This is a genomic window from Pseudomonas sp. CCOS 191 (assembly GCF_001007005.1).
Taxonomy (GTDB): domain Bacteria; phylum Pseudomonadota; class Gammaproteobacteria; order Pseudomonadales; family Pseudomonadaceae; genus Aquipseudomonas; species Aquipseudomonas soli.
Genome location: NZ_LN847264.1, coordinates 5,415,525 through 5,470,275 on the forward strand (window position 1 = coordinate 5,415,525; position 54,751 = coordinate 5,470,275).

Annotated in this window: 57 protein-coding genes, 1 tRNA gene and 1 riboswitch (2 of these 59 only partly in view); of the genes, 20 read left to right on the top strand and 38 right to left on the bottom strand. The window is 65.3% G+C overall.

Going from position 1 to position 54,751, the window contains the following annotated elements; translation table 11 throughout:
* Both rtcR and ribB read left to right on the top strand, forming a co-directional pair.
* Positions 1-340 carry the final stretch of an RNA repair transcriptional activator RtcR gene (gene rtcR, locus CCOS191_RS24135; protein ID WP_046857306.1) on the top strand. It extends 1,244 nt beyond the left edge of the window, so only the last 340 of its 1,584 coding nucleotides appear in the window; its start codon lies beyond the left edge, outside the window; it ends in the stop codon at positions 338-340.
* 36 nt (positions 341-376) lie between these two features.
* A riboswitch (FMN riboswitch) is annotated at positions 377-518 on the top strand.
* A gap of 80 nt (positions 519-598) precedes the next feature.
* Positions 599-1,249: a 3,4-dihydroxy-2-butanone-4-phosphate synthase gene (ribB, locus tag CCOS191_RS24140; protein WP_046857307.1), complete on the top strand. Its 651-nt coding sequence runs from the start codon at positions 599-601 to the stop codon at positions 1,247-1,249.
* Positions 1,250-1,337: 88 nt separating this feature from the next.
* Here ribB and CCOS191_RS24145 read toward each other — a convergent pair whose 3' ends face one another.
* From CCOS191_RS24145 to CCOS191_RS24155, 3 genes are read right to left on the bottom strand one after another with little or no spacing between them, the layout of a single operon-like run.
* Positions 1,338-2,531 carry an SGNH/GDSL hydrolase family protein gene (locus CCOS191_RS24145; protein ID WP_046857308.1) on the bottom strand — a complete coding sequence of 398 codons (1,194 nt, stop codon included), beginning with the start codon at positions 2,529-2,531 and terminating at the stop codon, positions 1,338-1,340.
* A 1-nt stretch (position 2,532) separates the two neighbouring features.
* On the bottom strand, positions 2,533-3,696 hold the full coding sequence (locus tag CCOS191_RS24150) for an SGNH/GDSL hydrolase family protein (protein WP_046857309.1): 1,164 nt from the start codon (positions 3,694-3,696) through the stop codon (positions 2,533-2,535).
* The gene (locus CCOS191_RS24155) at positions 3,683-5,098 is read right to left on the bottom strand and encodes an MBOAT family O-acyltransferase (RefSeq protein WP_052752659.1); all 1,416 of its coding nucleotides are present in this window, start codon (positions 5,096-5,098) and stop codon (positions 3,683-3,685) included. The genes CCOS191_RS24150 and CCOS191_RS24155 overlap by 14 nt, the downstream gene beginning before the upstream one ends.
* A 216-nt stretch (positions 5,099-5,314) precedes the next feature.
* Between CCOS191_RS24155 and CCOS191_RS24160 the strand changes: the two genes are divergently transcribed.
* The 4 genes from CCOS191_RS24160 (at position 5,315) to CCOS191_RS24175 (ending at position 10,451) form a co-directional block, all read left to right on the top strand.
* Positions 5,315-5,557, top strand: coding sequence for an exodeoxyribonuclease VII small subunit (locus CCOS191_RS24160; RefSeq protein ID WP_011531978.1), 243 nt, complete (start codon positions 5,315-5,317; stop codon positions 5,555-5,557).
* Entirely contained in the window at positions 5,554-6,441 is an 888-nt protein-coding gene (gene ispA, locus CCOS191_RS24165; RefSeq protein WP_046857311.1) for a (2E,6E)-farnesyl diphosphate synthase, read from the top strand. The genes CCOS191_RS24160 and ispA overlap by 4 nt, the downstream gene beginning before the upstream one ends.
* A 169-nt stretch (positions 6,442-6,610) precedes the next feature.
* A complete protein-coding gene (gene dxs, locus CCOS191_RS24170; protein ID WP_046857312.1) occupies positions 6,611-8,506 on the top strand; it encodes a 1-deoxy-D-xylulose-5-phosphate synthase in 1,896 nt (631 codons plus the stop codon).
* Between the two features lie 58 nt (positions 8,507-8,564).
* Positions 8,565-10,451, top strand: a complete 1,887-nt coding sequence (locus tag CCOS191_RS24175; RefSeq protein WP_046857313.1) for a TonB-dependent receptor domain-containing protein — start codon at positions 8,565-8,567, stop codon at positions 10,449-10,451.
* On the opposite strand, the gene CCOS191_RS24180 is transcribed toward CCOS191_RS24175, so the two are convergent.
* The 12 genes from CCOS191_RS24180 to nrdR all read right to left on the bottom strand — a co-directional run bounded on the left by CCOS191_RS24180 (position 10,429) and on the right by nrdR (position 19,148).
* Positions 10,429-11,241, bottom strand: a complete 813-nt coding sequence (locus CCOS191_RS24180; RefSeq protein WP_046857314.1) for a cobalamin-binding protein — start codon at positions 11,239-11,241, stop codon at positions 10,429-10,431. The genes CCOS191_RS24175 and CCOS191_RS24180 overlap by 23 nt on opposite strands.
* Entirely contained in the window at positions 11,241-11,660 is a 420-nt protein-coding gene (locus CCOS191_RS24185; protein ID WP_023631164.1) for a hypothetical protein, read from the bottom strand. Before CCOS191_RS24185 ends, CCOS191_RS24180 begins: the two co-directional genes overlap by 1 nt.
* The gene (gene ribA / locus CCOS191_RS24190; protein WP_023631163.1) at positions 11,657-12,274 is read right to left on the bottom strand and encodes a GTP cyclohydrolase II; all 618 of its coding nucleotides are present in this window, start codon (positions 12,272-12,274) and stop codon (positions 11,657-11,659) included. The genes CCOS191_RS24185 and ribA overlap by 4 nt, the downstream gene beginning before the upstream one ends.
* Positions 12,275-12,423: 149 nt before the next feature.
* On the bottom strand, positions 12,424-13,170 hold the full coding sequence (locus CCOS191_RS24195; RefSeq protein WP_046857315.1) for a substrate-binding periplasmic protein: 747 nt from the start codon (positions 13,168-13,170) through the stop codon (positions 12,424-12,426).
* A 16-nt stretch (positions 13,171-13,186) separates the two neighbouring features.
* Positions 13,187-13,690: a phosphatidylglycerophosphatase A family protein gene (locus tag CCOS191_RS24200; protein ID WP_023632630.1), complete on the bottom strand. Its 504-nt coding sequence runs from the start codon at positions 13,688-13,690 to the stop codon at positions 13,187-13,189.
* Positions 13,687-14,643 (bottom strand): thiamine-phosphate kinase, encoded by a 957-nt coding sequence (gene thiL / locus CCOS191_RS24205; protein WP_046857316.1) that lies wholly within the window; start codon positions 14,641-14,643, stop codon positions 13,687-13,689. Before thiL ends, CCOS191_RS24200 begins: the two co-directional genes overlap by 4 nt.
* 18 nt (positions 14,644-14,661) lie before the next feature.
* Positions 14,662-15,162 (bottom strand): transcription antitermination factor NusB, encoded by a 501-nt coding sequence (gene nusB, locus CCOS191_RS24210; protein ID WP_046857317.1) that lies wholly within the window; start codon positions 15,160-15,162, stop codon positions 14,662-14,664.
* Positions 15,159-15,635: a 6,7-dimethyl-8-ribityllumazine synthase gene (gene ribH, locus CCOS191_RS24215; RefSeq protein ID WP_023631199.1), complete on the bottom strand. Its 477-nt coding sequence runs from the start codon at positions 15,633-15,635 to the stop codon at positions 15,159-15,161. The genes nusB and ribH overlap by 4 nt, the downstream gene beginning before the upstream one ends.
* A gap of 91 nt (positions 15,636-15,726) precedes the next feature.
* Positions 15,727-16,818 carry a bifunctional 3,4-dihydroxy-2-butanone-4-phosphate synthase/GTP cyclohydrolase II gene (gene ribBA, locus CCOS191_RS24220; protein ID WP_046857318.1) on the bottom strand — a complete coding sequence of 364 codons (1,092 nt, stop codon included), beginning with the start codon at positions 16,816-16,818 and terminating at the stop codon, positions 15,727-15,729.
* 18 nt (positions 16,819-16,836) lie between these two features.
* Complete coding sequence (locus tag CCOS191_RS24225; protein ID WP_046857319.1) at positions 16,837-17,511, bottom strand: riboflavin synthase; 675 nt, start codon at positions 17,509-17,511, stop codon at positions 16,837-16,839.
* Positions 17,512-17,553: 42 nt separating this feature from the next.
* Positions 17,554-18,681 carry a bifunctional diaminohydroxyphosphoribosylaminopyrimidine deaminase/5-amino-6-(5-phosphoribosylamino)uracil reductase RibD gene (ribD, locus tag CCOS191_RS24230; protein WP_046857320.1) on the bottom strand — a complete coding sequence of 376 codons (1,128 nt, stop codon included), beginning with the start codon at positions 18,679-18,681 and terminating at the stop codon, positions 17,554-17,556.
* A gap of 2 nt (positions 18,682-18,683) precedes the next feature.
* Positions 18,684-19,148: a transcriptional regulator NrdR gene (gene nrdR, locus CCOS191_RS24235; protein ID WP_009685710.1), complete on the bottom strand. Its 465-nt coding sequence runs from the start codon at positions 19,146-19,148 to the stop codon at positions 18,684-18,686.
* Positions 19,149-19,253: 105 nt separating this feature from the next.
* On the opposite strand from nrdR, the gene CCOS191_RS24240 reads away from it, so the two are divergent.
* The 3 genes from CCOS191_RS24240 to trxA are packed head-to-tail and all read left to right on the top strand — an operon-like array spanning position 19,254 to position 21,285.
* Entirely contained in the window at positions 19,254-19,706 is a 453-nt protein-coding gene (locus tag CCOS191_RS24240) for a YbaY family lipoprotein (RefSeq protein WP_038707256.1), read from the top strand.
* On the top strand, positions 19,707-20,366 hold the full coding sequence (locus CCOS191_RS24245; RefSeq protein WP_046857321.1) for a class I SAM-dependent methyltransferase: 660 nt from the start codon (positions 19,707-19,709) through the stop codon (positions 20,364-20,366).
* Positions 20,367-20,397: 31 nt separating this feature from the next.
* On the top strand, positions 20,398-21,285 hold the full coding sequence (gene trxA / locus CCOS191_RS24250) for a thioredoxin (RefSeq protein WP_046857322.1): 888 nt from the start codon (positions 20,398-20,400) through the stop codon (positions 21,283-21,285).
* Positions 21,286-21,467: 182 nt separating this feature from the next.
* Here the strand turns inward: trxA and CCOS191_RS24255 are convergent, their stop codons facing one another.
* A complete protein-coding gene (locus CCOS191_RS24255; RefSeq protein WP_046857323.1) occupies positions 21,468-21,812 on the bottom strand; it encodes a hypothetical protein in 345 nt (114 codons plus the stop codon).
* Positions 21,813-21,946: 134 nt separating this feature from the next.
* On the opposite strand from CCOS191_RS24255, the gene CCOS191_RS24260 reads away from it, so the two are divergent.
* The 5 genes from CCOS191_RS24260 to CCOS191_RS24280 all read left to right on the top strand — a co-directional run bounded on the left by CCOS191_RS24260 (position 21,947) and on the right by CCOS191_RS24280 (position 25,849).
* Entirely contained in the window at positions 21,947-22,516 is a 570-nt protein-coding gene (locus CCOS191_RS24260; protein WP_046857324.1) for a DUF2796 domain-containing protein, read from the top strand.
* A complete protein-coding gene (locus tag CCOS191_RS24265; protein WP_046857325.1) occupies positions 22,517-23,227 on the top strand; it encodes an ABC transporter ATP-binding protein in 711 nt (236 codons plus the stop codon). It abuts the gene before it with no gap.
* Positions 23,227-24,492 (top strand): ABC transporter permease, encoded by a 1,266-nt coding sequence (locus CCOS191_RS24270; RefSeq protein WP_046857326.1) that lies wholly within the window; start codon positions 23,227-23,229, stop codon positions 24,490-24,492. Before CCOS191_RS24265 ends, CCOS191_RS24270 begins: the two co-directional genes overlap by 1 nt.
* A gap of 8 nt (positions 24,493-24,500) precedes the next feature.
* A complete protein-coding gene (locus CCOS191_RS24275; protein ID WP_046857327.1) occupies positions 24,501-25,055 on the top strand; it encodes a DUF3299 domain-containing protein in 555 nt (184 codons plus the stop codon).
* 110 nt (positions 25,056-25,165) lie between these two features.
* Complete coding sequence (locus CCOS191_RS24280) at positions 25,166-25,849, top strand: OmpW/AlkL family protein (protein WP_046857328.1); 684 nt, start codon at positions 25,166-25,168, stop codon at positions 25,847-25,849.
* On the opposite strand, the gene CCOS191_RS24285 is transcribed toward CCOS191_RS24280, so the two are convergent.
* Positions 25,837-27,060: an MFS transporter gene (locus tag CCOS191_RS24285; RefSeq protein WP_046857916.1), complete on the bottom strand. Its 1,224-nt coding sequence runs from the start codon at positions 27,058-27,060 to the stop codon at positions 25,837-25,839. The genes CCOS191_RS24280 and CCOS191_RS24285 overlap by 13 nt on opposite strands.
* A gap of 98 nt (positions 27,061-27,158) precedes the next feature.
* Here CCOS191_RS24285 and CCOS191_RS24290 point away from each other — a divergent pair, with 98 nt between their 5' ends.
* Positions 27,159-27,599 (top strand): winged helix-turn-helix transcriptional regulator, encoded by a 441-nt coding sequence (locus tag CCOS191_RS24290; RefSeq protein WP_046857329.1) that lies wholly within the window; start codon positions 27,159-27,161, stop codon positions 27,597-27,599.
* Positions 27,600-27,629: 30 nt separating this feature from the next.
* Here CCOS191_RS24290 and CCOS191_RS24295 read toward each other — a convergent pair whose 3' ends face one another.
* The gene (locus CCOS191_RS24295) at positions 27,630-28,562 is read right to left on the bottom strand and encodes an NAD-dependent epimerase/dehydratase family protein (protein WP_046857330.1); all 933 of its coding nucleotides are present in this window, start codon (positions 28,560-28,562) and stop codon (positions 27,630-27,632) included.
* Positions 28,555-29,439: a sugar nucleotide-binding protein gene (locus CCOS191_RS24300; protein WP_038707252.1), complete on the bottom strand. Its 885-nt coding sequence runs from the start codon at positions 29,437-29,439 to the stop codon at positions 28,555-28,557. The genes CCOS191_RS24295 and CCOS191_RS24300 overlap by 8 nt, the downstream gene beginning before the upstream one ends.
* A 181-nt stretch (positions 29,440-29,620) precedes the next feature.
* On the opposite strand from CCOS191_RS24300, the gene CCOS191_RS24305 reads away from it, so the two are divergent.
* A complete protein-coding gene (locus CCOS191_RS24305; RefSeq protein ID WP_046857331.1) occupies positions 29,621-30,460 on the top strand; it encodes an alpha/beta hydrolase in 840 nt (279 codons plus the stop codon).
* A gap of 41 nt (positions 30,461-30,501) precedes the next feature.
* On the opposite strand, the gene CCOS191_RS24310 is transcribed toward CCOS191_RS24305, so the two are convergent.
* Positions 30,502-31,314: a helix-turn-helix domain-containing protein gene (locus CCOS191_RS24310; RefSeq protein ID WP_023632678.1), complete on the bottom strand. Its 813-nt coding sequence runs from the start codon at positions 31,312-31,314 to the stop codon at positions 30,502-30,504.
* Positions 31,315-31,495: 181 nt separating this feature from the next.
* Here CCOS191_RS24310 and CCOS191_RS24315 point away from each other — a divergent pair, with 181 nt between their 5' ends.
* Together CCOS191_RS24315 and CCOS191_RS24320 are read left to right on the top strand one after the other, a co-directional pair.
* The gene (locus CCOS191_RS24315) at positions 31,496-32,938 is read left to right on the top strand and encodes an alanine/glycine:cation symporter family protein (protein ID WP_023632679.1); all 1,443 of its coding nucleotides are present in this window, start codon (positions 31,496-31,498) and stop codon (positions 32,936-32,938) included.
* A 75-nt stretch (positions 32,939-33,013) separates the two neighbouring features.
* A complete protein-coding gene (locus CCOS191_RS24320; RefSeq protein ID WP_046857332.1) occupies positions 33,014-34,003 on the top strand; it encodes an asparaginase in 990 nt (329 codons plus the stop codon).
* 95 nt (positions 34,004-34,098) lie between these two features.
* Here CCOS191_RS24320 and CCOS191_RS24325 read toward each other — a convergent pair.
* From CCOS191_RS24325 to fdnG, 7 genes are all read right to left on the bottom strand, one after another.
* Positions 34,099-34,194, bottom strand: a tRNA-Sec gene (locus CCOS191_RS24325).
* Positions 34,195-34,200: 6 nt separating this feature from the next.
* Entirely contained in the window at positions 34,201-36,123 is a 1,923-nt protein-coding gene (gene selB, locus CCOS191_RS24330; RefSeq protein ID WP_046857333.1) for a selenocysteine-specific translation elongation factor, read from the bottom strand.
* Positions 36,120-37,547: an L-seryl-tRNA(Sec) selenium transferase gene (selA, locus tag CCOS191_RS24335; protein ID WP_046857334.1), complete on the bottom strand. Its 1,428-nt coding sequence runs from the start codon at positions 37,545-37,547 to the stop codon at positions 36,120-36,122. The genes selB and selA overlap by 4 nt, the downstream gene beginning before the upstream one ends.
* A gap of 153 nt (positions 37,548-37,700) precedes the next feature.
* Complete coding sequence (fdhE, locus tag CCOS191_RS24340) at positions 37,701-38,627, bottom strand: formate dehydrogenase accessory protein FdhE (RefSeq protein ID WP_046857335.1); 927 nt, start codon at positions 38,625-38,627, stop codon at positions 37,701-37,703.
* 4 nt (positions 38,628-38,631) lie between these two features.
* Complete coding sequence (locus CCOS191_RS24345; protein ID WP_046857336.1) at positions 38,632-39,282, bottom strand: formate dehydrogenase subunit gamma; 651 nt, start codon at positions 39,280-39,282, stop codon at positions 38,632-38,634.
* Positions 39,279-40,229, bottom strand: coding sequence for a formate dehydrogenase subunit beta (gene fdxH / locus CCOS191_RS24350; protein ID WP_046857337.1), 951 nt, complete (start codon positions 40,227-40,229; stop codon positions 39,279-39,281). The genes CCOS191_RS24345 and fdxH overlap by 4 nt, the downstream gene beginning before the upstream one ends.
* Positions 40,229-43,297, bottom strand: a complete 3,069-nt coding sequence (gene fdnG, locus CCOS191_RS24355; protein WP_156177703.1) for a formate dehydrogenase-N subunit alpha — start codon at positions 43,295-43,297, stop codon at positions 40,229-40,231. Before fdnG ends, fdxH begins: the two co-directional genes overlap by 1 nt.
* A 235-nt stretch (positions 43,298-43,532) precedes the next feature.
* On the opposite strand from fdnG, the gene CCOS191_RS24365 reads away from it, so the two are divergent.
* The gene (locus CCOS191_RS24365; protein WP_231867457.1) at positions 43,533-44,027 is read left to right on the top strand and encodes a GlcG/HbpS family heme-binding protein; all 495 of its coding nucleotides are present in this window, start codon (positions 43,533-43,535) and stop codon (positions 44,025-44,027) included.
* Between the two features lie 88 nt (positions 44,028-44,115).
* Here CCOS191_RS24365 and CCOS191_RS24370 read toward each other — a convergent pair whose 3' ends face one another.
* Together CCOS191_RS24370 and CCOS191_RS24375 are read right to left on the bottom strand one after the other, a co-directional pair.
* On the bottom strand, positions 44,116-44,664 hold the full coding sequence (locus CCOS191_RS24370; RefSeq protein WP_023629920.1) for a single-stranded DNA-binding protein: 549 nt from the start codon (positions 44,662-44,664) through the stop codon (positions 44,116-44,118).
* A 9-nt stretch (positions 44,665-44,673) separates the two neighbouring features.
* Positions 44,674-46,068, bottom strand: a complete 1,395-nt coding sequence (locus tag CCOS191_RS24375) for an MFS transporter (protein ID WP_046857339.1) — start codon at positions 46,066-46,068, stop codon at positions 44,674-44,676.
* A 129-nt stretch (positions 46,069-46,197) separates the two neighbouring features.
* Between CCOS191_RS24375 and uvrA the strand changes: the two genes are divergently transcribed.
* Positions 46,198-49,032: an excinuclease ABC subunit UvrA gene (gene uvrA / locus CCOS191_RS24380; RefSeq protein WP_046857340.1), complete on the top strand. Its 2,835-nt coding sequence runs from the start codon at positions 46,198-46,200 to the stop codon at positions 49,030-49,032.
* 72 nt (positions 49,033-49,104) lie between these two features.
* On the opposite strand, the gene bfr is transcribed toward uvrA, so the two are convergent.
* The 9 genes from bfr to secY all read right to left on the bottom strand — a co-directional run.
* The gene (gene bfr / locus CCOS191_RS24385; protein ID WP_046857341.1) at positions 49,105-49,569 is read right to left on the bottom strand and encodes a bacterioferritin; all 465 of its coding nucleotides are present in this window, start codon (positions 49,567-49,569) and stop codon (positions 49,105-49,107) included.
* A gap of 163 nt (positions 49,570-49,732) precedes the next feature.
* The gene (locus CCOS191_RS24390; RefSeq protein WP_046857342.1) at positions 49,733-51,172 is read right to left on the bottom strand and encodes a catalase; all 1,440 of its coding nucleotides are present in this window, start codon (positions 51,170-51,172) and stop codon (positions 49,733-49,735) included.
* Positions 51,173-51,342: 170 nt separating this feature from the next.
* Positions 51,343-51,729: a 50S ribosomal protein L17 gene (rplQ, locus tag CCOS191_RS24395; RefSeq protein WP_003255451.1), complete on the bottom strand. Its 387-nt coding sequence runs from the start codon at positions 51,727-51,729 to the stop codon at positions 51,343-51,345.
* A 42-nt stretch (positions 51,730-51,771) separates the two neighbouring features.
* On the bottom strand, positions 51,772-52,773 hold the full coding sequence (locus tag CCOS191_RS24400) for a DNA-directed RNA polymerase subunit alpha (protein ID WP_003255452.1): 1,002 nt from the start codon (positions 52,771-52,773) through the stop codon (positions 51,772-51,774).
* Between the two features lie 22 nt (positions 52,774-52,795).
* A complete protein-coding gene (rpsD, locus tag CCOS191_RS24405) occupies positions 52,796-53,416 on the bottom strand; it encodes a 30S ribosomal protein S4 (protein ID WP_023629185.1) in 621 nt (206 codons plus the stop codon).
* A 15-nt stretch (positions 53,417-53,431) separates the two neighbouring features.
* Complete coding sequence (gene rpsK, locus CCOS191_RS24410) at positions 53,432-53,821, bottom strand: 30S ribosomal protein S11 (protein ID WP_012270237.1); 390 nt, start codon at positions 53,819-53,821, stop codon at positions 53,432-53,434.
* A gap of 18 nt (positions 53,822-53,839) precedes the next feature.
* A complete protein-coding gene (gene rpsM / locus CCOS191_RS24415; RefSeq protein WP_003255457.1) occupies positions 53,840-54,196 on the bottom strand; it encodes a 30S ribosomal protein S13 in 357 nt (118 codons plus the stop codon).
* Between the two features lie 131 nt (positions 54,197-54,327).
* Positions 54,328-54,444: a 50S ribosomal protein L36 gene (rpmJ, locus tag CCOS191_RS24420; RefSeq protein ID WP_011531897.1), complete on the bottom strand. Its 117-nt coding sequence runs from the start codon at positions 54,442-54,444 to the stop codon at positions 54,328-54,330.
* 30 nt (positions 54,445-54,474) lie between these two features.
* Positions 54,475-54,751, bottom strand: partial view of a preprotein translocase subunit SecY gene (gene secY, locus CCOS191_RS24425; RefSeq protein ID WP_003257108.1) — the 3' portion only. The gene runs 1,055 nt beyond the window's last position; only the last 277 of its 1,332 coding nucleotides appear in the window; its start codon lies off the right edge, out of view; the stop codon is at positions 54,475-54,477.

Here is a 54,751-nt window from a genome sequence, read left to right on the forward strand (position 1 = left end):
CTTCCGCGAGCTGTCGGCATCGATCACGCGCATGGCGACCCTGGCCGACAGTGGGCGCATCGACGAGGCACTGGTCGAGGAAGAGATCGAACGGCTGCGCTATGCCTGGGGCCTGGAATCGGCAACCGAGCCGCTGCTGGACGGCCGCGAGCTGGACCTGTTCGACCATGTGCAATTGCAGGCGGTGATCGATGTGTGCCGCCACGCCTCGAGCCTGTCCGAGGCCGGGCGTCAGCTGTTCGCGGTGTCGCGCCAGGAGAAGGCCAACCCCAACGACGCTGACCGCCTGCGCAAGTACCTGGCGCGGTTCGGACTCGACTGGCAGCAACTAAAGTCGTAGGGCTTGCCAGCAGACCGCCACCGTGGGGTATGCTTGCCCGGTCTTCAGGGCGGGGTGAAAGTCCCCACCGGCGGTAAATCGAAAGATGAGCCCGCGAGCGCCCCGGCCATGCCGGGGGTCAGCAGATCTGGTGAGATTCCAGGGCCGACGGTCATAGTCCGGATGAAAGAAGGCGTTTGGCAGGGGCCGTCCAGGCGCCCTTGCGCGCGCATTTTGTTCGCCCCGAGACGTTCATCGATCATTCACGAGGAGCGTTTCATGTCCACCCCGCTTAACAAGCAATTCCCCAACGTCAGCGCCGCCATCGCCGCCTTCCAGGCCGGGCGCCCCGTGCTGCTGCTCGACGACGACGACCGCGAGGACGAAGCCGACATCGTCGCCGCCGCCGAGAACCTGTCGCTGCAGACCATGGCCATGATGATCCGCGATTGCAGCGGCATCGTCTGCCTGTGCCTGGACGAAGCCACCGTCGACGCCCTGCAGCTGGCGCCGATGGTGCAGAACAACCAGGCCCGCCACGGCACCGGTTTCACCGTTACCATCGAAGCCGCCGAGGGCGTCAGCACCGGCGTGTCGGCGCAGGACCGCATCACCACCATCGAAGCCGCGCTGCGCTCCACCGCGCAACAGCGCCACATCGTCAGCCCTGGCCATGTATTCCCGCTGCGCGCCCGTGAAGGCGGCGTGCTGACTCGTCGCGGCCACACCGAAGGATCGGTGGACCTGGCCCGCCTGGCCGGCCTGCGCCCGGCGGCGGTGCTGTGCGAGCTGATGAACCCCGATGGCAGCATGGCCCGCGGCGAACAGGTGGCGGTGTATGCGCGGCAGTACAACCTGCCGGTGCTGACCATCGAGGAGCTGGCGCGCTATCGCGAGGCGATGGTTGAGCTGGAGGCCGAACCGGCCTGATCCAAAGGCATCGCGGGGCAAGCCCGCTCCCACGCCAAGTACCAAGGTGCTTCATGGGAGCGGGCTTGCCCCGCGATGAGGCCAGGCCTCAACGCAACCCCAACGGCCCCTTCAGAAACTCATACAAGCCCGCCGCACTCTTGCGATAGCCATCGGCTGTCAGATGGACAAGATCAGGCCGCGCCAGCCCCTGCGCCTGCCAGCCGGCGATCGAACACGGCCCGCCCATGAAGCCTTGCCAATCCCAGAACAGCGCCTTGTGCTTGCGCGCTATCTGCTTCTGGATACGGATCACCGAGGCCAGCGGTTGCGGCTGGCGCGCCGCGCAACTGCGCGCCTTGCGCTGCTTGATCGAGTCCGGCGGGCCGACCAGCAGGATCGCCGTCTGCGGCAGGTCCTTGCGCAAGCCCGTGAGGGTCGCCTCGAGCTGCGCCTGGTACAGCGCCAGGTCGAGCTTGTCGTCGAACGCCTCATTGGTGCCGTAGGCCAGGATCACCAGGTCCGGCCGCACGGCCTTGAGGCTGTCGCGCCAACCCGCCTGCCACTTGTCCACCACCTCCAGGCGCGCGCCGTTGATGCCCAGCGTCGAATAGGTCACCCCGGCATTCTTCTGCCCCTGCAGATACCAGCCACCCAAGGCGACGCCACGGCCACCTTCCACCGTCAGTTGCACCGGCAGGCCGACATTGGCGAACGCCGGGCTGAAGCGCCACTGGCCATTGCTGGCCGGCAACACCCGACGCTGGCCGCCATTGACCAGCAGGCTGGCACTCCCGCTGGACTGGTACAGCGCCGAGACCTTGTAGCGCTGGCGGTCCTCGTCACGCGCCTGCAGCATCACGCTGGAGCGGTTGGCCTGCGGCAGCGACAGGTAGCCACCCAGGGGAAACTGCTGGCTCTGCTGGTTGCGCGCCGACACCAGTTCCCACTGGCGCTTCTCGCTCTTGATGATCACCCGATCGTTGCGAATCCCCGGCACCGGCGAGGCCGGCACCAGGCCGATGCCGCCATCGCCGTAGCGCGCCTGTAACAGCTTGCGCAGCTCACCGCTGAACAGGTCGGCGGCGGTATGCGAGTCACCCAGCTGGACGATGCCGACCGGGGCACGCCCGGCATTGCGCAGCTTGCTCGCGAGCAGGGCGACGTTGCCGTCCTGGCGAGTGACGGGCGCGGCGGTAGGCCGCGCCACAGGCTGGGCGCTCACGCTGTTGGCGCCGGTGCTGCAACCCGGCGCGGCGCTGATCAGCAGGGCCAGGCCCAGCAGGTGATGCCATTGGCGCATCTCAATGTCCTGTTACGGTCAGGCCAGGGAAGCTGATCAGCGACAGTACCTGTTCGGCGATCATCTTCTGGCCTGTGATGGTGAAATGAATGCCGTCATCGACCCGCACCTTGACCCGCTTGCCCTGCGCGGTCTGCACCGTGTACGAGAAGCTGGCGTCGGCGTAGCCGAGGATCGGGTTGGCCGACACGTAGTGCTGGCCGTACAGCGCGGTCTGCTCCTGATAGAGCCCGCTGAGGTAGCCCATGGCGGTGGACAGCCGCGCCTTCTCCATGTTCGGCGGCCCGACCCAGATAACCTGCACATTATGCGTGCGGGCCTGCTCGAGGATCGAATCGATCCGCGCGCGATAGGCCACCTCCCATTCCGGCGACTTGAAGCGCAGGAACGGCTTGCCCTTGCCCTGGGGCATGTCCCACGGGTCGTTGGGGCCGAGGAACACTACCATCAGGCGCACGTTCGGTTCGTGGTCGAGGGTCTCGGCCACGGTCTTCGGCCAGTTGAAGAAGCCCGGGTAGGCAAGGCCGGTGCTCTGCTTGCTGAGGTTGACGGTGCGGATCTGGTAGCGCTTGCGCAAGCTGTTGGCCAGGTGCGGGGCAACACCCTGCATCAGCGAATCGCCGACCAGGAACACCTCGTCACCGACGGCCAGGGAGGCCACGGTGCCCGGTTGCAGCAATGCCGGCGCCGGGACTGGTGCCGGAGTTGCCGCTGGCATTGGCGCTGCCGCCGGCACTGCCGCGACGGGCTGGGTTACAGCGACGGGCGCGGCCACGTGAACAGGCGCCGGCGTATGCGCCGCACCGTGCGGCAGCGGCTTGGCCAGTGCCGCCGGGGTCTGCAGGTCGACCGTGACCACCGGTATCGGCGCGGGCAGCACCTCGGGCAGCGGCGCTTCGACCACCTGTGGCGCTGGCTGCAGGCGCTCGAGCAGGTCGTCGCGGCGCGCCTCGAGCAGCGCCGTCAGTTGCGCGCCCGTGCGCCAGGCAGGCATCTGCCCCAGCAGCGGGATTTCGCAGCTTTGGTGGTACTTCTGCTGGCAGTAGAGCTTGATCGAGTCCTGGTTCAGCCAGAACAACAGCGCGGTGGTGACCACGATCGCGTACAGCCCACGGGCGGCGCCCATCTGCACCTGGAACAGCTGTTTGCTATCAGAAGCTTGCATAGATGAACCCCGGCACGCCCGACTGCGAAGCGAAAATCACCAGCGACACGCCGACCCCGAGCGGGATCGGGTACAGCTGCCACGGCAGGCGCTGGAAGGCCGCGCCGCTCTGGCGCAGCAGCGCCAGCCATTGTGGATAACTGGCCACGAACAGCACGCAGGCCAGCAGCATCAGGCCCGTGACACTGTTCAGGCCCGCCAGGCTCAGCTGGGCGATATCGCCGAGCATCTCCAGCGCGCCCTCCAGCGTCGGGCTGCGGAAGAAGATCCAGGCGAAGGCCACGTAGTGGAAGGTCATCAACCGCGCCAGCAAGCCCGATCCCGGCAGGCGGGCGAACCCCGGGCACCACTGGCTGAACAGCTTGGAGATGGCCAGGCCCACGCCGTGCAGCGCGCCCCAGATGATGAAGTTCACGCTCGCCCCGTGCCACAGCCCGGACACCAGCATCGCCAGCAGCATGTTCAGGTTGCCGCGCCATACGCCCTGGCGGTTGCCACCCAGGGGGATATAGACGTAGTCGCGGATGAAGCGTGACAGGCTGATATGCCAGCGCCCCCAGAATTCCTTGAGGTTGTGCGCGGCATATGGCGCGTCGAAGTTGTCCGGCAGGCGGAACCCCAGCAACAGGGCGATGCCGGTGACCAGGTTGGTGTAGCCGCTGAAGTTGAAGTAGATCAGCAGGCTGTAGCCGTACACGCTCAGCAGCACCTGCTCGGGGGTGGCGCTGCCCGGGGTGTCGAACACCGGGTCCACCCACTCGCTGCCCAGCCAGGCACTGAGGAAGAACAGCTTGACCACCGCCATCGCGATCAAGCCCAGTGCCCGCTGCGGCTCCAGCACCTGGCGCATGGCTGGCGGGCGGATCTGCGGCAGCATGTGCAGGGCGCGGTTGACCGGCCCGGCCACCAGGCTGGGGAAGAACGCCAGGTACAAGGCCAGGTCCAGCGGCGCCGACGGCGCCAGCTCGCGCCGGTTGATCGACACCAGGTAGCTGACCGAATGGAAGGTGTAGAACGACAGCCCGATCGGCACCAGCACTTCCAGCAGCGGCAGCGCCACGTCGAACCCGGCGGTGGCCAGCGCGGCCTGCGCGCCTTCGACGAAGAACGCCTGGTACTTGAACAGGTAGAAACAGCCCAGCACCAGCGTCAACAGCAGCACGCGGCTGAACCAGCGCCCGGGGTAGCGCCCCGCCAGCAGGCCGAGCAGGTATACCAGCACGCTGTAGCCCAGCAGGATGTAAAGCGACTGCAGGCTGAAGCTGGCCACCAGGCCATAGCTGGCCGTCAGCAGCAGCAGGTTCTGCAGCCGGACACTCCAGCACAGGCTCCAATAAAGCAGGAAGAACAGCGTGAAACAGAGGCCGAATTCGATCGAGAGGAAGCTCACAACGTAGTCCATTACATGACGTCGGGGAGGGAAGCCGCTGGCCCGCGGGCCAGAGCGCGCGGATTATGGCAGAGGGCCGCCACCCCCACAATTCGATTGCTCCGCAGATTGCAAGACGGGCCGCTGGGGACAAGTGCAACAAAATGCGACGAACTCCCCCTGCAATTTGCTCCCCCTGCCCCGCTCTGCTAGTGTCGCGCCGTTCTGGACACCACCGAGACTGTCGCCATGGCCCGCAAAAAAGCCTCCATCGATTTCGAACAATCCCTCGCCGACCTGCAAGCCCTGGTCGAGCGCCTGGAGAACGGCGAACTGTCGCTGGAAGAGTCGCTGGCTGCCTTCGAGCAAGGCATCGCCCTGACCCGCGATTGCCAGGGCGCCCTGGCCCAGGCCGAGCAGAAAGTGCAGATCCTCCTGGAGCGTGACGGCGAGCTGGCCGCGCAACCGTTCGACGCGGAGCCCGAGGCATGATCGCCCAGTACCAGGCAAGCGCCCAGGCCCGGGTCGACGCGGCCCTGGAACCCTTGTTCCAAGCCCCCTCCAAGGAGCTCGAGCGCCTCTACGCGGCCATGCGCTACAGCGTGATGAACGGCGGCAAGCGCGTGCGCCCGCTGCTGGCCTACGCCGCCTGCGAGGCCTTCGGCGTGGCGGCGGAGCAGGCCAACGGCGCTGCCTGCGCAGTGGAGCTGATCCACGCCTACTCGCTGGTGCACGACGACCTGCCGGCCATGGACGACGACGATCTGCGCCGCGGCCAGCCGACCACCCACAAGGCCTTCGACGAAGCCTGCGCGATCCTCGCCGGCGACGGCTTGCAAAGCCTGGCCTTCAGCGCCTTGCTCGACCCGCGCCTGAGCCCGCAGCCCGACGCCATCCGCCTGCAGATGGTCCAGGCCCTGGCCAAGGCGGCCGGCCCCGCGGGCATGGTCGGCGGCCAGGCCATCGACCTCGGCTCGGTGGGCCTGAAGCTCGACCAGAAAGCCCTGGAGTACATGCACCGGCACAAGACCGGCGCGCTGATCGAAGCCAGCGTGCGCCTCGGCGCCCTGGCCAGCGCCCGCGCCGGGCAGGTCCAGCTCGATGCGCTGCAGACTTATGCACAGGCCATCGGCCTGGCGTTCCAGGTGCAGGACGATATCCTCGACGTGGAGAGCGACACCGCCACCCTGGGCAAGCGCCAGGGCGCCGATATCGCCCGCGACAAGCCGACCTACCCGGCGCTGCTCGGGCTGGAAGCTGCCAAGGCCTATGCCCTGGAGCTGCGCGACCAGGCGCTGGCCGCGCTGGCAGGCTTTGGCGACAACGCCGAGCCACTGCGCGCGCTGGCCCGCTACATCGTCGAGCGCCGCCACTGATCGGCGCCGCTGCCGACATACCAGCGCCCACAGACAACGCGATACCTGTGGGAGCCGGCTTGCCGGCGATGGGGTGCGCAGCAGCCCCCGCTCAACACCCGACTGAATGGGCAGCTTTTCCTACAATGGGGTAAACTGCCGCGTCTTCACACCTATAACGACTCGCCTGATGCCCACGACGTTTCAAGAGATCCCCCGCGAACGCCCGGTCACGCCGTTGCTGGACCGCGCCGACACGCCCGCCGGCCTGCGCCGGCTGGCCGAAGCCGACCTGGAGACCCTGGCCGACGAGCTGCGCCAGGACCTGCTCTATACCGTTGGGCAGACCGGTGGGCATTTTGGTGCGGGCCTGGGCGTCATCGAGCTGACGATCGCCCTGCACTACGTCTTCGACACCCCGGATGACCGGCTGGTGTGGGACGTCGGCCACCAGGCCTACCCGCACAAGATCCTCACCGGCCGGCGCGAGCGCATGCTCAGCCTGCGCCAGAAAGACGGCATCGCCGCCTTCCCGCGCCGCAGCGAGAGCGAGTACGACACCTTCGGCGTCGGCCACTCCAGCACCTCGATCAGCGCCGCGCTGGGCATGGCCATCGCCGCCCGCCTGCAGAACGACCCGCGCAAGTCGATCGCGGTGATCGGCGACGGCGCGCTGACCGCCGGCATGGCCTTCGAAGCGCTGAACCACGCCCAGGAAGTCAACGCCGACATGCTGGTGATCCTCAACGACAACGACATGTCGATTTCGCGCAATGTCGGCGGCCTGTCCAACTACCTGGCCAAGATCCTCTCCAGCCGCACCTACGCGAGCATGCGCGAAGGCAGCAAGAAAGTGCTGTCGCGCCTGCCCGGTGCCTGGGAAATCGCCCGCCGCACCGAGGAGTACGCCAAGGGCATGCTGGTGCCGGGCACGCTGTTCGAGGAGCTGGGCTGGAACTACATCGGCCCGATCGACGGCCACGACCTGCCGACCCTGATCGCCACCCTGCGCAACATGCGCGACCTCAAGGGCCCGCAGTTCCTCCACGTGGTGACCAAGAAGGGCAAGGGCTTCGCCCCGGCCGAGGTCGACCCGATCGGCTACCACGCCATCACCAAGCTGGAGCCGGCCGACAAGCCGGTCGCGCCGAAGAAGGCCAGCGGCCCGAAATACGCCTCGGTGTTCGGCCAGTGGCTGTGCGACATGGCCGCCGCCGACAATCGCCTGGTGGGCATCACCCCGGCGATGAAGGAAGGCTCGGACCTGATCGACTTCAGCGAACGCTACCCGGAGCGCTACTTCGACGTCGCCATCGCCGAGCAGCACGCGGTCACCCTGGCCGCGGGCATGGCCTGCGAGGGTGCCAAGCCGGTGGTGGCGATCTACTCGACCTTCCTGCAACGCGCCTATGACCAGCTGATCCACGACGTGGCGGTGCAGGACCTCGATGTGCTGTTCGCCATCGACCGCGCCGGCCTGGTCGGCGAGGACGGCCCGACCCACGCCGGTGCCTACGACCTGTCGTATCTGCGCTGCATCCCCGGCATGCTGGTGATGACCCCGAGCGACGAGAACGAGCTGCGCAAGATGCTCACCACCGGCCACCACTACAAGGGCCCGGCCGCCGTGCGCTATCCACGCGGCACCGGCCCCAACGCGCCGATCAGCGGCGACCTGGAGCCGCTGGAAATCGGCAAGGGCGTGGTCCGCCGCCAGGGTGGCAAGGTCGCCCTGCTGGTGTTCGGCGTACAACTGGCCGAAGCCCTGCAGGTGGCCGAGCAGATCGATGCCACCGTGGTCGACATGCGTTTCGTCAAGCCTCTGGACGAGGCGCTGGTGCTGGAAATGGCCGCCAGCCATGAGTTGCTGGTGACCATCGAAGAGAATGCCATCATGGGTGGCGCCGGCGCAGCGGTGGGCGAGTTCCTCGCCCGCGAAGCGGTGGTCAAGCCGCTGCTGCACCTGGGGCTGCCGGATATCTATGTCGAGCATGCCAAGCCTGCGCAGATGCTGGCCGAGTGCGGGCTGGATGTAGCTGGGATCGAAGCCTCCGTCAAAGCCCGAATGGCCAAGCTCGGCCTGTAAGGCCATATCGCGGGGCAAGTCGCGGCGGTGCGCCGATGCGACTTGCCCCGCGATCGCAATGGAACTGCCCATGAAGATCCGCGCCCTCCCCCTGCTCTGCCTCCCCGCCGCCGCCCTGGCCGCCGAACCCTCCCGCGATGACGCCCTCAAGCTTCCCGACGTGCTGATCAGCGCCAGTCGCCAGGTCGAGTCGCGTACCGCCACCAGCGCCGCCAACACGGTGTTCACCCGTGCTGATATCGACCGTCTGCAACCCAGCAGCGTCACCGATCTGCTCGCCCGCGTGCCCGGCGTGCAGGTCGCGCCCACCGGCGGTCGCGGCAGCCTGCCGGGCATCTTCGTGCGCGGCACCAAGGCCGCCCAGACCCTGGTGTTGGTTGATGGCGTGCGCATCGCCAACGCCACCTCCGGCGACAGCGGCCTGCAGTTTCTCGGCATCGACCAGATCGAACGGGTGGAGGTGCTGCGCGGGTCGCGCTCGGCGGTTTATGGCAGCGACGCCATCGGCGGGGTGATCCAGATCTTCACCCGGCGGGGCGAGGGCCAAGGCCTGCAACCGCGCCTGCGCCTGGCGGCCGGCAGCAACCAGACCTGGCAGCGCAGCCTGGGCCTGTCCGGTGGTGATGGCGCGACCCGCTTCAACCTCGGCGCCAGCCTGGACGAGACGGCCGGCATCGATTCGACCGGGCCGTCGTATGCCAGCGATGGCGACCATGACGCCTATCGCAATCGTTCGGTCAACCTCAGCCTGAGCCATGCCTTCGATGAACGTTTCGAAACCGGCCTGAACCTGCTCGACAGTCGAGGCCGCAGCGAATACGACAACCCCTTTGGCCGCTTCGACATGGCCACCTTTCAGAGCTTCGGCCAAAAACCGTATACCGATTTTACAGTCAGCAGCTTGGGCACCTACCTGGACGCCCATCTCACCGACGCCTGGCATTCGCGCCTGGAGTTGGGCCACAGCGAAAACCGCGACGACAAACGCGACAAGCTCAGCGATGAGCGCTTCGTGTTCAACACCTATCGCGACCAGGTGACCTGGCAGAACGACTTCGTCGTGGATGAGCGCAGCAAGCTGCTGGCGGGCGTCGACTGGTACCAGGATCGCGTCCACGCCAGCACCGACCTCGCCGAGGACAGCCGCTTTAATCGCGCCGTATTCATCCAGCATCGCTTCACCGGTGAACACATCTCCACCGAATTGGGCGTGCGCCACGACCAGAACCAGCAGTTCGGCGGCCAGACCACCTGGAGCGGCAGCGTCACGGTACCGGTCAACGTCGACAACGATGTGTTGCTGTCCTACAGCGAAGGTTTCCGCGCACCGACGTTCAACGATCTGTACTACCCCCAGTACAGCAACCCGAACCTCGACCCCGAGCGCTCGAAAAGCTACGAGCTGCAGTGGCGCAGCCAACTAAGCAGAGAAAGCCGCCTGGAGGCGTCGCTGTACCGCACCGACCTGCGTGACGCGATCATCTTCGGCGCAGACTCCATCCCCCGTAACGTGGCCACGGCCCGGATCAACGGCTTTGAGCTGGGCCTGGAGCAGCAGTGGGGCGAATGGCGCAGCCAACTGGGCCTGGCCTTGATCGACCCACGCGATCGCGATAGCGGGCACACCCTCGCCCGCCGCGCCCGACGAACCTTGAGCCTGGATCTGGATCGACAATTCGAACGGTTCAGCCTGGGCGGTAGCTGGCAGGCGGTGAGCGGCAGCTACGATGACGAGGCCAATCGCAATGCGCTGGGTGGCTACGGCCTGCTTGGATTGCGTGGAGGCTGGGCCGCGAGCGACGAGGTTCGGCTGGAACTGAAACTCGACAACCTGCTGGACAAGCACTACAGCCGTGCACTGTACAGCTTCGACGGCAGCCAGTACGGTTACCGCGAAGAAGGACGCACCTGGCTGTTGAGCCTTACCTGGACACCGGCGCTCTAGCATCGAGCAACGCACACAACCGAGCAGTCGCCTCGATCATCTGCCCGCTGGGCCTCTCCAGGCCTTTGTCCGGCACCAGCAGCAAGCGCTCGCCCTTCACCGCGCTCAGCCGCGGCCAGTTGCGCCAACTGGCCAGTTGCGCCTCATCGCCCGCCAGGATCACCTCGGGGTCGCGCAGCAGCACCGACTCCACGCTGACCTGCGGGGCGGGCTGGGCCAGATCGTCGAACACATTGCGCGCCCCGCACACGCGCAAGGCGTCACTGACCACCTGGCGGCCACCCAAGGTGTACAGCGGCTTGTCCCAGACCTGGTAGAACACCCGCAGCGGCGCCTCACGCCGGTAGCGGTCGCGCAGCCCCTGCAACCGCTCACGCAGGCCGGCGGCATAGGCGCGGCCTTGCGCGTCACGGCCAATACGTTGGGCGATGGCTTCGATCTGGTCGATCAACTGGTCGAGGTTGCCGGGCTCGCCGCTGAACGTGGCGATGCCCAGGCGCCTGAGCTGGTCGCGCTGGGCCGGAGGCACGCTGCCGGGCCACAGCAGCAAGAGGTCGGGCTCGAGGCTTAACAGACGCTCCATGTCGAGCTGGCCATGACGGCCAACGGAAGGCAACCGGGCCAGCGCCGGCGGACGCTCGCCACCATCGAGCACACCGACCAGCAACTCGCCGGCGTCCAGTTCCAGAACGATCTCGGTCATCGATGGCGCCAGGCTGACTACCCGCGGCGCAGCCTCGGCCAAGGCGCCGAGGCACAGCAGCGATACACCGGCGAGCAGCGCCCGCATCAGCCGAGCTGGCGCGGGATGCGATAGAGGTACAGCAGCACCACGGTGGACAGCGCGAGGAGAATCTGCGGCACTGCCTCCAGCCCGACCAGCACCGACAGCGCGGCAACCCAGGCCGGGAAGCAGGCGAACAGCATGGCCAGGCGGCGCACCCGCGCCAGCTCGATCCAGGCGGCCGGCTCTTCGGCGCTGCCCAGCGCCTTGTCGGTGGCGATCAACGCCCGCTTGTACGCGCTGAAGCGCGGCAGGCTGAGGAACATGCTGGCGGCACCGGCGATGAACAGCGGCATGGCCAACACCGGGATCAGCGCCTCGCCGCCACCGAAGGCCCAGGCCATCACCGGCAGCGGCAGCAATCCCACGGCCAGGTACTGCCACCAGGCCAGCGCCAGCCGCCGCTTCACCTCTGTGCGTGTCACGCCTGGGGCACCTCGCCCTGGTGCTTGTTGCCCATCATGTGGCCGAGCTTGTCGGCCTTGGTGGCCAGGTACAGGCGGTTGTGCGGGTTGTGGCCAGTGTGCAGCGGCACGCGCTCGGCGACCTTGATGCTCATGTCGGTCAGGGCCTTTACCTTGCGCGGGTTGTTGGTCATCAGACGCAGCGACTTCACGCCCAGGTGCTCGAGCATCGGCAGGCACATGGCGTAGTCACGCTGATCGGCGGCGAAGCCCAGGCGCTCGTTGGCCTCGACGGTATCGGCACCGCCGTCCTGCAGCTCGTAGGCGCGGATCTTGTTCAGCAGGCCGATGCCACGGCCTTCCTGGCGCAGGTACAGCAATACGCCACGGCCTTCACGGGCGATGGCCTGCAATGCGGCCTCCAGCTGCGAGCCGCAGTCGCAACGCTGGCTGAACAGCGCATCGCCGGTCAGGCATTCGGAGTGCAGACGCCCCAGCACCGGCTCGCCGTCGGCGATATCACCCAGGCTGAGCACCACGTGCTCGCGGCCAGTGGCTTCGTCCAGGAAGCCATGCATGGTGAAGGTCGCAAAGGGAGTCGGGAGTTTCGAGGCGGCAACAAAGACGACGGGCACGTTGTGCTCCTGGGCAGTAGGATTTTTCAGATCGGCCGATTGTATCAGCAGCCCGGTGCAGGTGCGCAGGAGGAATATCGTGGCTTAAGATCGAAAAGTTAGATACATATGGCCCCACACCGGCCCCTGCGGGAGCGGACTGCGGGCACTTACTGATGGGGCAGCTGATCAACCGTGAACGGATAAGGCTGCTTCCAGCGCTCGAAGATCGGCTTCAGCTCGCCGCTGCGCACCAGTTGCTCCATGCGCCGGTCGAACAGGTCGCGCAAGGCTTTGCCCTGTTCACTGTGGGTGAAGGCCAGGTACAACGGCAGCTCGGCGACATGGGTGCGGCGAAAGCGCGTGGCATCGGGCGCCTGGCCAAGCACATAGTCGACCTCGGCGAGCGCATCGATGTAGAAATCGACCCGGTCATGCTCGAGCATCGGCAGGATGCCCTCGCGACGCTGGATCTCGCGGAAGTTGTGGACCTCGGGCAGATAGCTGGCGTAGTCGTAGCCGCGCACCCAGGCCAGCCGGTACTGGCCGATGGTCTCGAGCGTTGGCACCGGCTTGTCGACCAGGCCCAGGGCATAGATATGGTCCTGGTCGAAGTACCACTGCGGATACAGGTTGTCGGCGTTCTCTTCCTTGTAGGAGCCGACCCAGGCATCCGCCTCGCCGCGTTTCACCAGCCCGACGGCGCGGCTGTAGGGCGCGCTCTTGACCACGACCTTGACCCCGGCCGGCTCGAACACCTTGCGCAACACGTCCCAGGCCAGCCCGGTGCCATCGGCATTGGTGTAGTCGACCCACGCCTCGCTGACCAGACGCACCTGCGCCGGCGCCTCCTGGGCCATCGCACCCGGCCCCGCGACCAACAGCATCGATGCCAGCACCACAGCCTTCAGGCCCATCGCAACGCTCCCTGTATCAGGCCACCGCCCACACCAGAACCTGCATGCCCAGCCAGGCGAACACGCCGGCCAGGATATCGTCGAGCATGATCCCGAACCCACCATGCACATGGCGGTCGACCCAGCGGATCGGCCACGGTTTGAGGATGTCGAAGAAGCGGAACATCAGGAACCCCGCCAGCAGCCACTGCCAACCTTCCGGCACCAGCCACAGGGTGATCCACATGCCGACGATCTCGTCCCAGACAATGCCCTCATGGTCGTGCACGCGCAAGTCGTTGGCCACCTTGCCGCACAACCACACGCCGAACAGCATGCTGATGCCCAGCAACAGCCAGTAACCCCAGTCGGGCAGCATCTGCCACAGCGGGATGAACGGCAGCGCCACCAGCGAACCCCAGGTCCCCGGCGCCTTGGGCAAGGTGCCCGAGCCGAAGCCGAAGGCGATGAAGTGCCACGGGTTGCGCCAGACCGAAGGCGGAACGAACTCCGCAGGCACCTGGTTGGGGTGGTCGGTCACGGTGTCTCCCTGAAATGTTGATAGCCCCGTTGCACGGGGGTGATGTCCTGGCCTTGCGGGTCACGCAAGGTCACGCCCTGGCCTTCCAATACCCGGCCGATGACGTGCACCTCGCGGGCCAGGGCGGTCAGTGCGCTTTCCGGCACGGTGAACGCCAGCACATAGTCGTCACCACCGGTGAGCGCTGCATGCAAGGCCGCTTCTCGACCGAGGAAAGCCTGTAAAGGAGCAGACACGGGGACCTGCGCCAGGTTCACCTGCAGCGCAACACCGGACGCCTTGGCGATATGCCCGCAGTCGGCCAGCAGGCCGTCGGAAATATCCAGCGCCGCCGTGGCCAGGCCGCGCAAGCGCTCGCCCAGCTGCAGTTGCGGCAAGGGCGACCAGTAATGCTCGAGCAATGGCCCGGCCACATCGGCAGGCGCCTCGCGTTCGCCCAGCACCAGCGGCAAGGCCCCTGCCGCATTGCCCAGAAAACCACCGACACACAGCAGGTCGCCCGGCTGCGCGCCGCTGCGACGCAGCGCCTGGCCGGTCGGCACCCGGCCGAACACGGTCACGGTAATGCTCAACGGGCCACGGGTGGTGTCGCCACCAATCAGGCTGATACCGCAGCGCGCGGCCATGCGGCCGAGGCCGTCGGCAAAGCCGGCAAGCCATTGCGCGCCGACCTGGGGCAAGGTGAGGGCAAGGGTGAAGCCGACGGCCGTGGCGCCCATGGCCGCCAGGTCGCTGACCGCCACCGCCAGCGAACGCTGGCCGAGCAGCAACGGGTCGCAGACTGCAGGGAAATGCACACCGGCCACGAGCGTGTCGGTGGAGATCGCCAGCTGCTCGCCGGCAGGCAGGTCCAGCAGGGCACAGTCGTCGCCGATCCCCAGGGCCACGCCCTCGCCACCCTGCGCACAGGGCGCGGCGGCGAAGTAGTGACGGATCAGCTCGAACTCACCCATGGCTGGTCAGCGCCGCGATCAGCGCTTGTTCGCCTTGACTTCCGCCTCACGCAGACGCGGAGCCAGCTTGTCGAGCACGCCGTTGACGAACTTGTGACCGTCGGTGGCGCCGAAGACTTTCGCCAGTTCCACACCTTCGTTGATGACCACGCGGTACGGTACGTCGGCGCGCATCATGAACTCCCAGGTGGACAGGCGCAGCACGGCCAGTTCGACCGGGTCGAGCTCTTCCAATGGCGTGTCCAGGCAAGGCTTGAGCGCCTCGTCGATCTCGGCCTTCTTCGCTGGGACCCCGTGCAGGATCTCGCGGAAGTAGGCGCCGTCGATATCGGTGAAATCGTTGTCGACCCGGAACTGCGCTTCGACCTCGTTCAGCGAATGCTTGGCCATGTGCCACTGGTAGAGCGCTTGCGTGGCGAGCTTGCGGGCTTCGCGACGCTTGGCGCTCTTCGAGGGCTTGCCGGCATCCGCGGGTTTTGGATCGCGCGGGTTGAAACGATCGCTTTCGTCGCTAATCACTTGGCCTCCAACTGCGCCAGCAGGCTGACCATTTCCAGAGCGGACAGGGCAGCTTCGGCACCTTTGTTGCCGGCCTTGGTGCCGGAACGCTCGATGGCCTGTTCGATGGAGTCGACGGTCAGTACGCCGAAGGCCACCGGAACACCGAACTCCATGGACACCTGGGCCAGGCCCTTGGTGCACTCGCCCGCCACGTATTCGAAGTGCGGGGTACCGCCACGGATCACCGCGCCCAGGGCGACGATCGCGTCATAAGCGCCCTGCTGGGCGACTTTCTGTGCCACCAGCGGGATTTCGAACGCGCCCGGGGCACGGATGATGGTGATGTCGCTTTCGCTGACGCCGTGGCGTACCAGGGCATCGACTGCACCGCTTACCAGGCTTTCGACGACGAAGCTGTTGAAGCGGCCAACCACCAAAGCATAGCGACCTTTGGGGGCGATGAAGGTACCTTCGATGGTCTTCAGGGTCATTCCGGAGTTCTCATCTTCAAGAGCGAGGCCGCGCTGTGGCGGCCTCGGGAGGGTTTTGACTCGAGCTTAAGGGCGATCAGGCCGCCTCAAGTCACTCGGAGGGCACGTATTCTACAACTTCCAGATCGAATCCGGATATCGCATTGAACTTCATCGGCGAACTCATCAGGCGCATCTTGCGCACACCGAGGTCGCGCAGGATCTGCGAACCGGCACCGACGGTGCTGTAGGTGGTGGGTGCCTTGGGCTGTGCATCGCCCGCGCTTTCGCGGATGTGCGCCAGCAGCACGTCGCCGTCCAGCGGGTGGCCCAGCAGCAGGACCACGCCGCTGCCGGCCTCGGCCACCGCGGCCATGGCCGCGCGCAGGCTCCAGCGCCCCGGCTGCTTGACCAGCAGCAGGTCGCGCAGCGGGTCCATGTTGTGCACCCGCACCAGCGTCGGCTCTTCAGCGCAGATCTTGCCCAGCGTCAGGGCCATGTGCACGTCGCCTTCCACCGCGTCACGGTAGGTGACCAGGTTGAATTCGCCCAGCTCGCTCTCGACCGACTGCTCGGAAACGCGCTGCACGGTGCGCTCGTGGATCATGCGGTAGTGGATCAGGTCGGCGATGGTGCCGATCTTCAAGCCATGCTCGGCAGCGAACACTTCCAGCTCGGCGCGACGCGACATGGTGCCGTCGTCGTTCATCACCTCGCAGATCACCCCGCTCGGCTCGAAACCGGCCATGCGCGCCAGGTCGCAGGCGGCCTCGGTATGGCCGGCGCGGGCCAGGGTGCCGCCGGGCTGGGCCATCAGCGGGAAGATATGCCCAGGGCTGACGATGTCCTCGGCCTTGGCGTCCTTGGCCGCGGCAGCCTGCACGGTGCGGGCGCGGTCGGCGGCGGAGATGCCGGTGGTGACGCCTTCGGCGGCCTCGATCGACACGGTGAACTTGGTGCCGAAGCCCGAACCGTTGCGCGGCGCCATCAGCGGCAGCTTCAGGGTTTCGCAGCGCTCGCGGGTCATCGGCATGCAGATCAGGCCACGGGCGTGCTTGGCCATGAAATTGATGTGCTCGGGCAGGCAGCACTCGGCCGCCATGATGATGTCGCCTTCGTTCTCGCGGTCTTCGTCATCCATGAGGATGACCATTTTGCCCTGGCGGATGTCTTCGACCAGTTCTTCGATGCTGTTGAGCGCCACGCGGCACCCCCTTCTCAATCAGGATTTCAAGAAGCCGTTGGCGGCCAGGAAGCTTTCGGTGATGCCACTGCCTTTGCTCGGCTCGGCGGCCTTGTCGCCCAGCAGCAGACGCTCCAGGTAACGGGCCAGCAGGTCGACCTCAAGGTTCACCCGACGCCCTGCGCGGTAGTCGGCCATGATGGTTTCGGACAGGGTGTGCGGGACGATGGTCAGCTCGAACTCGGCGCCATCGACTTCGTTGACCGTCAGGCTGGTGCCGTCGACGGTGATCGAGCCCTTGTGGGCGATGTACTTGGCCAGCTCCTTGGGTGCGCGCACGCGGAACTGGATGGCGCGGGCGTTATCGGCGCGCGAGACGATCTCGCCGACACCGTCGACGTGGCCGCTGACCAGGTGGCCGCCCAGGCGGGTGGTCGGGGTCAGGGCCTTTTCCAGGTTGACCCGGCTGCCGCTCTTGAGGTCGACCATGGCGGTACGCTTGAGGGTCTCGACGCTGACGTCGGCCCAGAAGCCGTCGCCGGGCAGCTCGACGGCGGTCAGGCACACGCCGTTGACCGCGATGCTGTCGCCGAGCTTGACGTCGGCCAGGTCGAGCTTGCCGGTTTCAACGTAGACGCGCACGTCACCGCCCTTGGGGGTGAGGCTGCGGATGGTGCGGATGGTGCCGATGGATTCGATGATGCCGGTGAACATGCTGTTCTCCTCAAGTACGGGCTGCGCGAAGCAAGCCAGGCATTATACGCCGGGGGCCGGCAGGGGGATGGCAGTGACTCGCCAGTCATCGCCGACCGCGCGCATGTCGATGATCTTCAGCCGCGGCGCCTCGCTCATTTTCGACAGCGGCCAGTCCAGCAGCGGACGGGCGTCGGAGCCGAGGAAGGTGCCGGCAACGAACAATTGGTACTCGTCGACCAGGCCCTGGCGGGCGAAGGCGCCGACCAGGCCGGCGCCGGCTTCCAGGAGGATTTCGTTGACGCCCCGCCCGGCCAGCACCCGCAGCAGGGCCGGCAAGTCGACGCGGCCGTCGCTGCCGGGCAGGTCGAGCAGCTCATGACCGGCGGCGGCATAACGAGGGTCCTCGCCGGCGGCGGTCACCACCAGCGCCGGGCCGGCCTGGAAGAACGGCGCGTCCAGTGGCAGGCGCAGGCGCCCGTCGATCAGCACGCGCAGCGGCGGGCGCGACACGGCCAGGGCGGTGAGCGCCTCATCCAGGCCAAGTTCCTCGCCACGCACGGTCATGCGGGCATTGTCGAACAGCACGCTCTCGGCGCTGGTCAGTACCACGCTGGACCGGGCGCGCAGGCGCTGGACCGCGGCGCGGGCGGCGGGGCCGGTGATCCACTGGCTCTCGCCACTGGCCATGGCAGTGCGACCGTCCAGGCTCATGGCCAGCTTGGCGCGCACGAATGGCAGGCCGTGCTCCATACGCTTGAGGAAGCCTGGGTTGAGGGCGCGGGCCTCGGCTTCGAGCACCCCGCTGGCAACCTCGATGCCGGCCTCGCGCAGACGGCGCAGGCCATTGCCGGCCACTTGCGGGTTGGGGTCCTGCATGGCCGCCACCACCCGCGCCACCCCGGCGTTGACCAGGGCTTCGGCGCACGGCGGCGTGCGCCCATGGTGGCTGCAGGGCTCGAGGGTGACGTAGGCACAGGCGCCTCGGGCGCGCTCGCCGGCCTGGCGCAGGGCGTGGACCTCGGCGTGCGGCTCGCCAGCACGCACATGCCAGCCCTCGCCGACCACCTCGCCATCGCGCACGATCACGCAGCCCACGCGGGGGTTGGGGTGGGTGCTGTACAGGCCCTTGCGGGCCAGTTCCACGGCCCGGGCCATGTAGTGGGCGTCGAGAATGGCTTGGCTGGACATGCTTACTCTTTGGCTGGCTCGCGGGCCAGGCGGTCGATTTCTTCGCGGAATTCGTCGAGGTCCTGGAAACGTCGGTAGACCGAGGCGAATCGGATGTAGGCCACTTCGTCGAGCTTGCGCAACTCGGCCATCACCATCTCACCGACCACCAACGACTTCACTTCGCGCTCGCCAGTGGCACGCAGGCGGCTCTTGATGTGCGCCAACGCCGCTTCCAGGCGCTCGACGCTGACCGGGCGCTTTTCCAGCGCGCGCTGCATGCCGGCGCGCAGCTTGTCTTCATCGAAGGGCTGGCGCGTGCCGTCCTGCTTGATCAGCCGCGGCAGCACCAGCTCGGCGGTTTCGAAGGTGGTGAAACGTTCGCCGCAGGCGACGCACTCGCGACGGCGACGCACCTGTTCGCCCTCGGCGACCAGGCGCGAGTCGATGACCTTGGTGTCGTTGGCGCCGCAAAACGGACAGTGCATGGTGGCAGGCAACAAAAAAAGGGAGGGCCATGGTAGCGCATTGCACTGGCAAGACAAGCCAAAGGGGTTACCATCCATGCAAATCTGCCCGTGAAGGACGACCCCATGTACCCTCGAGCGCTCGTCGTGCTGTGTTGCGCCGCCCTGCTCGCCGCCTGCGGCAGCGACCGCCCCAAGCCGGAACAAGCCCCGGCGCCGGTGCCGGCCAAGGTGGCAAAGAAGACCGAACCCCTGGGCCCGCTGCCGGCCTACCAGCGCGAGCTGAGCGGTACCCTGATGGAAATCCCGGCAGGTGCCGATGTGGAGCTGGCCCTGCTGGTGATCGACGAGCGTGGCCGCCCGCAGCAACTGCTGGCCAGCAGCACCCTGAGCGGCACCGGCCAGGCCCTGCCCTACCGCCTGCGCTTCAACCCCGAAGCCTTCCCGGCCGGCGCGCGGGTCGAACTGCGCGGCCGCGCCAGCCGCTCCGGCCAGTTGATCCTGCACCTGCCTCCGGTACCCATCGCCCAGGCCCAGACCCAGGCCACCGGCCCGCTGCGCTTCGAAAAGGCACCGTAGATGGCCCCGCTGGCCCTGCAACAGGCCTTGAGCGGCCTGATCGGCGAAGCACGCCTTATCGTCAGTGAACTGCCCGAATGCGACCTGAAGCTCTGGTTGATCGACGACCAGAACATGGATCGCGCATTCAGCAGCGAGGAAACCCGGCGCATTCTCGAAGAGCCGCCCTACTGGAGCTTCTGCTGGGCCAGCGGCCTGGCCATGGCGCGCTACCTGGCCGAGCAGCCGCACTGGGTACGTGGCAAGCGCGTGCTGGACTTCGGCGCCGGCTCCGGCATCGCCGGGATCGCCGCCGCCCGGGCCGGCGCGCTGGAGGTGGTGGCCTGCGACCTCGACCCGCTGGCCCTGGACGCCTGTCGCGCCAACGCCGCACTGAACGGCGTGACGCTGGGCTACAGCAGCGATTTTTTCGCCGAGGCCGATCGCTTCGACCTGATCCTGGTCGCCGATGTGCTCTACGACCGCGCCAACCTGCCGTTGCTGGACGCATTCCTCGGCCGTGGCCGCCAGGCGCTGGTGGCCGACTCGCGGGTGCGCGATTTCAGCCACCCGCTGTACCGCCCGCTCGGCGTGCTGGAGGCGCTGACCCTGCCGGATCTGGCCGAGCCGCACGAATTCCGCCGGGTCAGCCTGTACCACGCCAGCCGCGAGCCCTTATAGTGGGGGCATTCACGGATTTGCGAGAGTTGCGATGAGCCAAGCGCCAGTTAACCAAAGCCTGCCCTATATCTTCGATGCCACCGATGCCAACTTCCAGCAACTGGTCATCGAGAACTCCTTCCACAAGCCGGTGCTGGTCGACTTCTGGGCCGAATGGTGCGCGCCGTGCAAGGCGCTGATGCCGCTGCTGGCGAAGATCGCCGAGGGTTACCAGGGCGAGCTGCTGCTGGCCAAGATCAACTGCGACGTCGAGCAGCAGATCGTCGCCCAGTTCGGCATCCGCAGCCTGCCGACCGTGGTGCTGTTCAAGGATGGCCAACCGGTCGACGGCTTTGCCGGCGCGCAGCCCGAGTCGGCCATCCGCGCCATGCTCGAACCCCATGTGCAGATGCCCGCGCCGCCCGCCGCCGCGCCGCTGGAGCAGGCCAAGGCGCTATTCGCCGAAAGTCGCTTCAGCGAGGCCGAGGCCCTGCTGCAGGTGCTGCTGGGTGAAGACAACAGCAATGCCGAGGCGCTGATCCTCTACGCCCGCTGCCTGGCCGAGCGCGGCGAGCTGGGCGAGGCCCAGGTGGTGCTCGACGCGGTCAAGACCGACGAGCACAAGGCCGCACTGGCCGGCGCCAAGGCCCAGCTGACCTTCCTGCGCCAGGCCGCCAGCCTGCCGGAAGCCGCGGAGCTGAAGAGCCGCCTGGCGCAGAATCCGCAGGATGACGAAGCAGCCTACCAGCTGTGCATCCAGCAGTTGGCACGCCAGCAGTACGAGGCCGCGATGGATGGGTTGCTGAAGCTGTTCCAGCGCAACCGCGCCTACGAGAACGGCCTGCCGCAGAAGGCGCTGCTACAGGTATTCGAGCTGCTGGGCACCGAGCATCCGCTGGTCAGTGTGTACCGCCGCAAGCTGTCCTCAGCGTTGTTCTGAGGCTGCTGGGGCTGCTATGCAGCCCTTTCGCCGGCAAGCCGGCTCCCACCCCGACCGCAGCCCCTCAAGCCAAGCGCCATCTCTGTGGATGGCTTGCCAAAGCTAAAAGACAGTTGCTCCCTCAGAAACACGCGGTGCCTGTGGGAGCCGGCTTGCCGGCGAAAGGGCCGCACGGCGGCCCCTCATCCCACCCAGCGATACACCGGCGCATCCACGCCACTTTCCACCTTCACCTCACTGCTATGGCGCAAGCGCACCAGCAGCCGCTTGCCTGCCACCACGCTTCCGGCCAAACCTTCCAGACGCTCCAGCAGCTCCGGACCACCCATCTGCCCCGCCTGACGCAGCACTTCACGCGCCGCCGCCCACTGTCCGTCATCCTGTCGGGGTACGGGACTGGCGCTGACCGGCGCAGCTTCCACCGGCGCCTGGACATCCATCCTACGCCCCAGCTGCGCCCATTCATGCGGCTCCAGCTCGACAGTCAGGTCCACCGGCCACGCGCCGATCTGTCCACGAATTCTCACGATTATTTCCTTGTTTCCAGGCTCGATTACGCCATGCTCCCACGAACATGAAACCTGTGCCAGGCAGGCTGGCGGGGCAAATGCAAATTGTTATAACATCACAAATTCATTCCAAGCCGCCTGTGGAGCCGTCCATGCGTCGTCTGTTGCTCGCCCTGCCCTTTGCCCTGCTTCCCCTGGCCGTGGCCCATGCCCACGACGATCACGACCATGAACATGACCACGATCACGCCCATGGCACCCTCGGCGCCCATGAGCACGGCGTGGCCAAGCTCAACGCGGTAATCGACGGCAACGTCCTCGAGCTGGCGCTGGACAGTCCGGCGATGAACCTGGTCGGCTTCGAACACGCCGCCAGCAGCGACGCCGACAAAGCCAAGGTCGCCGCCGCACGCCAGCAGCTCGAACAACCCCTGAAGTTGTTCGCCATCGCCCAGGCCGCTGGTTGCAAGGAGGAGGCCCAGGAGCTGGAAAGCCCGCTGTTCGGGAATGCCCCCGAGGCTGGCGGCAACACCCACCAGCACGCCGACATCAATGCCCGTTACCAGCTGACCTGCGCCACCCCGGGCAAACTCACCCAGATCGACCTCGGCCGCCTGTTCAAAACCTTCCCGCAAACCCAGAAGATCAACGTGCAACTGATCGGTCCGAATGGCCAGAAAGGCGTGGAAGCCACCCCCGCCAAGGCCGTGGTCGAGTTCTGAATGAGCCAGCCGCTGATCGAACTGCATGACCTGGTGTTCGCCTGGCCTGGCCAGGCGCCGCTGCTGGAGATCCCGGCGTTTCGCCTGGAGCCCGGCGAGGCGTTGTTCCTCAAGGGCCCCAGCGGCAGTGGCAAGACCACCCTGCTCGGCCTGTTGGGCGGGGTCAACCGCCCAGGCCAGGGCAGCATCCGCCTGCTCGGCCAGGACTTGGCGACCTTGGGCCAGGGCGCGCGCGACCGCTTCCGGGTCGATCACACCGGCTACATCTTCCAGCAGTTCAACCTGCTGCCGTTCCTCTCGGTGCGCGAAAACGTCGAGCTGCCCTGCCGCTTCTCGAAAAGCCGTGCCGCTCGCGCCGCCCAGCGCCACGGCAGCATCGACCAGGCCGCGGCCCAGTTGCTCGCCCACCTGGGCCTGGACGATCCGGCCCTGCTCGCCCGCCGCGCCGACAGCCTGTCGATCGGGCAACAGCAGCGGGTCGCCGCGGCCAGGGCGCTGATCGGCCAGCCCGAGCTGGTGATCGCCGACGAGCCTACCTCGGCCCTGGACGCTGACACCCGCGAAGCGTTCATTCGCCTGTTGTTCGACGAATGCCGCGACGCCGGCGCCAGCCTGCTGTTCGTCAGCCATGACCAGAGCCTGGCGCCGCTGTTCGACCGCCACCTGTCCCTGGCCGAGCTCAATCGCGCCGCCAAGCCCCGGGAGGCCTGATGTACCTGCTTCGCCTTGCCCTGGCCAGCCTGGCCAACCGCCGTTTCACCGCCCTGCTCACCGCGTTCGCCATCGCCCTGTCGGTGTGCTTGCTGCTGGCCGTCGAGCGGGTACGCACCGAAGCCCGCGCCAGTTTCGCCAGCACCATCAGCGGCACCGACCTGATCGTCGGCGCCCGTTCGGGGTCGGTGAATCTGCTGCTGTACTCGGTGTTCCGCATCGGCAATGCCACCAACAACATCCGCTGGGACAGCTACGAGTATTACGCCAAGGATCCACGGGTGAAGTGGGCGATCCCGATTTCCCTGGGCGATTCACACCGCGGCTACCGGGTGATGGGCACCAGCGCCGACTACTTCAGCCATTACCAGTTCGGTCGCCGCCAGCACCTGGCACTCGACCAGGGCCGGGCGTTCGCCGACGATCCGTTCGAAGTGGTGCTGGGTGCCGAAGTCGCCGAGGCGCTGCACTACAAACTGGGTGACAAGCTGGTGCTGGCGCACGGCGTGGCCGCCATCAGCCTGATCAAGCATGACGACAAGCCATTCACCGTGGTCGGCGTGCTCGAACGCACCGGCACCCCGGTGGACCGCACCCTGCACATCAGCCTGGCAGGGATGGAAGCGATTCACATCGACTGGCACAACGGCGTCCCGGCCCGTGGCGCCGGGCGCATCAGTGCCGAGCAGGCCCGCGCCATGGACCTGCAACCCACCGCCATCACCGCCTTCATGCTCGGGCTCAACAGCAAGATCGCCACTTTCAGCCTGCAGCGCGAGATCAACGAGTACCGTGCCGAGCCCCTGCTGGCGATCCTGCCCGGCGTGGCCCTGCAGGAGCTGTGGAGCCTGATGGGCACGGCCGAGCAGGCATTGTTCGTGGTGTCGTTGTTCGTCGTGCTCACCGGCCTGATCGGCATGCTCACCGCGATTCTCACCAGCCTCAACGAACGTCGCCGGGAAATGGCCATCCTGCGCTCGGTGGGGGCCCGTCCCTGGCACATCGCCGGGCTGCTGGTGCTCGAGGCACTGGCCCTGGCCTTGTCGGGCATCGCCGCCGGGCTTGGCTTGCTGTATGCCGGCATAGCCCTGGCACAGGGCTATGTGCAGGCCAATTACGGGCTGTACCTGCCATTGGCCTGGCCAAGCGCCCATGAGTGGACGCTGCTGGCTATCATCCTTGGCGCGGCGCTGCTGATGGGCAGCGTGCCGGCCTGGCGCGCCTACCGACAGTCGCTGGCCGATGGCCTGTCGATTCATCTTTGAGAACCTTCATGAGCGCGACATCCATGGACAACAGGCAGGCTTCCACTGCTTGGCATTACCTGTTACTGGCAGTGGTGTTGCTGGCATCCACGGTGTGTGCCGCCGAACCTCGTGAACTGGACTGGCCCGCGTTGATCCCCGAAGGCGCGCCGATCATCCCGCCGCAACTGACGCCGCTGCACGACCTGTCGCAGATCAGCGACGCGCTGGCCGCCGAGGCCGCCCCCGCCGCCCGCCAGCAGGCGCCCAACGCGCCGGTGGTAAAGGCACTGGACGGCCAGCCGGTGAAGATCCCCGGCTACATCGTGCCACTGGAGGTCAGCGACGAAGGCCGCACCACCGAGTTCCTCCTGGTGCCCTACTACGGCGCCTGCATCCACGTGCCACCGCCGCCCTCGAACCAGATCGTGCACATCTTCAGCGAGATGGGCGTGCGTATCGAAGACCTCTATCAACCCTACTGGATCGAAGGCACGATGCAGGTCAAGGCGTCCAGCAGCGAGCTGGCCGATGCGGGCTACCAGATGGAAGCCGAGAAAATCTACGCTTATGAGCTGAAGTGAGAACTGTGCACGCCCGTTTGAAGAGGCTTCGTTGAGCTGGGTCAAACTTTCTGTTTAGTCAGCTTCGTACCATTGGACTACTCGATTACTCACGTCCTCTGGGAGCTTCCATGAACAAGTCCTTGCTCAGTGCCTCGCTCGTCGCGTTGGCGCTCGCAGCCCCTGTTGCCCACGCCCACCAGGCGGGGGATTTCATCCTCCGCGCCGGCGCCATCACCACCGCGCCGAACGAAAGCAGCGGTGACATCAAGCTCGATGGCGCCAAGGTCTCGGGCACCAAGGCGACCCTGGACAGCGACACCCAGCTGGGCCTGGCCTTCGCCTACATGCTCACCGACCACATCGGCCTCGAGCTGCTGGCCGCCACGCCGTTCCAGCACAAAGTCGGCGTCAAGGGCCTCGGCCCAGGCCTGGATGGCAAGCTGGCCGACATCAAGCAGCTGCCACCGACCCTGTCGCTGCAGTACTACCCGATGGAGCCAAGCTCCAAATTCCAGCCCTACGCTGGCGTGGGCATCAACTACACGATGTTCTTCGATGAAGACCTGAGCAGCAACCGCAAGGCCCAGGGCTTCAGCAACATGAAGCTGAAGGACTCGGTAGGCATCGCCGGCCAGTTGGGCATGGACTACATGCTCACCGACAACCTGCTGCTCAACGCCGCGGTCTGGTACGTCGACATCGACACCAAGGCCAGCATCGATGGCCCGAGCGCCCTGGGCGTCGGCAAGACCAAGGTCGACGTGGACGTCGATCCATGGGTCTACATGGTCGGCATCGGCTACAAGTTCTGATCCGCAGGCAAGCCCGTTCCTTCTGGAGCGGGCTTGCCCCGCGCTGTCTCGCCCCACCACAGGTACCCCCAGTAGCCCCAGGCAACCGCGCTTATCCCCGCCCCCAACCCGCACACCGCCACCCAGCCCCACTGCCCATACACCCAGGTCGCCACGACCGCACCCACCCCGCTGCCGACCGAATAGCAGCACATGTAGGCACCGATCAGCCGGCTGGCCATCTCGCCGCGCCCCGCCAGCAACAGGCTCTGGTTAGTCACATGCACGGCCTGCACGGCCAGGTCCAGCATCAGCACCCCGATCACCAGCGCCAGCAATGACTGCTCCAGGTAGGCGCTGGGCAGCCATGACAACGTCAACAGCCCGAGCGCCCATCCGCTCACCCGCCGGCCCTGCCCCTGATCCGCCAGGCGCCCGGCACGCGACGCCGCCAGCGCGCCAGCCACGCCGGCCAGGCCGAACAGCCCGACCTGTGTATGGTCCAGAGCCAGGGGCGCGGCGCTCAGGGGCAACACCATTGCGCTCCACAACACGCTGAACGCCGCGAAGATCAGCACCGCAAACACACCGCGCTGACGTAGCAGACGGTCATGCCGGTACAAGCGCAGCACTGAAACCAGCAGTACCCTATAGCGCTGCCTCGGCCCCTGCGGCCTGACAGCAGGCAAGCGCCAGGCCAGCAACAACGCCATGGCCAACGCCAGCCCCGCCGCCACGACGTATACGCCGTGCCAGCCCAGCAGGTCAGCCAGTGCACCCGAGACCAAGCGCGCTGACAGGATGCCCAGTACCACGCCACTGGTGACAGTCCCCACCGCCTGCCCCTGCTGAGCTGGCGTGGCCAGTGTGGCGGCATGCGCGACCATCACCTGCACCACTACCGCAGCCAGGCCAACCATGGCCATCGCCACCAGCAGCATGGCCCAGTCCACGGCAAACGCCACGGCCAACAGCGCGCCGGCCGATGCCAGCAACTGGCCAACGATCAGCCGGCGGCGATCGACCAGGTCGCCCAGCGGCACGATCAGCAACAGACCCAAGGCATAGCCGGCCTGGGTCATGCCCACCACCAGGCCGACGCGCGCAGCGCTTACGCCGAGGCTTGCGGCCATGGCCTCCAGCAGCGGCTGGGCGAGGTACACAGTGGCCACGGCCAAGGCGCAGGCGGCAGCCAGCAACAGCGTCAATCCGCGGGTGAGCGGTGGCATCAGCAATCCCTCCAAACCTGGTTTCAATTTAAAACCATGAAACTGGATTTCTAGCAAACATGGTTTTATTCTGCAACCAGATCACACCCAAGGAACGCCTCATGCTCGACGAGAACAACCAGCAATGCCCAGTGGCCCGCGCCCTGGAGGTGCTCGGCGACCGCTGGGCGCTGATGATCCTGCGCGATGCCTTCGATGGCCCGTGCCGTTTCAGCGAATTGCAGAAAAACCTCGGGCTGGCGAAGAACATCCTCGCTTCGCGCCTGAAACTGCTGGTGGAGGCCGGGCTACTGGCACAGCAGCCTGCATCCGATGGCAGTGCCTACAAGGAATATGTGCTGACGGAAAAGGGCCGCTCGGTGTTTCCGATCGTGATCGGCTTGCGCCAATGGGGGGAGCGGCACCTGTTCACGTCAGGAGAGTCACGCTCGCAGTTGGTCGATGATCGCGGCCAGGGGCTGGAGACGTTGCAGGTGCGGGCCCGGGACGGGCGAGTGCTGGGGCCGGAGGATTGTCGGCGACAGCTGATCCGGCATTCGTGACGTCATCGCGGGGCAAGCCCCGCGAGAGGCTCAAGCTTTGCCGAGCAAGCGGGCCAGACCTTCGACAAACGGCGTTGGCTCGGGGAATACGAAACGTGCCAGCAAACGCGAGTTGTCCGCCCGCGAATGGCGGATGTCCCCCGACCGTGCCTGGCCGTAGCTGATTGCAGGCAAGCCGCCCACCACCTGTTCCAGCGCCTTGAGCAACTGGTTCAGCGAGGTCGCCTGGTTCAGGCCGATGTTTACCGCGCCCTCTTCCACCGCCTGCTGCTCGAGCGCCTGCACCATTACCTGGACCAGGTCACCGACAAACAGGAAGTCGCGGGTCTGCTCGCCATCACCAAATACCGTGATCGGTTTGCCACTGGTGGCGCGCTCGCAGAAGATGCTGATCACCCCGGAATACGGCGAGGAAGGGTCCTGGCGTGGGCCGAAGATATTGAAGAAGCGGAACACCACCGGCTCCAGCCCGTGTTGGCGGCGGTAGAAGTCCAGGTACTGCTCGCTGGCCAGCTTGTCCACTGCGTAGGGGGTCAGCGGCGCCTTGGGCGTGTCTTCGGCAATCGACTGGCCTTCGCCGTTGTTGCCGTACACCGCCGCGCTGGAAGCGAACAGCACGCGGCGGATGCCGTTCAGGCGCATCGCCTCGCACACGTTCAGCGTGCCGATGAAGTTGCTCTGGTGGGTCTTCACCGGGTCTTCCACCGAGGCCTGCACCGAGGCCACCGCGGCCAGGTGCACCACCGCCTGGCAGCCACTGGCGGCACGGGCCACCAGCGCGGCATCGGCGACATCGCCCTCGAGCAGTTCCAGGCGCGGGTGGCCAAGCTGCAGGTTGTCGCGCTTGCCGGTCGACAGGTCGTCGAGGATACGCACCGCGTAGCCTTTCTCCAGCAACGCATCGCACAGGTGCGAGCCAATGAAGCCGGCACCGCCGGTGATCAGGATGGGGGCGTCAGCCATGTCGGTAGAATCGGTCCAGTAGGGGCGGCAAGCCGGCGCGCCAGGCGCGTGGCTTGATGCCGAAGGTATGAAGGATCTTCTTGCAGGCCAGTACCGCGTGCTGCGGCTCCTCGCTGGCATCCGGGCGGGCGGCGTGGGCCTGGGCGGTGGGCGCCTGCACGGCCAGCTTGCGCCACTGGGTGGCCTCGGTGAGGATCGCCTGGCCGAGTACCAGCGGCGTGGTCGCTTCGTTGCCGGCGTAGTGGTAGGTGCCCCACAGCGGCGCCTGGCAATCGAGTTGCTTGAGCACCGAGAGGATCACTCGCGCGGCGTCGTCCACCGGTGTCGGGTTGCCGCGGCGGTCATCGGCCAGCAGCAGCTCCTGGGGCTGTTCGGCGCGGGTCAGGAAACGCCCGAGCGCGCCATCGAGGCTTTCATCCAGCAGCCAGCCGAAACGCAGCAGCACATGCTGCGGGCAGGTGGCCCGCACACTCTGCTCGATGCGCCACAGCGCCTGGCCACGCAGGCCGAGCGGTACCGGCTCGTCCTTCTCGCTGTAGGCCGTGGCGCGCGAACCATCGAACACCCGATAGCTGGACGGCTGCACGAGGATCATCTCGTGGTGCTGGCACAGTTCGGCGAGCCGCTCCACCGCCCGCTCCTGCTGGGCCAGGCGTTGCTCGCTGACCGACTCGGCCTGGAACCAGTCGAAGTAGTAGGCCAGGTTGATCACGGTGTGCGGGCGCTGCTCGTCGAGCAGCAGGGTCAGGCTGGCCGGATCCCAGCCGTTTTCCGGAGGGCGAGGCGCCAGGAACGCGATATCTTCCTCGGCCCCGAGACGAATCAGCGCTTGCCCGAGGGCATTGCCACCACCCAACAGCATCAGGCGCATACGCATAGAGTCAACAGGTCCGGTCTGGTCGATGGAGGAAAGGGTTCATTTTGCTGTTTCCGACAGGGGAAGTCCAACCCAGGCAAGGCCTGGCGCGCGCCGCGTGCCGATTGGCGCCGATCGGACGGGTGTTCCGCCTTTGCCGACAGCTACTTATACTGCGCATGGCCTGTTCAAGGAGATCAACATGGATGCCGAGTCGAACACCGCGCTGCGCGCCAGATGGCAATACGACGAACCCGCTCCCGGCCCGGAACGCTTCATCGACGAGGCTTTCGACGGCTATCGGCAACAGGCCCGCCTGCTGCTCCCGGTACATGAGTGCGCCCCCACGGTCTTTGTGGTCGGCGGCGCCCGCTCCGATTTCACCCGCCTGAACCCTTTGCTCTATCGCCTGCAACAGCAGGGGATCGGTTCGCTGACCGGCAACCTCTCCGGCCACAGCCTGGCCAGCGAGCCTGGTGCAAAGGACGCGTCGCTGGCCAGCAATCTGCAGGAAGCCCTGCGCTTCCACCAGCATCTGGATGCGCGCAGCGACACCCTGGTCGGCCACAGCCTGGGCGCCGCCATCGCCCTCAAGCTGGCAGCCCAGCGCCCCAACGTGCGCAAGCTGGTGCTGATCTGCCCGGCGGTCTACCCCGATGCAGCCCATTGCGCGCCCTTCGGGCCGGCCTTCAGCGAAGCGATCCGCAAGCCTTTTGCGTTCCTCGACTGCGACAGCTATGCCTTCCTGCGTCAGTTCCAGGGTCGGGTGCTGCTGGTGATCGGCGAATATGACGGGCTCAACTCCAAGGTCCACGGCCAGGGCCCCGGGACCTCGGCCGGGACCCGGCGCCTGGCGGGGGTCGAGCGCTACAGCCCGATTCCCGAGGAAGTCACCCACGCCTTGTTGCGTTCGGTGCCGGCGCCCCATGTGGAATGCCTGATGCTCACCGACTGCGACCACGGCATCGCCGCGCACCTGCGTGACCGGCCACAGGTGGCGGATCAGGTGGCCGATGCGGTGGCGGCGTTCATTCTCGACTAGCTCTGCGGGCGCCCACTAGTCAATGCGACATCAACGTTGATTCACTCGATCTCGAACAACCCGTTGCTGATCATCCCCGCACTGAGGCGGTCGCGGATATCGTCGTCGATGCGCGGATCGTCCGGGCGGTACAGCTTGATCTGGCGGAAGGCGTTGATGCGGTTGATCTCCTCGCCCAGGTATTCCCACACCACGCGGGTGCAGGCCGGGTTGCGCCGGTCACCGCTGGAAACCCCGGTCTTGAGGCCGTTCAGGCGGCTGATACGGCTCTTGAAGCTGGGGATGAGCACGGTCTGGCTCATCTCGTTGAGGGTCAGCGACTCGTAGTCGATCAGGAACATCCGGTCCTGCAGCTGGAACGCCGCGCCCAGGTAGCGGCAGCGCACCTCGGCATGCCGGTCGAGGCCGCTGCTGCGCTCCTGGCGTTCCTGGCGCTCGAACAGGAAACTGCCGCGCTCCTCCCACAGGTGCACCAGCGACACCAGGATCGAACCGGGCACCGACATGCAGTTGGAGTATTCAAAGTAGTAGCCGCAATAGCGCGAGAGGTTGCCGGCTTCTTTATGCAGTGGCTTGAACAGCTCGCTGATGGGGTCGTCCTGGGGGCCGACAGGCTGCTGCTGGTTGCGTGCGCCGATCAGGCGGGCGAACTGCTCGGGCGGCAGGCCCAGCTCGTAGTCCTCCACACCGAAGAAGTCGCCGATGCGCTTGAGGTTGTAGGCCGTCGGGCGGCTCTGGCCGCTCAGGTACTTGTTGAACTGCGCCCGGTTGATCGACAGCTGCCGGCAAACCTCGGAGATAGAGCGGTAATGGCTGCAGGCCAATTTGAGGTTGATAGCGAAATGATCGCCCATGATACGCGGGTCCAGGTGATGCGAGTGGCGCCATTCTAGCATCAACTCGCACCAAAATGGAGCAACCCGCGAAATTGTAACCATAGTTGTCATAGCCAACCATGCGCCCCCAATGAATAGCGGTGCGCCTGCCGTCCGCTGGTCTTTCCATGCGAAGAATAAGAATCGAGGTCATTTTCCAATGCTCGAAGCACTCAACGATTTCCTTTCGGGGAAACTCCTCATCGTGCTGATCGTCGGACTCGGCGGTTACTTCACCATCCGCTCGCGGTTCGTCCAGTTCCGTCACTTCGGCCACATGTTCGGCGTCTTCAAGGAATCCCTTCGCGGCCAGGCAGGCCAACTGAGCTCGTTCCAGGCCCTGATGCTGAGCCTCGCCGGCCGCGTCGGCGCCGGTAACATCGCCGGTGTCGGTATCGCCGTGACCCTCGGCGGCCCAGGCGCCGTGTTCTGGATGTGGGTCACCGCACTGGTGGGCATGTCCAGCAGCTTCTTCGAGTGCACCCTGGCCCAGGTCTACAAGCGCGCCGACGGCGACGGCCTGTACCGCGGCGGCCCGGCGTACTACATCCAGCACGGCCTGAAGCTGAAAAGCATGGCCATCGTGTTCTCGATCCTGCTGCTGGTCACCTACGGCTTCGCCTTCATCGGCCTGCAGTCGTACACCGTGACCCACTCGCTGCAGAACGCCTTCGCCTTCGATCCCAAGCAGACCGGCATCGTCCTCGCCGTGCTGCTGGCCATCACCTTCATCGGCGGCATCAAGCGCATCGCCGCGGTTTCCGACCTGCTGGTACCGGTCAAGACCCTGGCCTACATCGGCGTGACCCTGTACGTGATCGGCACCCAGATCGAACACGTGCCAGCCATGCTGGAAACCATCTTCAAGAGCGCCTTCGGCCTCGACCCGGCGTTCGGCGGCCTGCTCGGCAGCGCCATCGTCATGGGCGTGAAGCGTGGCGTGTTCGCCAACGAAGCGGGCCTGGGCAGCGCGCCGAACGTGGCCGCCGTGGCCGCCGTGAAGCACCCGGGCGCCCAGGGCGTGGTCCAGGCCTTCAGCGTGTTCCTCGACACCTTCGTGATCTGCACTTGCACCGCGCTGCTGATCCTGCTGTCGGGCTTCTACACCCCGGGCTTCGAAGGTGACGGCATCGTCCTGACCCAGAACTCGCTGGCCGCCGTGGTCGGTGACTGGGGCCGCATCTTCGTCAGCGTGGCGCTGTCGCTGTTCGTCTTCACCTGCATCCTCTACAACTACTACCTGGGCGAGAACAGCCTGCAGTTCCTCAGCCGCAACCGTGCCGTGCTGATGACCTTCCGTGGCCTGGTGCTGGCGCTGGTGGTGTGGGGTTCTACCCAGGACCTGTCGACCGTGTTCGCCTTCGCCGACATCACCATGACCTGCCTGGCCTTCGTCAACCTGATCGCCCTGGCCATGCTGTTCAAGGTCGGCCTGCGCGTGATGCGCGACTACGACGCACAACGCAAGGCGGGCATCAAGCAGCCGGTGTTCGACTCCAGCAAGTTCGCCGACCTGGACCTGGACCGCGCCGCCTGGCCGGCCAACCCGCAGGCTGAAACAGCCGCTGACAAAGCCGCCGCCCCGGCGCCAGCGCAGCACTGATACCCTGCCCTGCCACAGCCGCCCCACTCGGGGCGGCTGTCTCCTTACTTCGCTACATCGCTACGGAATCCTCCCATGCGTGCAGTCAAGAATCTTCTCGTCTTATACACCGGCGGCACCATCGGCATGCTGCAGACCGCCGAAGGCCTCGCGCCGGCCGGTGGCTTCGAAGCGCGCATGCGCGAACACTTTGCCGCCTGCGGCGATGCGCCCAAGGTGCAATGGGCGCTGCGTGAACTGAATCCGCTGATCGACAGCGCCAACATGCAACAGGCCAACTGGCTGGCGATGCGCGATGCCATCGTCGAGTCGGTCGAACGCGACGGACATGACGGCGTGCTGGTGCTGCATGGCACCGACACCCTGGCGTACAGCGCCGCTGCCCTGTCGTTCCTGCTGCTGGGCCTGCCGGTGCCGGTGCTGCTTACCGGCTCGATGCTGCCGGCCGGCGCGCCGGACAGCGATGCCTGGGCCAACCTGGTCGGCGCGCTCAATCTGTTCGAAAACGGCCTGGAAGATGGCGTGCAGCTGTATTTCCATGGCCAGTTGCTGCACGGCTGCCGCGCCTCGAAACTGCGCAGCGAGGCGTTCGACGCCTTCACCGTGCTGCCGCGCCATCGTGATGGCGAGCGTGCCCCGCAACTGCCGACCCGCCTGGACTACCGCCAGCCACGCCAGCCGGTCAAGCTGGCGGTCATGCCGGTATTCCCGGGCCTTGCGGCCGAACACCTGCGCGGCCTGTTCGACAGCGGCATCCAGGGCCTGGTGCTGGAGTGCTACGGCAGCGGCACCGGCCCGTCGGATGACCAGGCGCTGCTCGACGCGCTGCACGACGCCCGCCAGGGCGGCGTGATGATCGTTGCCATCAGCCAGTGCCCGGAAGGCTCGGTGGTGTTCGACACCTACGCCGCCGGCAGCCGCCTGCGCGACACCGGGCTGGTCAGTGGCGGCGGCATGACCCGTGAGGCGGCGCTGGGCAAACTGTTCGCGTTGCTGGGCTCGGGGCTGGATGTACAGGCGGCGGAGCACTGGTTCGCGCTGGACCTGTGCGGCGAGCGCGCCTGACTCGCAGATCTTCCGTTCGCCATCGCGGGGCAATCCCGCTCCCACAAATCCATGGGAGCGGGCTTGCCCCGCGATGGTTTCAGCATCTGGAAAAGTGGCGGAAGGCAGCGGGAGTCGAACCTGCCCGGGAACGGCTGCCGTCCCCAACCGGGTTTGAAGCCCGGCCGCGCCACCGGGCGCGATTGCCTTCCTTGAAATCAGGTCCCGTGTTGCGGCTGGGCCAGGGCGCTGTCGGTACGAACCTGCCGCAGGTCACCGACCCGTCGGGTCAGGCCGATGCGGTCGAAGTACTCGAGGATCTGCACACTGCGCTTGCGACCGATGGCCAAACCATCGCGAAACGCCGCGACCTGCACTATCGGCGATGTCGCAGCCTGGCGCAACAGCAGCTCTGCCATGCGCCTGAGCGTCGTCTCCGGGTAGAACAGGTCGCGTACCACCTGATGCACAACGCCCAGCCTGGCCAGCTTGCGCAACAACAGCCGGACATCAGCCTCTTCGCAGCCCTCCTCGCCGGCCAGGGTCCTTACCCAGGGCGGGTCGAACTCACCTGCCAACAGGCGCGGCAACAGACGCTCCCACAACGCATTGTCCGCGGCGCTCAACTGGACCCGGTGGTCCGGCAGGTGCAGCCATGGGCCGCTGCTGCTGATCGCGCCTGCGCCCAGCAACTCATCCAGCAAGCTGACAAACGCGGGGCGCTCCAATGGCAAGGCGGTAAAGCGGCGCAAGCGGTCCCGGTCCGGGCCAAGCTGGTCAGGCTCCTGCTCATGGAACTGCGCCAGACGCTCCAACACCTGTCGCTTGAGTGCCTGCCACTGTAAGCGATCGAACAACAGCTGACCTTGACGGGTGGCAATCACCAGCACCGAGTCCGGCAACTGCCAGGTCTCGCGCAGGCGGTTGAACTGGCGCTCCAGACGCCGGGGCTCGAGACCGCCGGGGGCCGCCTCGAGCAGGGCCGACAGCGCTTGCTCGAGATTGTCGGCTTCACGCAGCACCTGCAACTGACGCAAGCGCTCCTCGCTGCGCCGTTGCCGGCTCGGGGCGAACGGATCGAGCACACGCCCACCACCCAGCGTGCGCTGGGCGCGTTGGTCACGCAGTACCAGGCGATCCCCATGCACCGCCTGCAGCGGGGCATTGAGCAGCAACTGGGCGAACATGCGCTGGCCGGCCGCGAGCCGTTCACCTTCGAGCAAGGCAACCCGGGCGGTGACATCCTGGGTGCCCAGGTGCACGTGCACTGCGCTGAAATGCTCGAAGGCGCGGGTTTCGCCCGGCAGCAGGGTGAAGTCGATATCGACCCGCACGCTGGGCGCATGCAGCCACTGCGGCACAAGCCAGTCGCCACGATGCACCTGCTCGGCCGAAAGCTTTTCCGCGCTGATGTTCAAGGCCACCCGCTGCCCGGCTGCGGCGACCAGGGCCGCCTGGTTCTGGGCATGCAGGCCACGCACCCGCACCGCTTTGCCGGCCTTGCCGAGCAGCAAGGTATCGCCGACGCTGACTTGCCCGGCCAGCGCCGTGCCGGTGACCACGACTCCCGCTCCGGAAACCGCGAAAGCTCGGTCTACCGCCAGACGCAAACCGCCACGCACACTGCGCTGGCGAACATGCGCTTCAGCCGCCAGCAAAGCCTCGCGCAGGGCGTCGATCCCCTCGCCGGACAGGCTCGAAACCGCAAACTGCCTGGCCCCGGCGTAGGGGCCGGGCGCGAGCAGTTCGGTGACCTGGGCCCGGACTTCGCTCAACCGCGACGGCTCTACCCGGTCGCACTTGCTGATCACCACCAACGCCTGGGGAATGCCCAGCAACTCGATGATCGAGAGGTGCTCACGGGTCTGCGGCATCACCCCATCGTCAGCGGCCACCACCAGCAGTACCAGGTCGATGCCATGGGCCCCGGCCAGCATGTTGTGGATAAACCGCTCGTGGCCCGGCACATCGATGAAGCCTGTCAGCGGCGCCCCTTGCGCCAGCGCCGCGTAGCGATAACCGAGGTCGATGGTCATGCCCCGGTCGCGCTCCTCCCGGCGGGTGTCGCCGGCCTGGCCGGTCAGGGCCTGGAGCAGCGCGGTCTTGCCATGGTCGATGTGGCCGGCAGTCCCGACGATCACTGCACCGGCCCCAGTTGCAACGCCGGCAGTTGCGCCAGCCACTGGGCCTCGTCGTCCAGCTGGCGCAGGTCAAGCCACAGGGCATCGTCGTCGATACGCCCGAGCACCGGCACCGGCAGGTCGCGCAATGCGCGCTCCAGCACATGCAAGCTACGCCCGCGCAGTTTCTTCGACACCTGCGGGCGCAGGCACAGCGCCGCGCTGGGCAGCCGCGCCACCGGCTGGCTGCCGCTGCCGATCATGCCCAGGGCCGGCTCGACGCTCACCACCCATTGCGCGCCGAGACGAGCAGCCAACTCAGGCGCCAGGCGCTCGGCCTGGGCGGCGATCTCGGCTTGCGCACGGGTCAGCAGGCGCAGGCTGGGCAGGCGTTCGGCCAGGCGATCGGGGTTGCGATAAAGCTGCAGCACCGCCTCCAGCGCGGCAAGGGTGATCTTGTCGACCCGCAGGGCACGCTTGAGCGGGTTCTTCTTGATCTTCGCGATCAATTCCTTGCGCCCGACGATGATCCCCGCCTGCGGGCCGCCCAGCAGCTTGTCGCCGCTGAAGGTGACGATGTCGGCGCCGTCGGCCAGCGCCTGGCGCACCGTCGGCTCGGCCGGCAGGCCCCAGCGGGTCAGGTCGAGCAGGCTGCCGCTGCCCAGGTCTTCGAGCAGCGGCAACTGATGGTCGTGGGCGATGCGCGCCAGCTCGGCGGTGGGTACCTGGGTGGTGAAGCCCTGGATGCTGTAGTTGCTGCAATGCACGCGCATCAGCAGGCCGGTACGCGGGTTGATCGCGCCTTCGTAGTCGCGGGCGTGGGTGCGGTTGGTGGTGCCGATCTCGTGCAGCTTCACCCCGGCGCGGGCCATGATGTCGGGGATGCGGAACGCACCGCCGATCTCGATCAGCTCGCCGCGGGAGATGATGCCCTCCTTGCGTGCACCCAGGCTGTTGAGCGCCAGCAGCACGGCGGCGGCATTGTTGTTGACCACGGTGACGGCTTCGGCGCCGGTCAGCTCGCGGATCAGGCCTTCGATCAGGTCGTCGCGGTCACCCCGCTTGCCGGTGGCCAGGTCGAACTCCAGGTTCAGCGGATAGCGGGCAGCGACCTGCATTGCCTCTACCGCCTCCTCCGGCAGCAAGGCGCGGCCGAGGTTGGTGTGCAGCACCGTACCGGTGAGGTTGAAGACCCGGCGCACCTGGCTGCGTTGCTGGATGGCCAGGCGCTCGCCCGTGCGCCCGAGCAGGACGTCGGCGCTCAGTTCCACGGCGCCAAGCTGACCCAGACGAGCTGGTTCGCGCAAGTCGTCGAGGAGCTGGCGCAGGGTGGCCAGGGTAGCGTCGCGGCCATGACGGTCGAGCAGCGGCTGGCAGGCCGGGTGGCGCAGCAGGGTGTCGATGGAGGGCAAGCGTGGGGTGTCGCTGGCGGGGCTTGGAGACATGCGGTACTACCTGTGACTGATCCGTTGTCTGTTCGGGCCCTATCGCTGGCAAGCCAGCTCCCACAGCTCCAGCGCCAGACTCGAGGCTTGCGCTGTACCTGTGGGAGCCGGCTTGCCGGCGATGGGGGCAACTCGGTAGCGAAGTGTAGACACTCACCCACCACCCGGTGCCAACATAAGGTTCGGCGCCAGCCTATGGAAGCCCTCCTCGTCCAACCGCATATCCAGCGCCAGGCTCGCCAGGTCATCGGCCAACGGCTCGGCCGCCGCGTCGTTCTCCAGGTAGCTCTGCTTCAGGTAGCCCTGGCACCCCGGACAGCACTCGGCGCGCAGCGGTGCCTTGCCCGGTGCATGGCGGTCATCCTCGAGGCTGCTGTAGCGCAGGTCCTTGCTCGACTCACAGTACACGCACTTGACCCGCACCACATGCCATTCGCAGGCACACAGCGAACAGGCCAGGTAGCGCAAGCCGTTGTGCTTGCCACGATTGCGCACCACACCGGCCATGGCCGGCGAGCCGCAGGCCGGGCACTGGGCCAGGCTGCCAGCGGGCTTGAGCTCAGGCTCTGGCAGCGCCAGCAACCAGCTCGACCAGGCGGCCTGCAACGCCGCGCCCAGGAAGGGCACCAAGGCCGCCGGTACGGCGTCGTACTGGCCACCGAGCAGCGCGACGGCCCAGCCCTTGCGCTGTTCGTCACCGCTCTCGCGCAGGCTGCCCAGCGCCGCTGCCAACGGCCCTTCGGGCGCCGGCTCGAAGCGATCGAGCAGCGCTTGCAGCCACACCAGCCACTGCCCTTCGCGCACCAGGCCGTCCGCTGCCAGGGGTGGCAGGCCATGACTTATGCACAGGCGCTGACGCTCCTCGGCTACCGGCAAGCCACCGGGCGGGTTATCCACAAGCTGCTGCTGGATCCGGCACAGCCGCGCGACCAGATGCAGATACTCACCAAGGGCATTGCCCTCGGCCAGGTGCTCCAGGCGCGCGGCCCGCACTGCGAACAGGTTGGCGGGCGGCAGATGCAGGAACGGCGGCATTACCGCCGACGCTTCGATCTGCCCGGGTTCGAGAATCGTGCTCAAACGCTCATCCTTCTTTTCTACTGTGCGGCGTCTTGTCGCCGGTGACTTCCCGGTACCACAGTTCGTGGTGCTTGCGCGCCCAGGCGCGGCTGACCCAGCCATGCAGCATGGCGCCGATCGAGCCCTTGATCCAGATCCCGGCGTAGATGTGCACGATGATGCTGAGGATCAGCACGAACGCCGCCAGGGCATGCAACAGCGCCGACAGGCGAATGACGTCGATGCCGAACCAATGGCTGAAATACGCGCGCCAGATCACCACGCCACTGACCAGCAGCACCAGCATGCACGCCAGCAGCGTCCAGAACAGCAGCTTCTGCCCGGCGTTGTACTTGCCGATCGGCGGCACGCCCTCTTCCTTGTTGAGCATCACCCGGTCGATGCGGCGCAGCCACAGGCGGTCGTTGGCGGTAATGAAGTTGGCGCGCCAGAAGCGCAATACCAGGCCAAGGAAGAACACGAACATCGCCACACCGATGAACGGGTGGAGGATCCGCGTCCACGGCCCGCCGCCGAACAGGTGGCTGAGCCAGAACAGCGCCGGGTGGAACAGCGCCAGCCCCGACAGGCCGGCCAGCACGAACAGGATCGCGACGATCCAGTGGTTGCTCCGCTCGTTGGCGTTGTAGCGCAGGATAGGCTTGTTGTCGTTCATGGCCGCTGCTCCCCCTGCCCGCCCGGGCGGTTCGGATCATAGACATGCACCGCCGGGTCCACCTGATGGACATCGTTATCCACAGGTGCCGTATGCTCGTCTTCCTCGACCCGCTGCGGGCCGACACGCACGTAGTGGAAGAACCCGGCCAGCACCGCCGCGCCCATGGCCAGCAGCGCCAGCGGCTTGCTGAAGCCCTTCCACAGCCCGACCAGCGGGCTGATCACCGGTTGGTCCGGCAGGCCGGCGTAGATCCGCGGCGTGTCGGCATGGTGCAGCACGTACATCACGTGGGTGCCGCCGACACCGTCCGGATCGTACAACCCGGCGTTGTCGTAGCCCCGCGACTTCAGATCGACGATGCGCTCGTCGGCGTGCACCTTCATCTCCTCCTTGCTGCCGAAGACGATTGCCCCGGTCGGGCAGGTCTTCACGCAGGCCGGCTCCAGGCCCACGCTCACGCGGTCGGAACACAGGGTGCACTTGTACGCCTTGTGATCCTTCTGCGAAATGCGCGGGATGTTGAACGGGCAGCCGGTGATGCAGTAGCCGCAACCGATGCAGTGGTCCTGGTTGAAGTCGACGATACCGTTGGCATGTTTGATGATCGCCCCCGGGCTCGGGCACGCTTTCAGGCAACCCGGATCGGCGCAGTGCATGCAGCCATCCTTGCGGATCAGCCACTCCAGGTTGCCGTCGTCGCGCTCGTGCTCGGTGAAGCGCATCAAGGTCCAGGTTTCGGCACTGAGGTCCTGTGGGTTGTCGTAGGTGCCATGGTTGTGGCCGACCTCGTCACGCAGTTCGTTCCACTCCGAGCACGCCACCTGGCAGGCCTTGCAGCCGATGCACTTGGTGGTGTCGATCAGCTTGGCGACTTCCTGCTGCTGGCGTACCGAAGGCGGCACGGTGGTGGTGGCCGAGCGGGCAATGATGTCTTGGCTGGCCATCAGAGTTTCTCCACTTTGACGAGGAACGACTTGGACTCCGGCGTCTGGGTGTTGCCATCACCGAGGAACGGCACCAGGGTGTTGGTCAGGTAACCGTGTCGCGTGGCGCCAGTGAACCCCCAGTGCAACGGGATACCGATCTGGTGCACGGTCTGGTTGTTGACCTGCAGCGGACGGATCCGCTTGGTCACCACCGCCACCGCATCGATATGCCCGCGCTTGCTCGATACCCTTACCCGGTCACCGGCCTTGATGCCCTTCTCGTTCGCCAGCACCTCGCCGATCTCGACGAACTGCTCGGGCTGGGCGATGGCATTGAGCCGGCAATGCTTGCTCCAGAAGTGGAAGTGCTCGGTCAGCCGGTAGGTGGTCGCCGCATGGGGGAACTCGTCGTGGGTGCCCAAGGTGTCCCACACCGAATCGAAGATGCGCCCGGCCGGGTTGCTGGTGGCCTTCTTGTTCTGCGGGTGCAGCGGGTTGATGCCAATTGGCGTCTCGAACGGCTCGTAGTGCTCGGGGAACGGCCCCTCGGCCATCTTGTCGATGGCGAAGAAGCGCGCCACACCCTCGGGGTTCATGATGAACGGGTTCATCCCCGCTTCCGGCGGCGAGTCGACCTTGAAGTCGGGCACGTCGGTGCCGGTCCAGGCCTTGCCGTTCCACCATACCAGGCGCTTCTTCTCTGGGTCCCATGGCTTGCCTTGCGGATCGCTGGAGGCGCGGTTGTAGAGGATGCGGCGGTTGGCCGGCCAGGCCCAGGCCCAGTTCTGCACCTGGTGCATGCCATAGGGGTCGCTGTTGTCGCGACGGGCCATCTGGTTGCCCTGCTCGGTCCAACTGCCGGCGAAGATCCAGCAGCCCGACGCGGTGCTGCCGTCGTCCTTCATCTGGGCGAAGCCGGCGAGCTGTTGCCCGGCCTTGAGCGTGGCACCGGTGGCGTCGGTGAGATCACTGACCGCCCAGCCGTTCATCTCCTTGGCCAGCTCTTCGGGGGATGGCTCCTCAGGGACCTTGTACGGCCAGCTGATGTTGAGCAGCGGGTCCGGATAGGCGCCGCCCTCGGCCTGGTAGCGCTTGCGCAGGCGCAGGAACAGCTCGCTCATGATGTGCACGTCGGTACGGGTCTGGCCCGGCCCATCGGCGCCCTTCCAGTGCCACTGCAGCCAGCGGCTGCTGTTGACCAGCGAACCGTCCTCTTCGGCGAAGCAGGTGGTGGGCAGGCGGATCACCTCGGTCTGGATGTTGGCCGTGTCGACGTCGTTGAACGGGCCGGCGTTGCGCCAGAACTCGGACGTTTCTGTAGCCAGCGGGTCCATGATCACCAGCCACTTGAGCTTGGCCAGCGCGGCGGTGACGCGGTTCTTGTCCGGCAACGCGGCGATCGGGTTGAAGCCCTGGCACATGTAGCCGTTGACCTTGCCCTGGCCCATCATCTCGAACATGCGCAGCACGTCGTAGGCCGGCACGTCGAGCTTGGGCAGCCAGTCATAGCCCCAGTTGTTCTCGGCCGTGGCATTGGCGCCGTACCAGGCCTTCATAAGGCTGACGTGGAACTTGCCGTAGTTCTGCCAGTACGACAGCTGCCCCGGGCGCAACGGCTTGGAGGCGCGCTTGTCGATGTAGGTGGCGTAGTCCTGCTCGGCGTCGCCGGCCAGCGTGAGGTAACCCGGCAGCGAGTTCGACAGCAGGCCCAGGTCGGTCAGGCCCTGGATGTTGGAGTGCCCGCGCAGGGCGTTGACCCCGCCACCGGGCATGCCGACGTTGCCCAGCAGCAACTGCACCATCGCCGCGCTGCGGATGATCTGCGCGCCGATCGAGTGCTGGGTCCAGCCCAGGGCATAGAGGATCGTCATGGTCTTGCCCGGCACCGAGCAGGTGGCGATCTCTTCCCAGACTTTCATCATCTGGTCCTGGGGCATGCCACAGGTCATGCTCGCCAGCTCCGGCGTGTAGCGGCTGTAGTGCTGCTTCATCAGCTGGTACACGCAACGCGGGTGCTGCAGGGTCGGGTCGACCTTGGCAAAACCGTCCTCGCCCAGCTCATAGCCCCAGCCAGACTTGTCGGCATACACGCGCTTGGCCGCGTCGTAGCCGCTGAACAGCCCGTCCTCGAAGCCATAGCTCTCTTTGACGATGAACGACACATCGGTGTAGTTGCGCACGTACTCGTGCTGGATCTTGTCGTTGCTCAGCAGGTAGTTGATCAGCCCGCCCATGAAGGCGATGTCGCTGCCGGTACGGATCGGCGCGTAGTAATCGGCCACCGAGGCGGTACGGGTGAACCGCGGGTCGACCACGATCAGCCGCGCCTTGTTGTGCGCCTTGGCTTCGGTCACCCACTTGAAGCCGCACGGGTGCGCTTCAGCGGCGTTGCCGCCCATCACCAGGACCAGGTTTGCGTTGGCGATATCAGACCAGTGATTGGTCATCGCGCCACGGCCATACGTCGGGGCAAGACTTGCCACCGTCGGGCCGTGTCAGACACGCGCCTGGTTATCGAACCCCAGCATGCCGGTTGCACGGACCACCTTGTGCGTCAGGTAGCCCGCTTCGCTGGAAGCGGCGGACGCGGCGAGGAATCCGGTGGTGAGCCAGCGGTTGACCGTCTGGCCCTGGGCATTCTTCTCGATGAAGTTGGCGTCGCGGTCCTGTTTCATCAGGTCGGCGATGCGGTCGAGGGCTTCGTCCCACTCGATGCGGGTCCACTCGTTGCTGCCCGGCTTGCGCACCTCGGGGTACTGCAGGCGGCTCGGGCTGTGGATAAAGTCCAGCAGGCCCGCGCCTTTCGGGCATAGGGTGCCGCGGTTGACCGGATGGTCCGCGTCGCCCTCGATATGGATGATGTTCTGTTTGACGTTCTTGCCCGCGTCACCCTGGCTGTACATGATCAGGCCGCAGCCGACCGAGCAGTAGGGGCAGGTGTTACGGGTTTCTTTGGTGTGCGCCAGCTTGAAGTGGCGCACCTGCTCGGCGAACGCGGGGGTCGGGGCCATGCCCAACGCCGCGAGGCTCGAGCCTCCAAGGCCGACGGCGGCGACCTTGAAGAATTGCCGACGGTTGAGGTCCATCGTGCACTCCTGATCAGGTTCTCGGGCGCACGGGACTTGGCCGGCGCCTCAGGGACTTCACGGTGGCGGTGGACAGAGACCGCCAACTGTTAAGCCTAGTCAAGAATCTGGGAAGTGGGGTGATCTGGATCATGGAAAGGTAATGCAATCCCACATCGCGATCAGAAACGGACTACACCGCAAACCAGCTTTTGCTTGCTAGGTTGCTGAATCCACATGGACGAGGCACGTATGAATGAACACGAAACACTTCATGGTCGGGCTCTTGCTCGCCCTCCCGATGCACGTAACGCCCACACTGGCGACTCCAGCCAACCGGCCTGACGCCCCTGCCATTTCGCCCATCAGCGCCGAGAAAGCGCGAAGCATGGCCGCCGCCGCCGAGCGTGCCGCCCGTGCCCAGGGCTTCGCCATCGTCATCAGCATCGTCGACAACCACGGCAACCTGAAGCACTTCCACCGCATGGACGGCACCAGCAGCGGTAGTGTCCAGGTAGCGCAGCTCAAAGCCGCTACATCTGCACGCTTTCCACTGTCATCCGGCTCACTGGGTGAACGCAGCGCCGGGTTGCCAGCCAATCCCTACGCTTCGCTGCCCGGCTTCACTTTGCTGGAAGGCGGGTTGCCAATCATGGATGCGAACGGCAGGCATATCGGCGGTATAGGCATCAGCGGAGCAACACCAGAGCTAGATGCACAGTTTGCCCAGGCGGCGCTCGAAGAAAGCTGACAGGCAAAAAGAAACCCGCTTCATGCCTGAAGCGGGTTTCTTGTCACAGCTCCGTTCACCTGTGGCACCTGGTGCCCACAGGCAAGGATCAGAACGGAATATCGTCGTCGAAGCTGTCGAAGTCAGCGGCAGGCTGCGGAGCCGGCTGTTGCGGCGCTGGGCGCTGCGGCGCTTGTTGCGGGCGCTGGGCCTGCTGGCGCGGGGCCTGGTTGTACTGTTGCTGCTGACCGCCCTGGTTGTAGTTGTTGCCACCACCCTGGTTGTACTGGTCGCCACCGCCCTGCTGGCCCTGCGGACGACCGCCGAGCAGCTGCATGGTGCCGTTGATGTCGACGATGATCTCGGTGGTGTAGCGCTTGATGCCGTCCTTTTCCCACTCGCGGGTCTGCAGCTTGCCCTCGATGTAGCACTGCGAACCCTTGCGCAGGTATTCGCCGGCGATTTCGGCGACCTTGCCGAACAGCGAGACACGGTGCCACTCGGTGCGCTCGACCTTCTGGCCCGACTGCTTGTCGGTCCACTGCTCGCTGGTGGCCAGGCTCAGGTTGGTCACGGCGTTACCGTTGGGCAGGTAGCGGACTTCGGGATCCTGACCGCAGGTACCGACCAGAATGACTTTGTTAACCCCACGGGCCATAACGTTCTCCTAGGCTTCGCACGCCGCAGAGGCTGGGTTCACCAGACGCTCAAGGGTCGCACGGTCCAAAATTTTCGTATCCAGTTTGATATAGATGGCGGCTTCTTCTGCTACCACCACGGCGTCGGTCACACCCGGCACGGCCATCAGGCGCTCGGTCAGCCCAGCTTCCCGGACCGCTTCCGGCGTCAGCGGCATGCGCAGGCTGGTCACGTACGGCGGCTCGTTCATGCGCAACGCCGTGAGCAGCCAGAAGGCGCACAAGCCAGCGCAGCCGAGGAACACCATGCTCAAGCCACCGTGCTGGAACAACCAGCCACCGAGGATGCCACCCAGTGCCGCGCCAAGGAACTGGCTGGTGGAGTACACCCCCATCGCCGTGCCCTTGCCGCCGGCAGGCGACACCTTGCTGACCAGCGAAGGCAAGGATGCCTCCAGCAGGTTGAATGCAGTAAAGAATACCACGGTGCCGATCACCAGTCCGCGCAAGTTGTCAGCCCACTGCCAGAAGAACACCTCCACCAGCAGCAGGACACTGACCGCGCCGAGCAACACGCGTTTCATCTTGCGCTTCTTTTCCCCGTAGATGATGAAGGGGATCATTGCAAAAAATGAAACCAGCAGCGCGGTCAGGTACACCCACCAGTGCTGCTCCTTGGGCAGCCCGCCTCGTTCGACGAAGGCCAGGGGCAGCGCCACGAAGCTGGCCATCAGGATCGCGTGCAGCACGAAAATACTGATGTCCAGGCGTAGAAGGTCCGGATTGCGCAAGGTCGGGCCGAGGGCCTGGCGGGCGACACCGGACTCGCGATGGCTCAGCACACTGTGCGAGCTTGGCACGACGAAGGCGATCAGCGCGATGCCGACCAGGGCAAGTCCTGCAGTGGCCAGGAACAATCCTGACAAACCAAAGGCGCGGGTCAACAACGGGCCGACCACCATCGCCACGGCGAACGACAAGCCGATGCTCATGCCGATCATGGCCATGGCCTTGGTCCGGTGCTGCTCGCGGGTCAGGTCGGACAACAGCGCCATGACCGCCGCGGAAATTGCCCCCGCGCCCTGCAGGATGCGCCCGGCGATAACGCCCCAGATCGAGTCGGCCTGGGCCGCCAGCACACTGCCCAGGGCGAAGATCACCAGCCCCACATAGATCACCGGTCGGCGACCGATGCGGTCGGAAATCACCCCGAACGGAATCTGCAGCACCGCTTGCGTCAGACCATAGGCGCCGATGGCCAGGCCGATCAGTGCAGGCGTGGCGCCGGCCAGGTCCATGCCGTAGGTGGCCAGCACCGGCAGCACCATGAACATGCCCAGCATACGAAAGGCAAAGACCAGGGCCAGGCCGCTCGCGGCGCGGGTTTCGCTGCCACTCATGCGCTCGTTGTGGGTGTCGTGCATGGATTAACCTCGTGTGAACCGGCGGCGATTCTATCAGTCCGACGCCTTGACGGCATATACGCGACGCTTTGCCGCGTACTGGCAGCGCGCCGTATACTGCTTTGTTTATGCCCGCCGAGCGAGGCCGTAGTGGACAAGATCCTGATCCGTGGGGCGCGTACCCACAACCTGAAGAACATCGACCTGACCCTGCCCCGGGACAAACTGATCGTGATCACCGGCCTGTCCGGGTCCGGCAAGTCCTCGCTGGCGTTCGACACGCTGTACGCCGAAGGCCAGCGCCGCTATGTCGAGTCGCTGTCGGCCTATGCCCGGCAGTTCCTGTCGATGATGGAAAAGCCCGACGTCGACACCATCGAAGGATTGTCGCCGGCCATCTCCATCGAGCAGAAGTCGACCTCGCACAACCCGCGCTCGACCGTCGGCACCATTACCGAGATCTACGACTACCTGCGCCTGCTCTATGCCCGCGTCGGCACCCCACGCTGCCCGGACCATGACATCCCGCTTGAGGCGCAAACGATCAGCCAGATGGTCGACCTGGTGCTGGAGAAGCCCGAAGGCAGCAAGCTGATGCTGTTGGCGCCGGTTATCCGCGAGCGCAAGGGTGAGCACTTGGCGGTGTTCGACGAGCTGCGCGCCCAGGGCTTCGTACGCGCCCGGGTCAACGGCAAGCTGTACGAGCTCGACGAGTTGCCCAAGCTCGACAAACAGAAGAAACACAGCATTGATGTGGTGGTAGACCGCTTCAAGGTCCGCGCCGACCTGCAGCAGCGTCTGGCCGAATCCTTCGAGACCGCGCTCAAGCTGGCCGACGGCATCGCCCTGGTGGCGCCGATGGACGACGAGGAAGGCGAAGAAGTGATCTTCTCGGCGCGCTTCGCCTGCCCGGTGTGCGGCCATGCGATCAGCGAGCTGGAGCCGAAGCTGTTCTCCTTCAACAACCCGGCTGGCGCCTGCCCGACCTGCGATGGCCTGGGGGTGAAGCAGTTCTTCGACACCAAGCGCCTGGTCAACGCCGAGCTGACCTTGGCCGAAGGCGCGATTCGCGGTTGGGACCGGCGCAACGTCTATTACTTCCAGATGCTCGGCTCGCTGGCCGCGCATTACGGCTTCAGCCTGGAAGAACCATTCGGCGAGCTGTCCGCCGAGCACCAGAAGGTCATCCTGCAAGGCAGTGGCAAGCAGAGTGTCGACTTCAAGTACCTCAACGACCGTGGCGACATCGTCAAGCGCTCGCACCCGTTCGAAGGCATCGTGCCGAACCTTGAGCGTCGCTATCGCGAGACCGAGTCGGCCACCGTGCGTGAAGAGCTGGCCAAGTTCCTCGGCACCCAGCCCTGCCCTGATTGCCGCGGCACCCGCCTGCGCCGTGAAGCGCGCCATGTCTGGGTAGGCGAGAAGACCCTGCCGGCAGTGACCAACCTGCCGATCGGCGAAGCCAGCAATTACTTCGGCGCGCTGAGCCTCACCGGTCGGCGTGGCGAGATCGCGGCGAAGATTCTCAAGGAGATCTGCGAGCGTCTGCAGTTCCTGGTCAACGTCGGCCTCGACTACCTGACCCTCGACCGCAGCGCCGATACCCTGTCTGGCGGCGAGGCCCAGCGCATCCGCCTGGCCAGCCAGATCGGCGCAGGCTTGGTGGGCGTGATGTACATCCTCGACGAGCCCTCGATCGGCCTGCACCAGCGCGATAACGACCGCTTGCTGGCGACGCTCAACCACCTGCGCGACCTCGGCAACACGGTGATCGTGGTCGAGCACGACGAGGACGCCATTCGCCTGGCCGACTACGTGGTGGACATCGGCCCGGGCGCTGGCGTGCATGGCGGGCAGATCGTCGCCGAGGGCTCGCCCGAGGAGGTGATGGCGCATCCCGACTCGCTGACCGGCAAATACCTGTCCGGGCGCAAGAAGATCGTCGTGCCGGCCAAGCGCACCCCGCGCAACAAGAAGCTGTCGCTCAAACTCAAGGGCGCGCGCGGCAACAACCTGCAGAACGTCGACCTGGAAGTGCCGATCGGCCTGCTGACCTGCGTGACCGGTGTGTCCGGCTCGGGCAAGTCGACGTTGATCAACAACACCCTGTTCCCCCTGGCCGCCACTGCGCTAAACGGGGCAAGCAGCCTGGAAGCGGCGCCGCACGCAAGTGTCGATGGACTGCAGCACCTGGACAAGGTGGTCGATATCGACCAGAGCCCGATTGGCCGTACGCCACGGTCGAACCCGGCTACCTATACCGGCATCTTCACGCCGATCCGCGAGCTGTTCGCCGGCGTGCCGGAATCGCGTTCGCGCGGATACGGCCCGGGGCGTTTCTCGTTCAACGTCAAGGGTGGGCGCTGCGAGGCCTGCCAGGGCGACGGCTTGATCAAGGTGGAGATGCACTTCCTGCCGGACATCTACGTGCCGTGCGACGTGTGCAAGAGCAAGCGTTACAACCGCGAGACCCTGGAGATCAAGTACAAGGGCAAGAACATCCACGAGGTGCTGGAAATGACCATCGAGGATGCCCGCGAGTTCTTCGACGCAGTGCCGGCCCTGGCGCGCAAGCTGCAGACCCTGATGGATGTGGGCCTGTCGTACATCAAGCTGGGGCAATCGGCGACCACGCTGTCGGGCGGCGAAGCACAGCGGGTCAAGCTGTCTCGCGAGCTGTCCAAACGCGACACCGGCAAGACCCTGTACATCCTCGACGAGCCGACCACTGGCCTGCACTTCGCCGATATCCAGCAACTGCTGGATGTACTGCACCGCCTGCGTGACCACGGCAACACCGTGGTGGTTATCGAGCACAATCTGGATGTGATCAAGACCGCCGACTGGCTGGTGGACCTGGGGCCGGAAGGCGGGTCCAAAGGCGGCCAGATCATTGCCTGTGGCACCCCAGAGGAGCTGAGCAAGATGAAGCAGTCGTACACCGGCCACTACCTCAAGCCACTGCTGGAACGTGACCGAGCCTGAGTGGAGCCGCTGACATGAAAAAGCCCCTGGTACCGTCGGTGCCAGGGGCTTTTTCGTAGGGCTGTGGATAACTTACATCTGCGACTGCAGGTAGTTCTCCAGGCCGATGGCCTTGATCAGACCCTGCTGCTTCTCCAGCCAGTAGGTGTGATCTTCTTCGGTGTCGGCCAGCTGCGCGCGCAGGATGTCGCGGCTGATGTAGTCCTTGTGCAGTTCGCACAGCTCGATGCCCTTGCACAGCGCGCCACGTACCTTGTACTCGAGCTTGAGGTCGGCCTCGATCATCTCCGGCACGGTGCTGCCCACTTCCAGGTCGTCGGCGCGCATGTCCGGAGTACCTTCGAGCATGAGGATACGGCGCATCAGGGCATCGGCGTGCTGCGTCTCTTCTTCCATCTCGTGGTTGATACGCTCGTAGAGCTTGGCCAGGCCCCAGTCTTCGTACATGCGCGAGTGAATGAAGTACTGATCGCGTGCTGCCAGTTCGCCCTTCAGCAACGTGACGAGATAGTTGATTACGTCCGGGTGACCTTGCATCGCCCTGCTTCTCCGTGTGAATACGTCAATAGAGCCTAGTGTGAACCAGGTTTTGCTCGCGGTCACTGAAAAACGCGCAATTAGAAGCAAAAAATCGACTAAACAGTAGTGATATTCATTGAAAAACCGCCCAAATGAGGGCGGTTCTTCTTATCACTTCGACTTAGCCGAGATTCACACCCAATGCCTTGGCGATCCCTTCTCCATAAGCCGGATCAGCCTTGAAGAAGTAGTGCAGCTGACGCTGGATGACATCGTCGCTGACACCGGCCATGGTCCCGGCGATGTTGTTGATCAACAGCGCCTTTTGCTCATCGCTCATCAGGCGGAACAACGCCCCGGCATGGCTGTAGTAATCGTTGTCCTCACGGTGATCATAACGATCCGCCGAGCCGTTCAGGGCCAGAGCGGGCTCGGCATGCCGCGGCGATTGCTTCGGCGCGCTTGCATGGCTGTTGGGCTCGTAGTTAGGAGCGCCGCCGTATGCGCCGATGGCCATGGAACCGTCGCGCTGATAGCTGTTCACCGGGCTGCGAGGCGCATTGACCGGCAGTTGCTGGTGGTTGGTGCCTACGCGGTAGCGATGCGCATCGGCATAGGCGAACACACGCCCCTGCAGCATGCGGTCTGGCGACAGGCCAACCCCGGGGACCATGTTGCTGGGCCCGAACGCCGCCTGCTCGACTTCGGCGAAGTAGTTGAGCGGGTTGCGGTTGAGTTCCAGCACACCGACTTCGATCAACGGGTAGTCCTTCTGCGACCAGGTCTTGGTCACATCGAACGGGTTTTCGTCGCGGCTGGCCGCCTCGGCCTCGCTCATCACCTGGATGCAAACGGTCCAACGCGGGAAATCGCCGCGCTCGATGGCCTCGAACAGGTCACGCTGGGCGTAGTCCGGGTCGCTCCCGGCCAGTCGGGCGGCATCGGCCGGCGCCAGGTTCTTGATGCCTTGCTGGGTCTTGAAGTGCCATTTGACCCAGGTCCGCTCGCCCTTGGCGTTGATCAGGCTGTAGGTGTGGCTGCCGAAGCCGTGCATGTGGCGGTAGCCATCGGGAATGCCGCGATCGGAGAACAGGATGGTGACCTGGTGCAGTGCCTCGGGCGAATGCGACCAGAAGTCCCACATCATTTGCGCGTTCTTCAGGTTGGTCTGTGGGTGGCGCTTCTGAGTGTGGATGAAGTCGGGGAACTTCAGCGGATCACGAATGAAAAATACCGGGGTATTGTTGCCGACGATGTCCCAGTTACCTTCCTCGGTATAGAACTTCACCGCAAAACCACGCGGGTCGCGCTCGGTGTCCGCGGAGCCGCGCTCGCCACCCACGGTGGAGAATCGCAGGAACGTCTCGGTCTGCTTGCCGATAGCGTCAAACAGCCTGGCACTGGTGAGCTCGGTGATATCGCGGGTCACGGTGAAGGTACCGTAGGCGCCGGAACCCTTGGCGTGCACGCGGCGCTCCGGGATGTTCTCGCGGTTGAAGTGGGCAAGCTTCTCGAGCAGGTGGAAGTCGTCGAGCAGCAGCGGGCCACGGGGGCCTGCGGAACGGGAGTTCTGGTTGTCGGCTACGGGTGCACCGCTGGCGGTAGTGAGAATCTTGCTCATGGGCTCTCCTGATCGGTCTTGAATTGCCGGCTAATCGGCTTGAGGAGAGTATTGTCGAGCGAGGTTACAAGGACAAATTCATTAAGTGACTTATATCAATAGAAAATAACAATTCACCAGACAACAAAAAACCGGGCCTAGGCCCGGTTTCTTGTAGCAGACAGAACGTCTTACTCGGCAGCTTCTACAGCACCACCGACCGGACGATCAACCAGCTCGACGTACGCCATAGGCGCGTTGTCGCCAGCGCGGAAACCGCACTTCAGGATACGCAGGTAGCCGCCCTGACGGGTGGCGTAGCGCTTGCCCAGGTCGTTGAACAGTTTGCCAACGGCGGACTTCGAACGGGTACGGTCGAAGGCCAGACGACGGTTGGCAACGCTGTCTTCCTTGGCCAGGGTGATCAGCGGCTCGGCAACGCGGCGCAGTTCCTTGGCTTTCGGCAGGGTGGTTTTGATCAGCTCGTGCTCGATCAGCGACACAGCCATGTTCTGGAACATAGCTTTGCGGTGAGAGCTGGTACGGCTCAGGTGACGTCCACTTTTACGATGACGCATGATTCATTCCTTACCAAACACAACGTTCGGTGATTACGACGATCAGGCAGTCGCCTTGTCGTCTTTCTTAAGGCTTGCAGGCGGCCAGTTGTCGAGGCGCATGCCGAGAGACAGACCACGGGAGGCCAGGACGTCCTTGATTTCAGTCAGGGACTTCTTGCCCAGGTTAGGAGTCTTCAACAGCTCTACTTCGGTACGCTGAATCAGGTCGCCGATGTAGTAGATGTTCTCCGCCTTGAGGCAGTTGGCCGAACGTACGGTCAGTTCCAGGTCGTCAACCGGGCGCAGCAGGATCGGATCGATCTCGTCTTCCTGCTCGACCACAACCGGCTCGCTGTCACCTTTGAGGTCGACGAACGCGGCCAGCTGCTGTTGCAGGATGGTCGCGGCACGACGGATGGCCTCTTCAGGATCCAGGGTACCGTTGGTTTCCAGATCGATGACCAGCTTGTCCAGGTTGGTACGCTGCTCAACACGGGCGTTCTCGACCACGTAGGCGATACGACGCACCGGGCTGAACGAAGCGTCCAGCTGGAGACGGCCAATGCTGCGGCTTTCGTCTTCGTCGGTCTGACGGGAGTCGGCCGGCTCGTAACCGCGACCACGAGCTACAGTGAGCTTCATGTTCAGGGCGCCGTTGGACGCCAGGTTCGCGATTACGTGATCGGGGTTGACGATCTCGACATCGTGATCCAGCTGAATATCGGCAGCGGTAACCACCCCCGAACCCTTTTTCGACAAGGTCAGCGTAACTTCGTCACGACCGTGCAGTTTGATAGCCAGGCCTTTCAGGTTCAACAGGATTTCAATGACGTCTTCCTGTACACCTTCGATCGCGGAGTACTCGTGGAGTACGCCATCGATCTCGGCCTCGACTACTGCACAGCCAGGCATGGAGGACAACAGGATGCGGCGCAGCGCGTTGCCCAGGGTATGGCCGAAGCCACGCTCGAGAGGCTCGAGCGTGATCTTGGCGCGGGTTGGACTGACAACCTGCACGTCGATGTGACGGGGTGTCAGAAACTCATTTACCGAAATCTGCATGGATGCACCTATTTTCTAGCCCTTACTTGGAGTAGAGCTCGACAATCAGGTTTTCGTTGATGTCGGCGGACAGGTCGCTGCGAGCAGGAACGTTCTTGAAAACGCCCGACTTTTTAGCAGCATCCACATCAACCCACTCAACGCGGCCACGCTGGGCGCACAGTTCAAGGGCTTGAACAATGCGCAGCTGGTTCAGCGACTTCTCGCGAACCGAGACCACGTCACCCGGACGAACTTGGTAGGATGGAATGTTTACAGTCTTACCGTTGACGCTGATCGCTTTGTGCGAAACCAGCTGACGGGACTCGGAACGAGTCGAGCCGAAGCCCATACGGTAAACGACGTTATCCAGACGGCACTCGAGCAGTTGCAGCAGGTTCTCACCGGTTGCGCCTTTTTTCGAGGCAGCAGCTTGGTAGTAACCGCGGAACTGACGCTCCAGAACACCGTAGATACGACGAACTTTTTGTTTCTCGCGCAGCTGGGTACCGTAGTCGGACTGACGGCCACGGCGCTGGCCGTGGATACCTGGGGCTGCTTCGATGTTGCACTTCGATTCCAGAGCGCGAACGCCGCTCTTCAGGAACAGGTCAGTGCCTTCACGGCGAGACAGTTTGCATTTTGGACCAATGTAACGTGCCATTTATCTGTCTCCTGATTACACGCGACGCTTCTTCGGCGGACGGCACCCGTTATGCGGGATTGGCGTCACGTCGGTGATGCTGGCGATCTTGTAGCCGCAGCTGTTCAGTGCACGAACGGCGGACTCACGACCTGGACCTGGACCCTTGACGTTCACGTCGAGGTTCTTCAGACCGTATTCCAGCGCAGCTTGACCAGCACGCTCAGCAGCGATCTGTGCTGCGAACGGGGTGGATTTGCGCGAACCACGGAAACCCGAACCACCGGAAGTAGCCCAGGACAGTGCGTTGCCCTGACGGTCGGTGATGGTCACGATGGTGTTGTTGAAAGACGCATGGATGTGGGCGATGCCATCAACCACTGTCTTTTTGATTTTTTTACGAGGACGAGCAGCAGGTTTTGCCATGTCTATATTCCTGGGCGATTACTTGCGGATCGGCTTACGCGGGCCCTTACGGGTGCGTGCGTTGGTCTTGGTGCGCTGACCGCGAACCGGCAGACCTTTACGATGACGCAGGCCGCGGTAGCAACCCAGGTCCATCAAGCGCTTGATCTTCATGTTGATGTCACGGCGCAGGTCACCTTCGGTGGTGAACTTCGCGACTTCGCCACGCAGGGTTTCGATTTGCTCGTCGCTCAGATCCTTGATCTTAGCGGCTGGGTTTACACCAGCATCCGCACAGATTTTCTGTGCAGTTGTGCGACCGACACCATAGATGTAGGTCAGCGAGATAACAGTATGCTTGTTATCTGGAATGTTGACGCCTGCAATACGGGCCATTCAGTGGGACTCCAATTGACAGCTACCTACGCCCCGGAAGCCAAGAAATAGGGCGCGAGATAATATCGCTGTAGAAACGAATAATCAACCCAGCAGCACACTAGCTGCTGGGTTTGAAGCGCGGATCACACTCAGCCTTGGCGCTGCTTGTGACGCGGTTCCGCGCTGCAGATCACGCGCACGATACCTTCGCGACGAATGATCTTGCAGTTGCGGCACAGCTTTTTCACCGATGCACGAACTTTCATTACCGACTCCTCGAACCTTAAGGGGCTAAATCAGCGCAGCAGACCGCTGCCGCCGTAGCCTTTCAGGTTGGCTTTCTTCATCAGGGATTCGTACTGGTGCGAAACGAGGTGCGATTGTACTTGGGACATGAAGTCCATCACAACCACTACCACAATCAGCAACGAGGTCCCGCCAAGGTAGAACGGCACGTTTGCTGCTACCACCAGGAACTGGGGCAGAAGGCACACGGCCATCATGTAAAGAGCACCGAACATGGTCAAACGGGTCAGAACGCCATCAATGTAGCGCGCCGACTGTTCACCAGGA

Excerpts from the sequence above, each read along its gene's own strand:
- CCOS191_RS24260 (WP_046857324.1), top strand. The coding sequence starts at position 21,947 with ATGCGTCGTCTGTTGCTCGCCCTGCCCTTTGCCCTGCTTCCCCTGGCC.
- CCOS191_RS24270 (WP_046857326.1), top strand. The coding sequence starts at position 23,227 with ATGTACCTGCTTCGCCTTGCCCTGGCCAGCCTGGCCAACCGCCGTTTC.
- CCOS191_RS24150 (WP_046857309.1), bottom strand. The coding sequence starts at position 3,696 with ATGCAAGCTTCTGATAGCAAACAGCTGTTCCAGGTGCAGATGGGCGCC.
- CCOS191_RS24225 (WP_046857319.1), bottom strand. The coding sequence starts at position 17,511 with ATGTTCACCGGCATCATCGAATCCATCGGCACCATCCGCACCATCCGC.
- ribD (WP_046857320.1), bottom strand. The coding sequence starts at position 18,681 with ATGTCCAGCCAAGCCATTCTCGACGCCCACTACATGGCCCGGGCCGTG.
- CCOS191_RS24160 (WP_011531978.1), top strand. The coding sequence starts at position 5,315 with ATGGCCCGCAAAAAAGCCTCCATCGATTTCGAACAATCCCTCGCCGAC.
- CCOS191_RS24265 (WP_046857325.1), top strand. The coding sequence starts at position 22,517 with ATGAGCCAGCCGCTGATCGAACTGCATGACCTGGTGTTCGCCTGGCCT.
- thiL (WP_046857316.1), bottom strand. The coding sequence starts at position 14,643 with ATGGGTGAGTTCGAGCTGATCCGTCACTACTTCGCCGCCGCGCCCTGT.
- CCOS191_RS24400 (WP_003255452.1), bottom strand. The coding sequence starts at position 52,773 with ATGCAGATTTCGGTAAATGAGTTTCTGACACCCCGTCACATCGACGTG.
- CCOS191_RS24175 (WP_046857313.1), top strand. The coding sequence starts at position 8,565 with ATGGAACTGCCCATGAAGATCCGCGCCCTCCCCCTGCTCTGCCTCCCC.
- CCOS191_RS24245 (WP_046857321.1), top strand. The coding sequence starts at position 19,707 with ATGGCCCCGCTGGCCCTGCAACAGGCCTTGAGCGGCCTGATCGGCGAA.
- CCOS191_RS24280 (WP_046857328.1), top strand. The coding sequence starts at position 25,166 with ATGAACAAGTCCTTGCTCAGTGCCTCGCTCGTCGCGTTGGCGCTCGCA.
- dxs (WP_046857312.1), top strand. The coding sequence starts at position 6,611 with ATGCCCACGACGTTTCAAGAGATCCCCCGCGAACGCCCGGTCACGCCG.
- trxA (WP_046857322.1), top strand. The coding sequence starts at position 20,398 with ATGAGCCAAGCGCCAGTTAACCAAAGCCTGCCCTATATCTTCGATGCC.
- ribH (WP_023631199.1), bottom strand. The coding sequence starts at position 15,635 with ATGACCCTGAAGACCATCGAAGGTACCTTCATCGCCCCCAAAGGTCGC.
- fdxH (WP_046857337.1), bottom strand. The coding sequence starts at position 40,229 with ATGGCCAGCCAAGACATCATTGCCCGCTCGGCCACCACCACCGTGCCG.
- rpsD (WP_023629185.1), bottom strand. The coding sequence starts at position 53,416 with ATGGCACGTTACATTGGTCCAAAATGCAAACTGTCTCGCCGTGAAGGC.
- CCOS191_RS24320 (WP_046857332.1), top strand. The coding sequence starts at position 33,014 with ATGCGTGCAGTCAAGAATCTTCTCGTCTTATACACCGGCGGCACCATC.
- CCOS191_RS24300 (WP_038707252.1), bottom strand. The coding sequence starts at position 29,439 with ATGCGTATGCGCCTGATGCTGTTGGGTGGTGGCAATGCCCTCGGGCAA.
- CCOS191_RS24310 (WP_023632678.1), bottom strand. The coding sequence starts at position 31,314 with ATGGGCGATCATTTCGCTATCAACCTCAAATTGGCCTGCAGCCATTAC.
- ispA (WP_046857311.1), top strand. The coding sequence starts at position 5,554 with ATGATCGCCCAGTACCAGGCAAGCGCCCAGGCCCGGGTCGACGCGGCC.
- rpmJ (WP_011531897.1), bottom strand. The coding sequence starts at position 54,444 with ATGAAAGTTCGTGCATCGGTGAAAAAGCTGTGCCGCAACTGCAAGATC.
- CCOS191_RS24155 (WP_052752659.1), bottom strand. The coding sequence starts at position 5,098 with ATGGACTACGTTGTGAGCTTCCTCTCGATCGAATTCGGCCTCTGTTTC.
- nrdR (WP_009685710.1), bottom strand. The coding sequence starts at position 19,148 with ATGCACTGTCCGTTTTGCGGCGCCAACGACACCAAGGTCATCGACTCG.
- ribB (WP_046857307.1), top strand. The coding sequence starts at position 599 with ATGTCCACCCCGCTTAACAAGCAATTCCCCAACGTCAGCGCCGCCATC.
- CCOS191_RS24195 (WP_046857315.1), bottom strand. The coding sequence starts at position 13,170 with ATGGGCCTGAAGGCTGTGGTGCTGGCATCGATGCTGTTGGTCGCGGGG.
- selA (WP_046857334.1), bottom strand. The coding sequence starts at position 37,547 with ATGTCTCCAAGCCCCGCCAGCGACACCCCACGCTTGCCCTCCATCGAC.
- CCOS191_RS24305 (WP_046857331.1), top strand. The coding sequence starts at position 29,621 with ATGGATGCCGAGTCGAACACCGCGCTGCGCGCCAGATGGCAATACGAC.
- CCOS191_RS24315 (WP_023632679.1), top strand. The coding sequence starts at position 31,496 with ATGCTCGAAGCACTCAACGATTTCCTTTCGGGGAAACTCCTCATCGTG.
- CCOS191_RS24240 (WP_038707256.1), top strand. The coding sequence starts at position 19,254 with ATGTACCCTCGAGCGCTCGTCGTGCTGTGTTGCGCCGCCCTGCTCGCC.
- CCOS191_RS24180 (WP_046857314.1), bottom strand. The coding sequence starts at position 11,241 with ATGCGGGCGCTGCTCGCCGGTGTATCGCTGCTGTGCCTCGGCGCCTTG.
- CCOS191_RS24145 (WP_046857308.1), bottom strand. The coding sequence starts at position 2,531 with ATGCGCCAATGGCATCACCTGCTGGGCCTGGCCCTGCTGATCAGCGCC.
- CCOS191_RS24370 (WP_023629920.1), bottom strand. The coding sequence starts at position 44,664 with ATGGCCCGTGGGGTTAACAAAGTCATTCTGGTCGGTACCTGCGGTCAG.
- CCOS191_RS24345 (WP_046857336.1), bottom strand. The coding sequence starts at position 39,282 with ATGAACGACAACAAGCCTATCCTGCGCTACAACGCCAACGAGCGGAGC.
- rplQ (WP_003255451.1), bottom strand. The coding sequence starts at position 51,729 with ATGCGTCATCGTAAAAGTGGACGTCACCTGAGCCGTACCAGCTCTCAC.
- CCOS191_RS24390 (WP_046857342.1), bottom strand. The coding sequence starts at position 51,172 with ATGAGCAAGATTCTCACTACCGCCAGCGGTGCACCCGTAGCCGACAAC.
- CCOS191_RS24365 (WP_231867457.1), top strand. The coding sequence starts at position 43,533 with ATGAACACGAAACACTTCATGGTCGGGCTCTTGCTCGCCCTCCCGATG.
- rpsK (WP_012270237.1), bottom strand. The coding sequence starts at position 53,821 with ATGGCAAAACCTGCTGCTCGTCCTCGTAAAAAAATCAAAAAGACAGTG.
- rpsM (WP_003255457.1), bottom strand. The coding sequence starts at position 54,196 with ATGGCCCGTATTGCAGGCGTCAACATTCCAGATAACAAGCATACTGTT.
- bfr (WP_046857341.1), bottom strand. The coding sequence starts at position 49,569 with ATGCAAGGTCACCCGGACGTAATCAACTATCTCGTCACGTTGCTGAAG.
- CCOS191_RS24290 (WP_046857329.1), top strand. The coding sequence starts at position 27,159 with ATGCTCGACGAGAACAACCAGCAATGCCCAGTGGCCCGCGCCCTGGAG.
- CCOS191_RS24375 (WP_046857339.1), bottom strand. The coding sequence starts at position 46,068 with ATGCACGACACCCACAACGAGCGCATGAGTGGCAGCGAAACCCGCGCC.
- CCOS191_RS24275 (WP_046857327.1), top strand. The coding sequence starts at position 24,501 with ATGAGCGCGACATCCATGGACAACAGGCAGGCTTCCACTGCTTGGCAT.
- CCOS191_RS24295 (WP_046857330.1), bottom strand. The coding sequence starts at position 28,562 with ATGGCTGACGCCCCCATCCTGATCACCGGCGGTGCCGGCTTCATTGGC.